This is a genomic window from Stenotrophomonas sp. STEN056, from assembly GCF_056759635.1.
In genome coordinates this window covers 1-49,975 of record NZ_JBRRDL010000029.1, presented here as the reverse complement: position 1 = coordinate 49,975, position 49,975 = coordinate 1, and the positions used below count along the sequence as shown (strand labels likewise).

Sequence of the window (49,975 nt, the reverse complement as noted above, 5' to 3'; positions counted from 1 at the left end):
GCCTGCAGCAGGTGGTCGTGGCCGGCACCATGGCCCGTCGCGTGACCGAAATCCGCGCCGGTGGCCAGGGCGCCAGCGGCGCCGGCGACGCGCTGGCGCGTGACATGGTGGTGTTCTCGCAGGTGCTCGAAGGCCTGCGTCAGGGCAACGAAGAACTGGGCATCGCGCGGGTGCGCAATGCTGCCGCACAGGTGGCGCTGGAACAATCGGCCAACCAGTGGGCAAAGATGAAGAAGGACGCCGACGCCATCCTGGCCAGCTCGCGCAACCTGTTCGCCGCACAGTCCTCGGCCGCTGCACTGACCCGCGGCTCGGACAAGATGCTGGAAAGCAGCCGCAAGCTGTTTGATGCGTTCTCCGCGTTCGGTTCGGCCCGCGATACCCGCATCTTCCCGAACTTCTGGTGGAGCGTGATCTTCGGCGGCCTGTCGGTGCTGTCGATCATTGGCTTTGTGTGGAGCTCGGTGCGCGGCCGTTCGCGCGAGCAGGAACTGCGTTACCAGACCCAGGTGGAATTCAACAGCCGCAACCAGCAGGCGATCATGCGCTTGCTGGACGAAATCAGCTCGCTGGGTGAAGGCGACCTGACGGTGAAGGCCTCGGTGACCGAGGATATGACCGGCGCCATTGCCGACGCTATCAACTACGCCGTGGACGAGCTGCGCAACCTGGTGACCACCATCAACGACATGTCCGGCAAGGTGGCCGTGTCGGCGCAGGAAACCCAGGCAACGGCGATGCAGCTGGCCGAGGCCGCCGGCCACCAGGCCGACGAAATCACCAGCGCTTCGGAGCGCATCGGCGAAATCGCATCGTCCATTGAGCAGGTCTCGCGCAACTCCACCGAGTCGGCCGAAGTGGCACAGCGCTCGGTGGTCATCGCAACGGAAGGTGCCGGCGTGGTGCGCCAGACCATCCAGGGCATGGACCAGATTCGCGACCAGATCCAGGAAACATCCAAGCGCATCAAGCGCCTGGGCGAGTCTTCGCAGGAAATCGGCTCGATCGTGGAACTGATCAACGACATTTCCGAGCAGACCAACATCCTGGCGTTGAACGCCGCGGTGCAGGCCGCATCGGCCGGTGAAGCCGGTCGCGGTTTTGCTGTGGTGGCCGACGAAGTGCAGCGCCTGGCAGAACGTACCTCCGGTGCAACGCGGCGAATCGAAGGCCTGGTGCAGGCGATTCAGGCCGATACCAACGAAGCCGTTACTTCGATGGAGCAGACCACCGCCGAAGTGGTGTCCGGTGCGCGCCTGGCCGAAGACGCCGGTACCGCACTGACCGAAATCGAACGCGTGTCCAACGCGCTGAACAACTTGATTAAAAACATCTCCATTGCCGCGCACCAGCAGGCCTCGGCTGCAACGGACATCACCCAGACGATGGGCGTGATCCGGCAGATTACCGGCCAGACCTCGCAGGGTGCCGGCCAGACCGCCGATTCGCTGGGCCAGCTGAACCAGCTGGCAGCGGAGCTGCGTCGTTCGGTGGCCGACTTCAAGCTGCCGGCCTGACCGGGCCACGTGCGCTGATGCAGTCGGGGATGCAAAGGAACCAGCAGATGAAGTGTCGTCATAACGCAAAGCAGGGCCGCCCGAACGGCATGCAATTGATGCTGTACAGGGGAGTGCGATGAGTACCTTGCGCGATGCCATGAGCCATGCGGCACTGGGCTGGGTGAAGCCCGAGCTGGACGAGACCCTGCGCCAGGTGCGCAGCGAGGTCGAGAGTTTCGTGGAAGATCCCGGCGACACCAGCCGCATGCGTTTTTGCGCCGGCTATCTGCACCAGGTGCAGGGCACGCTGCGCATGGTCGAGCTGTACGCACCGGCGATGGTGGCCGAGGAGCTGGAGCAGCTGGCCAACGCCGTGCGCGAAGGCACGGTGAGCGACCGCGACGAAGCCTGCGGCACCTTGATGCGCGGCACCGTGTTGCTGCCGGATTACCTGGAGCGCCTGCAGAACGGGCATCGCGACATTCCGATCGTGCTGTTGCCGCTGCTCAATGAAATCCGCGCCGCACGCGGTGCCGAAGGCATCAATGAGAGCGTGCTGCTGGCCTTCAACCCGGATGCCAGCAACGCCACGCCCGATGAGCTTGAACACGCCCGCGGCAGCCTGAGCGGGCGCAACCGTGAACTGCTCGATACGGTGGGCAGTGCGGTCAAGGAAGAACTGATGCGCATCAAGGATGCGCTGGACCTGCATGTACGCACCGGCGGCAACCCTGCCGACCTGCAGGTGCAGGTGGCCGAACTGGGCGCCGTTGCCGACACGCTTGGCGTGATGGGGCTGGGCGTTGCACGGGATATCGTCGGCCAGCAGCGCGATGCGCTGCGCGACGTGGTGGCCGGCAGCCGCACCATCGATGACAACCTGCTGTTGGATATCGCCGGTGCGTTGCTGTACGTGGACGCCTCGCTTGACGACCAGGTTGAACACCTGGGGGCCAGCAGCAGCGGCGAAGATGACGCCGGCGCGGTCGAAACACGGCGCACGGTGGAAGTGCTTGCGCACGAGGCCATCGCCAACTTCACTGCGGCGCGTGAATCGTTTGTCGCCTTCATCGAAACCAACTGGGACCACCAGCGCCTGGTCGAAGTGCCGCGCCTGCTGGAGGAAGTCAGCGGCGCACTGCGCATGCTGGAAATCCCGGAACCGGCCGGCTATCTGCAGGCCGTGCGCCAGTACATCCAGGCCGAGTTGATCGAGCGCCAGCGCGTACCCAGCGGTCGCCAGCTCGATACCCTGGCCGATGCGATGGCCAGCCTGGAGTACTACCTCGAAGCGCTGCGCGACCGTCGCCCGGGCCGCGAGGAAATCCTCGACATCACCCGCACCAGCCTGGAAACCCTGCGCTACTGGCCGCTGCCGTCCGCGGCGGCGTCTGCCGAAATAGTTGCTGGGCAGAAAACTGCCGCTGTCCTCGATGGTGCAGCCGGTATCACTGAATTGCAGCAGTCGGCGCCGCTGGCCGAGGTGTCGGAGGTGGCTGCTGTCACGCCGCCGCCGTTGCCTCCGTTGGCCGAAGCGCCGGCAGCGCCGGGCGCCGAGATTCCACTGGTGTTTGGGGCGGCGATCAACGCCAGGCCCGCAGCTGCCGTGCCCGAAGCGGCGCCGGAAATCACGCTGGAGCCGCTGGCATTTGACCCGGTTGCCGCTGAAGACGCGGTGACAAGCGACACCAGCTACAGCGTGGCACCGATCGCACTGGAAGGCTTTGAGCACGCCGCTGCAGGCGACGACTTCACCCCGTCTGCGCCGCTCAGCTTTGATCCGGTCACCGCCGAGCAGGACATTTCTCCGGCCGCATCGGTCGATGTCTACACCTTCGACAGCAGTGCGCTGGAGCTGGATGTCGTCGACGAGCCGGTTGCCGTATCGCAGTCCGCGGTCTCCTACGATTTCGACCTGCCCACCGCAGACGCCTTTTTCGAGCCGACGCTCGAAGCCCAGCCGCCAGCGCTTGGCGAGGCGACAGTGGCGGCTGCATCGCCGGATTGGCAACTGGACGCCGCGCCGTTGGAAGACGCCGCGCTGGAACCGCAGGTGCCTGCGGTCGCAGTCTCCAGCAACGCTGCCGATGATCATGAGCAGGCGACGAGCGATCTCGACGCCGAGACGGCCGCGTTCATGGCCGAGCTTGATGCCGCATCCGAGTCGTTCAATGCCGTCGCCGTTGCAGAGGCCAAGGAGCCGGTGGCCGAGGTCGCATTGGCACACGCCGCGAGCGCGGTGCCATTTGCCGGTGCCGCCACGCACCAGCTGGAAGGTGGCTTCATCGACAACGGCGATGCCATCGACCAGGACATCCGCGACGTCTTCATTGAAGAGTTCGACGAAGAGTTGGTGAACCTGGGCGGCTTGCTGCCGGCATGGCGCGCTGCGCCGGGTAATGCCGAACGCCTGCGTCCGGTACGCCGTGTGTTCCACACGCTCAAGGGCAGTGGCCGCCTGGTGGGTGCGCGCACCCTGGGCGAGTTCAGCTGGAAGATCGAAAGCATGCTCAACCGCGTGCTTGATGGCAGCCGGCCGGCCAGCCCGGCGGTGGTGGCCATGGTCAACCAGGCCTACGACGTGCTGCCCGAGCTCAATGCCGCCCTGCGCGGCAACGGTGCAATCCAGTCTGATCTGATCGCGATGCAGGACGTGGCTGAGCGTGTTGCTGCCGGCGAGGAAGCGTTCCACATCGTGGGCGCGTCGCAGGTTCCGGCAGCCGCTGCCGAACCCGCAAGTGACAACGCCGAAAGCTCTGTGCTGAGCGATGAGCGTGGCACGCCCGCGTCGGTGGACAGCGTGCTGCGCGAGATTCTGGAGGCCGAAATCGGCGTTCACCTGGAAACGGTGAACCAGTGGCTGGCGCAATCACAAGTACAGCCGCAACCGGCATCCGAAGAATTGCTGCGCGCGGTGCACACCATGAGTGGCGCCTTTGCGATGACGGATGTGCCGGTGATCACCGGCATCACCACGCCGGCCGAATCCTTCGTGAAGCGTTCGCTGGCTGCGGGCATCACCCCGACGGCCAACGGCGTGGGTGCATTGGCGCAGATGGCGGTGGCGGTAAGTGGCACGATCACCGCGCTGCGTGAGCCGTCGCCCCGCATCCCCGCATTCCCGGGGGTGGCCGAGCGTCTGCAGGCGCTGGCCGACGCGCTGCCCGATGCAAAGTGGCCGCCGATGGCGATGGACGAAGACCTGGCATTTGCCGCAGTCGCGCCCGAATTCGATGCCGAACCTGTGGCCGCAGCCGTGGAAGAAGGGCCCAAGGCCGAGCTGGAGGGCGTGGAGGATCTGTCGGCCTACTTCGACCCTGCGCTGATCCAGGACACGCTGGGCGATCTGCCTTCGTTCCTGTCCGAGCCGGTGGACGCTGTGGCGCCGCATGCGCCCGCGTTCCTTGAGGTGACCGATGTTGCCGCGCCGCTGGAAGACACGGCCGAGGTGTTGTCGGTGGAAGGGCTCGACGCCGGCGACTCTGCGCTTCAGCTGGATGCCGCCGAAGCGCTGGAAGCATCGCCTGTGCCGGTACCGCTGGCCGACGAAATCGCGGTCGAGGAATTCAACTTCGTCGCTGCGGCGCCGGAAAGCGTTGACGAGGTCTCCGCCGCTGCCATTGCCGCCGATGACGTCACACGCGATGACGCAGCCATCGGGCTGGAACCGGAAGCTGGCGAGTTTGTCCTTGCGCTCGATGAAGCCGCGGACAGCAGCGCCGATCAGGGCGCGGATGTGGATGCGGTCGTCGAGGACGACCAAGCCGCCGCTGCAACGTTTGCCGTGGTGGAAGAAGACAACGCCGAAATGCTGCCTGAGGCAGCTGCGACGGAGGCCGAATCGGCTGAAGCTGCAGAGGTTGCTGAAGCAACGCATGAGCAGGCAGTCGAGGATGCCGACGCTGGCGTCCAGGCGCCTGAGCTCGCGGCTGCCGAATCTGCGGCCGATGACAGGGCCGAGGAAGCTGGTGATCTGGATGTTGTCACGGACGCTGAAGCGCCGATGGCAGCAAGCGATGCCAACGCTGTGGAAACAGCCGTCGAGCCGCCGCAGTCGCTCGTGGAAGAAGCGGCCATCGCGGACGAGCCCGCAGGCGTACAGGCCCCGGTCGAAGCCTCCGAGCTGGTGGAATTCTCTGCTGATGCGTCCATTGCGGTGAACACCGAGGCCGCGCAGGACGAAATCAAAGCGCCTGCCGACGTCGAGGCCGAACCGGAAACAATCCACGTGTCGGTCGAGCCGGCGAAGATCGAACTGGCGCCGTTGACCGCGCCGCTGCCGGACGAGGCCGCACAGCCGGTGACCGCACCGCTGGTCACCCAGTTCGACGATGGCCCGCTGGACTTCAGCGAGCTGGATCGCGAGCTGGTCGACATCTTTGTCGAGGAAGGCAAGGACCTGCTGGACCATTGCGATGGTCTGGTCAGCGAACTGCGAAACGCGCCGGAGGACCGCGAGGCACTGGCGGGTCTGCAGCGCGATCTGCACACCCTGAAGGGTGGTGCACGCATGGCCGGCATCAACGCCATCGGCGACCTTGGCCACAACATCGAATCGCTGCTGGAAGCGGTGGCGGCCAACCGCACCGAGATGACCCGCGGCGATGTGCAATTGCTGGAGCGCGGGTTTGATCGCCTGCACCAGTTGTTGCTGCGTACCGGCGAACACCGTGCGGTGCAGATGCCGGTTGATCTGCTGGAGGCCTTTGAACTGCGCACCGAGGGCCGCGCAGAAGCTGCCGATGCGCTGGTCACCGCTTCGGTTCCCGCGCCGGCGCAGGACAACACCGTGCAGCCGCCGGCCGCCGTGGTGCCGCAGCCCCTGGTTGCCAACGAACCGTTGTCCGCGCCGCTGCTGGAAGAACAGGCCGGCGACGAGGACGGTTCACCGCGTGGGCAGGAACAGGTGCGCGTGCGCGCCGACCTGCTCGACAGCCTGGTCAACCACGCCGGTGAAGTGGCGATCTACCGTTCGCGCCTGGAACAGCAGCTCGGTGCCTTCCGTGGCGCCATGGCCGAACTGGACCGCACCAACGCGCGTCTGCGCGACCAGCTGCGCCGCCTGGATCTGGAAACCGAAGCGCAGATCGTCGCCCGTTACCGCCGCGAGCATGAGCAGGCCGACCAGACCTTCGATCCGCTGGAACTGGACCGCTTCTCCACGCTGCAACAGCTGAGCCGCGCGTTGAACGAATCGGCGGCCGACTTGGGCGGTCTGCAGGGCGTGCTGGATGACCTCTCGCGCAACTACGACGTGTTGCTGCAACAGCAGTCGCGCGTCAGTTCGGAACTGCAGGATGGCCTGATGCGTGCGCGCATGGTGCCGTTCGATGGGCTGGTGCCGCGCCTGCGTCGCGTGGTGCGCCAGGCCGCGCAGGAAACCGAAAAGCAGGTGCACCTGAAGCTGGAAGGCACGCACGGCGAACTGGATCGCAATGTGCTCGACCGCATGGTCGCGCCGCTGGAACACATGCTGCGCAACTCCGTGGCCCATGGTCTGGAATTGCCGGCCGCCCGTGCCGAGGCCGGCAAGGCGGAAGAAGGCGAGATCACCCTGCGCCTGCGTCGCGAAGGTTCGGAAATCGTGCTGGAAGTTGGTGACGATGGCGCCGGCCTGGACCGCGAGGCGATCCGTCGCCGCGCCGAGCAGCGTGGCCTGTTGTCGGCTGACGACCTGCTCGAAGACGCGCAGCTGGATCAGATGATCTTTGCTTCGGGTTTCAGCACCAGCGAGCAGGTCAGCCAGTTGGCTGGCCGTGGCGTGGGCATGGACGTGGTGCGCAACGAAGTCCGGCAGCTGGGCGGCTCGGTGGACATCCGTTCGGTACGCGGCCAGGGCGCAACGTTCACCCTGCGCCTGCCGCAGACGCTGGCCGTCACCCAGGCCGTGTTCGTGCGTATCGGCGAGACCACCTATGCCGTGCCGGTGGCATCGGTCAGCGGTATCGGCCGCATCTCGCGCGATCGTTTCGAGGCCGGTCAGGGCAGCTACCACTACAACGGTGAAGACTTCGCCCTGTACAACCTGGGCGCACTGGTTGGCCAGGCCGCCGCCAAGGCGGAAGGTCAGGCCGAAATCCCGCTGCTGCTGGTGCGCTCGGGCGACCTGCGTGCCGCGGTGGCCATCGACCAGGTGCTGGGCAACCGCGAAATCGTGGTCAAGCCGGTGGGCCTGCAAATCGCCTCGGTGCCGGGTATCTACGGCGCAACCATCACTGGCGAAGGCAACGTGGTGGTGATCCTGGACGTGGCACCGCTGGTGCGTCGTCACCTGGCCCAGCCGCAGCAGCCGGTCGAAACCACGGCAGTCACGCAGCAACGCCATGTGCCGCTGGTGATGGTGGTCGACGATTCGTTGACCATGCGCAAGGTCACCGGCCGCGTGCTGGAGCGCCACAACTTTGAAGTCGCGGTAGCCCGCGACGGCATCGAGGCGCTGGAACAGCTGGAAGAGCGCGTGCCCGACCTGATGCTGCTGGATATCGAAATGCCGCGCATGGACGGCTACGAGTTGGCCACGGCAATGCGTGCCGATGCCCGCTACAAGGATGTGCCGATCGTGATGATCACCTCGCGCAGCGGCGACAAGCACCGCCAACGCGCTTTCGAGATTGGCGTGCAGCGCTACCTCGGCAAGCCGTATCAGGAGCTGGACCTGATGCGTAATGTTTACGACCTGCTGGGGATTGCACGTGCACGCGACTGATGATTCGGCCAAGCCGGTAGCTTTGTTGGCCCGCGCCGGCGCGGCGCGTGATCGCCTGCGCGAAGCCGTGGCTGCCGCTGGCGGCCGCATCGTGCTGGAAGAAGATCCCAACGCGCTGGATGCGGCAGTGTTCGACGCGGCTGCACCGCAGGTGGTGCTGGTGGCGCTGGAACCGGCAGTGGAAGACGCCCTGGAGCGCCTGGAAACCGTGCTGGAAGCACCGCACCTGAGCCTGATGTTTGAAGAGGCTGAACTGGCTGCGCGCCGTGAAGGCTGGGAAGCGCAGCGCTGGATCCGCCATCTGGCAGCCAAGCTGCAGGGCCATCACAACGTGTTGCCGCCCGGTTCGGAGAGTGAGCAACTGGACGCAGCCAGCGTTGCAACGCCAGAGCCTGCGCCGGAGTTGGAGCCGCAGCCGCAGCCGGTATGGGAGGCGCCCGCGCCAGCGCGTGATACGCCATTGAATTTTGAGCTGGAAGAAGCGGCATCCGTGCTGAGTGGTTGGCAGCCGGACACGCAGCGTCAGGTGCCGGCGACCGCCGATGCACCCGTGGAAGTGATGGATTTTGAACAGCTGATCTCCGCGGCGGTTCCCGATGCCACGCCCGTCCTGGAAACCGCGCCCAGCGCAGCGGTGCCGCCGCCGTTGCCGGAACTTTCGCCCGATGCCGTTTCCATCGAGGACGCCGACACGGCGCCCAAGGCAGCCGGCGATTTCCACAGCTGGTCGCTGGTGGAAGACGACGGTTACACCGAAGCGCCGGTGGCGGTGGACGTGGAGAAGGAACAGGCACCGGCGTTGGCCAGCCTGCTCACCCGGGATTTCTCGCTGGTGGAAATCGATGGCGATGCCGCGGACGTGACGGGCGCGGTGTTGCTGCTGGCCGGTATCGGCGGCCCCGACGCGGTGCGTCGCGTGCTGGCCGGCCTGCCGGAAGATTTCCAGCGCCCGGTGCTGGTGCAACTGCGTCTGGATGGCGGCCGCTACGCCAACCTGGTCAAGCAGATGGCACGGGCCACGGTGTTGCCGGTGGCGCTGGCCGATGCCGGGCAGCCGCTGCAGGCGGGCAACGTCTACATCCTGCCCGATGCAATGGGCCTGGAGCTGTCAGAGGCTGGCCTGAGCTTCAGTGCCGGGCAGAGCGAGCTGCTGTCGATCATGCCGCCGGCCCGCAGCGCGGTGATGATGCTCAGTGGTGCCGACGTGGCCCTGGTGCCGCAGGTGCTTGAATTTGCCGGCAAGGGCGGCTGGGTGGCCGGGCAGATCGGCGAGGGTTGCTATGACCCTGCCGCCGCCAGCCAACTGGCCGTGGCCGGCCTCGCCGCAGGCGACCCGGAATATCTGGTGGCGGAACTGGCCGTGCAGTGCGCCGGCTGATACCGCCCCGATCAAGGAACAGACGATGAGCTATGCAACCAACGACGAAGTACGTGGCGTCCTGATCCAGTCCGGCAACGAGCGCGTGCTGCTGCCCAACGCCACCGTGGCCGAAATGATGTCGCGCGTGCCCGTGGAGCCCATTGCCAACGCCCCGCACTGGCTGATCGGACAGATTGCCTGGCATGGCTGGAGCGTGCCGCTGTTGTCCTACGCCGGCCTGAGTGGGCATGGCCACGAAACGGTGACCACCAACAACAAGGTGGTCGTGCTCAAGGCGCTGGGTGGCAACCCGGACCTGCCGTACTTCGCACTGCTGACGCAGACCTTCCCGCAACTGATCGCGGTGCCGCGCGACGGCCTGCTGGCCGACGCCTCGGAAGAAAGCCTGCCTGCCGGCGTGCACATGCGCGTGCTGCTGGGTGAGCAGAGCGCGCTGCTGCCGGACCTGGATGCGATTGAAAGCGCGGTTGTCAGTGCATTGGCCACCGCGGCCTGACCCTGCCAGCGGCCGCTCCGGGTTTCCGCCGGCCTTCGGCGGGAACAGCCGAAGCACGCGCGTCGGCGGGCGCTGCCAGCAACTTGGTCCGTTTTCCTCCCTGCAATTGAATGCCGGCAGCCCGGCAGGCACCATCGGCGGCCTGTCTGCGGGAAAGCAACGGAGTGCGGAATGCAACGCTGCGCCAAGGCGTCCAAACGTTTGCCAGGGTCAGCCAGCTTGGTTGGCCTGTGCTGGGTGGTGATGCTGCCGTTGCTGGCGGCTTGCTCGGCTCAACAGGAGCCGGCCGGTGCCGCTTCGGAGCACATCTCGCTTGAGCAGGCGCTGGAGGGGTTCAGCAATTGCCGCCTGCACGGCTTTTACCGCGATGGCGACCCGCCGGAGCCGGTCAGCCCGTATTTTCGCCAGCGCGGCCTGCTGACCCCGTGCGAAATCGATGATGTGGCCGAAATCGCCTACTTCTGCGTCAACGACAACTTTCATGGGTTGCCGGTTGATCGCATAGAAATGCCATCGTCAACGGCGGCCTTTTCACAGGGCCTGCATTTTGCGGTGCCGGTGGAACAGGCACGCGCCGTGCTGCGGGCGACGCTTGGCAGCGAGTTTGCCCGGAGCGCCGCTTCGGACGAAGGCAATGCACCGGAGCTTGTGGAAATTCCGGGCGATCCGCAGCGCTCGGCGCTGCTGTGCATCCAGCCGTTCGGCTGATCGGCAAACAGAACCACGGTTGAAGCCATTCCCTTGAAGCACCTTGCGCGCGGGAAGGCAGGGGCTTTGCGAAGCGTGGGTTCGCGGCCTTATGAACACGCAAGGACTGGGACGGGAAGATCGATGTGGGCTCAATGACAAGCGGCAGGATCTTTCCGGCTGCCGCCTACAGATCTCCCAGCCGCGCCTGCAATGCCGCCACGGCAGCCAGCCCCGCGGTTTCCGTGCGCAGGATGCGTGGCCCCAGTTGCAGGCCCTGGAAGCCCGCCTCGGCCAGCTGCTGGCGGTCACGCGGTGACCAGCCGCCTTCAGGCCCGATGGCGATCACCACGCCGTTGGCCGGTGCCGCTGACAGTGAGGCCAACCGATGTTCGCCCATCGGGTCCAGGGTCAGGCGCAGGGTCTGTTCCGGCAAGGCCGCTGCTGCTGTTGCCAGTGATTGTGGTGCGCTGATAGCGGGAATACGGGCGCGGCCGGATTGACCGCAGGCCGAACCGACCACGTTGCGCCAGTGGGCGATGCGCTTTTCGGCACGGGCTGCGTCCAGTTTCACTTCGGTGCGCTCGGCGTTGACCGGGATGATGGCGCTGACCCCCAGCTCGGTGGCCTTCTGCAGGATCAGGTCCATCTTTTCGCCGCGTGCGATGCCCTGCAGCAGGGTGATCGGCAGCGGTGATTCGTTGTCCACGGCGTGCGCGGTGTCGATCCGCACCAGCACTTCGCGTTTGCTGACAACGGTGATGCTGGCGCTGTAGTCGTGGCCGTCACCGTTGAACAACACGCAGCCGTCGCCCTCGCGCAGGCGCATTACCCGTACCAGATGATTGGCCGCTTCTTCCGGCAACGGCAGGGTCTGGCCCACGTTGAGCGGCAGTTCGATGGGGCAACGGGTCAGGCGCATGCGAAGGTCTCGGTAGGGCGGGGCGGCGGGGGGCGGGCCGGGTCTGCTAGCATTTCGGGCTCATGAGAACGTATCAGCCAATGCGCATTCTATCGGTCGTCTGCATTCTTGCCGGGGGCGACGCATGACCCGCCCGCTGCCGTTGATTCACAAAATCGTGGAAGAACAGATGGGTCCGTTCCGTCAGGAACAGCTGGACCTGGAGTTTTCCAACGGCGAGCGCCGGCACTTCCAGCGCCTGGTCAGTGGCGGGCATGGCGCGGTGGTGGTGGTGCCGATGCTCGATGACGAAACCGTGCTGCTGGTGCGCGAGTACGCCGCCGGCCTGCACCGCTACGAACTGGGCCTGGTGAAAGGGCGCATCGATGCCGGGGAGAACCCGGTGCAGGCCGCCGACCGCGAGCTCAAGGAAGAGGCCGGCTACGGCGCCCGGCAACTGGATGTGCTGCGCATGCTGACCTTGGCGCCGACCTACATGAGCCACCAGTCGTGGCTGGTGTTGGCGCGTGACCTGTACCCCGAGCGCCTGCCCGGCGACGAGCCGGAGGAGCTGGAAGTGATCCCATGGAAGCTGGCGGACCTGGACAAACTGATGCTGCGCGAAGATTTCTCCGAAGGCCGTTCACTGGCGGCACTTTTCATAGCCCGTGAGTGGCTGGGGGGCCAGCGATGAGCCACCTGGATGCAGCAGTGCGCGAGCGGGTGATCGCCATCGCCGAACAGGCCGGTGCGGCGATCATGCAGGTCTACGGCAGCGGCTTCGATATCGAACACAAGGCTGACGACAGCCCGGTGACCACCGCCGACCTGGCCGCGCACCGGGTGATCGTGCAGGGTCTGTCGCAGCTGACCCCGGATATCCCGGTGCTGTCGGAAGAATCGGCACAGGTGGCGTGGGAAACCCGTCGCCAGTGGCAGCGGTATTGGTTGGTGGATCCGCTCGACGGCACCCGCGAATTCATCAAGCGCAATGGCGAGTTCAGCGTGAACATCGCATTGATCGACAACGGCGTCTCCGTGTTTGGTGTGGTGCAGGCGCCGGTGACCGGGCTGGTCTGGCATGCCGAGCGCGGTGCTGCGGCGTACCGTCGAGATGGCCAGCAGCAGGATGCGATCCGCACCCGCGTGCCGCCGGCAGTGCCGCTGCGGGTGGCCGCCAGCCGCTCGCACCGCAGCGAACGCACTGCCACCTTGTTGGCACGGATGGGCGAGATCGAACTGGTCGCACAGGGCTCCTCACTGAAGTTCTGCCGCATTGCCGAAGGCACCTTGGACGTGTATCCGCGCCTGGGGCCGACCAGTGAATGGGATACCGCCGCAGGGCAGTGCGTGCTCGAAGCCGCCGGCGGGGTCGTGCTGGCTGCCGATACCGGGCAGCCGTTCCGGTACAACCAGCGGCCGCGTCTGCTCAATGGTGATTTCGTCGCCCTCGGCGACGCAACGCTGCCGTGGCAGGACTGGGTGAGCGGGCTGTAAGCCGGGTTGTCATGGATTGCGTGTATTCAAGACGTCGGCAGCAGCCGATGCATTGTTGATGAGGGTGAAGTGGCCATGTCCGAGTTGAACGATATCCAGTCGCTGTTGAAGATCATGGCGCGCCTGCGTGACCCAAACGGTGGCTGCCCGTGGGACCTGGAGCAGGACTTCGCCAGCATTGCCCCGTACACGGTGGAGGAGGCCTACGAAGTGGCCGACGCCATCGATCGCAACGACATGGCCGACCTGAAGGATGAACTGGGCGATCTGCTGCTGCAGGTGGTGTTCCATGCGCAGATGGCCAGCGAGCAGGGCGCCTTTGATTTCGGCGACGTGGTGGCTTCGATCAACGACAAGATGATCCGCCGCCACCCGCATATCTTTGGCGATGCCGAAGCTGGTGACGCCGATGAAGTCCTGCTCAACTGGGACGCCATCAAGCGCGGCGAACGCGCTGCCAAGGGCGAACAGGACAGCTCCGCGCTGGCCGGCATCTCGCGTGGCCTGCCCGAATGGCTGCGCGCCACCAAGCTGCAATCGCGTGCGGCCCGCACCGGCTTTGACTGGCCCGATGCAGCGCCGGTGCTGGACAAGCTGCGCGAGGAAATTGACGAAGTGCAGGCCGAATTCGAGGCCGCGCCGCTGGCCGACAACCAGGCGCGGCTGCAGGAGGAACTGGGTGACGTGCTGTTCGTCGTCGCCAACCTTGCGCGTCATGCCAAGGTTGATGTCGGCACCGCACTGCGCCAGGCCAACCACAAGTTCGAGCGTCGCTTCCGGGCAATGGAAGCCTTGGCGACGGCGCAGGGCAGTGACATGGCGGGGCTGACGCTGGAGCAGCAGGAAGCACTGTGGCAGTCGGTCAAGCGCGACGAGAAAACGGTCGCGTCATGAAGACCGCATTGCTGTTCCTGGTGACCGCACTGGCGGAGATCATCGGCTGCTATCTGCCGTGGCTGTGGCTGCGCAAGCAGGGCAGCCCCTGGTTGCTGGTGCCGGCCGCAGCCAGCCTGGCGCTGTTCGCATGGTTGCTGACCCTGCATCCCACCGCGACCGGCCGCGTCTATGCGGCTTACGGCGGCGTGTATGTCTGTGTGGCGCTGCTGTGGCTGTGGCTGGTGGATTCGGTCAAACCTTCGCGCTGGGACCTGCTCGGCGGTGGCCTGTGCCTGCTCGGCATGGCCGTGATCATGTTCGCGCCGCGCAGCAACTGAAGGTCGTATCCTGCGCCCTGCTTACCCGGGAGCAGAGGCCATGGCACGGTTCAGCAGTTTCCGTCAGTTCTATCCCTGTTACCTGCAGGAACATCGCAACCGGGTGAGCCGGCGGCTGCATTTCATCGGCAGCTGGGGCGTGCTTGCGTGTGTGGCGATGGCGCTCTGGCAACGCAGCGGTGCATGGCTGCTGGCGGCACTGTTCTGCGGTTATGGGTTTGCCTGGGTCGGGCATTTTTTCTTCGAGAAGAACCGGCCGGCGACCTTCAGGCACCCGTTCTATTCATTTGCTGGCGACTGGGTGATGTTCGTCGACATCCTGCGTGGCCGCGTCACGATCTGATCCGCCATCCCGGCAGCGTAGGAGCGGCCTCGGACGCGAAGCCGGCTGCAGTCCATCGGCAATCACAAAGACAGCTGACATGCCGTGGAGGGGCGTGGATGGCATCGGGCGTGCAAAGGGCGGCGCCGCGCAGTGGGATGCCCAGTGGCAGCCGCGTGCGGGTGATTGCGGTGGACGGTACGGCCTTGAAAGTCCAGCAGGCCTGACCTGACTGCGGCCCCGTGTGGCGGTGCCGCAGGTTTTAGCCGTAACCATCTGGGATAATGGCGCACCCTTTTTTAGTGGAACGGCCATGACCCTGAAAACCCTGCTCAACGAAACCCACCGCTCGCTCGGCGCCAAGATGGTCGACTTCGGCGGTTGGGACATGCCGATCCATTACGGCTCGCAGATCGATGAGCATCATGTGGTGCGCAATGCCGCCGGCATGTTCGACGTCAGCCACATGACCGTGGTGGACCTGAAGGGCGCGCGCACCCGCGAGTTCCTGCGCCAACTGCTGGCCAACTCCATCGACAAGGTCAAGGTCACCGGCAAGGCACTTTACTCGTGCATGCTCAACGCACAGGGTGGGGTGATCGACGACTTGATCGTCTACTTCCTGGGCGATGATTTCTTCCGCATGGTGGTCAACGCCTCCACCCGCGAAAAAGACCTGGCCTGGATCCGCCAGCATGCTGCCGCGTTCGATGTGGAAGTGATTGAGCGCGAAGACCTGGCCATCATTGCCGTGCAGGGGCCGCAGGCGCGCGCGCTGGTCGCCGGGCTGGTTGCCGAATCCGACCGTGCCGCACTGGACAAGCTGGGCCGCTTTGCGGCGCTGGATGTCAGCTCCGCCGATGGCGTGCCGCTGTTCGTCGCGCGTACCGGCTACACCGGCGAGGATGGTTACGAAGTGCTGCTGCCGCAAGCCAATGTCATCACCTTCTGGAATGCCTTGCTTGCTGCGGGCGTCAAGCCGGCGGGCCTGGGCGCGCGTGACACGCTGCGTCTGGAAGCGGGCATGAATCTTTACGGCCAGGACATGGACGAGGCCGTCAGCCCATACGAAGCCGCGCTGTCCTGGACGGTGTCACTGGACGAGGGACGTGCCTTCATCGGCCGTGCCGTGCTGGAAGCACAGAAGGCTGCCGGCAACGCACGCCAGATGATCGGCGTGGTGATGGACGACAAGGGCGTGCTGCGCCATGGGCAGAAGGTGCTCACCGCCAATGGCGAAGGCGAGATCCTGTCCGGCACGTTCTCGCCGACGCTGGGCAAGGCCATCGCCTTCGCCCGCGTGCCGGCCGGTGAACCGGGCAACGTGCGCGTGGACATCCGTGGCAAGGAAGTGCCGGTGCGCGTGGTGAAGTTCCCGTTCGTACGCGATGGCCAGGCGCAGGCCGGCATCAACCTCTGACTGTTTGCAAGGCCGGGCGCAGGCGCTACCCTTCGCCCGGTTCGTTAAACTAGCGTTCCATCCCGACCACCGCTTTTTCCGGAGCAGTTCCATGAGCGAGATCCCAGGCGACCTCAAATTCCTCAAGTCCCACGAGTGGGCCCGTGCCGAAGGCAATGGCCGCGTCACCGTTGGTATTTCCGACCATGCCCAGGGCTTGCTGGGCGACCTGGTCTACGTCGAGTTGCCGGCAGTCGGTGACACCGTGCAGGCCGGCAACGGCGCTGCCGTGGTCGAGTCGGTGAAGGCCGCATCGGACGTCTACAGCCCGGTGTCCGGCACCGTGGTCGAAGTCAACGAAGCGGTGACCGACAAGCCGGAAACCATCAACGAAGATGCCTACGGCGACGGCTGGCTGTTCGTGGTCGAGCTTTCCGAGCCGGAGCAGTTGAATGATCTGCTGGGCCCGGACGATTACGCCCAGGTGCTGGAAGACGACGAGCACTGAGTTCTCCGTGCTGGAGAAAACGGCCACCTCCGGTGGCCGTTTTTTTTTGCCCGCCGGCAGCGGCGCGAAGCATGGGTGCGATGCATGTGCCGGTGGCGATTGCCGGGTGACTGCGTTGCACCTTCAGCGCGCGAACGATGTCATCGCCGTGTGATGAAAACGATGGGTACAGCGCACGCCAAGCGCACTGCCAACCACGCGCGGGGCGGTGCACGCATGGCAGGCGGCCATGCCGGAGCGCGGAAACGGTGCAAAAAATTCTGCGCAAAATGATCGTCGTGCACCGCAATGCATGACCGGCGGATGAAATATTTTCTTGGCCTGGCATGCCGTGTTCCGGTGCCGCGGCCGGGATGGAAACACGACGCGCGCAGCTACGTTTCAATACACCACGACTTCGGCGCAATGAAAGAAAAGTGCGTTTTCCTCGACGTTTTTTTGCATTCGTGTTTTTGTCGAGTGCTTTGGCATGGCAGGAATGGGTACGGTCACCCGCCCATAACCTGTTGGGAACGAGCAGGCAGCCTGGCGCCTTCCTGAAAAAAAAATCACGCAGACTGTTGACAGTAAAAAAAACCGTGATTAGGTTTCGCCCAGCAGACCTTTCCTGCGGAAGCGAGTGAGCCGAATCAACATTCAGACGCGAAGCACAACTTGGACGTCCGCCAGGATCTCTTTAATGGTGGATCAGGACTCGCTTCCTTCCGCGAAACACCCCCCCGAATCAGACATGGCACCCGTAGCGGGAACCGTTGCGGGTGTTTCTGTATCCGTCACGACGCGCAGGACGCGTCGTCGGTCCTCCGCGGCTCGCCGCGGATTTGCTTCAACTGGGCATTTCAATTCCATAGATCACTGACGAGGAACCATCCCATGGCCACGAAAAAAGCTGCTAAAAAGCCGGCCGCCAAAAAGGCGGTCAAGAAAGTTGCCAAGAAAGCTGCTGTGAAGAAGGTCGCCAAGAAGGCAACCGCCAAGAAGGCAGTGAAGAAGGTCGCCAAGAAGGCAACTGCCAAGAAGGCAGTGAAGAAGGTTGCCAAGAAGGCAACTGCCAAGAAGGCAGTGAAGAAGACCGCAAAGAAGGCTGCTGCCAAGAAGACCGTCAAGAAGGCTGCGGCCAAGAAGACCGTCAAGAAGGCCGCCAAGAAGACTGCCAAGAAGGCAGTGAAGAAGACCGTCAAGAAGGCTGCGGCCAAGAAGACCGTCAAAAAGGCTGCCAAGAAGGTAGCCAAGAAGGCTACTGCCAAGAAGACCGTCAAGAAGGCTGCCAAGAAAGTAGCCAAGAAGGCTGCTGCCAAGAAGACCGTCAAGAAGGCTGCGGCCAAGAAGACTGTCAAGAAGGCCGTGAAGAAGGTTGCCGCGAAGAAGAAGCCGGCTGCTCGCAAGAAGAAGGCCGCTCCGGTCGCGCTGCCGGCTACCCCGGCGCCGCTGATCTGATCCAGCGCCAATAGCTGCACCTGAAACTCCTTCCCCGACTGCCCAGCGGGGAGGGAGTTTTTTTATGCGCCGATGGTGCTGTCGACTGCTCGGGTTGCCGGGGCAGTCTGGTGCGTTGCGCCGCCATGCAGGGTGAGGGCCGGCACGTAGTGGCGAGCCATGTTTGGCCGCTGCCTTGCCGAGAGCGGATCACCGCAAGTGCGCAGTTGCTCTCCTCCCCACTTGGAGGCGGAGCAGGCCGGCAGGAAGAAAAGTGGTGAGTGCAAAGCTTGGTTTGCCCAGGCAGTCGCACGCTTGCTCTTCTCCCTTCCGAACCGCTCTCCTGCAAGGGGAGCGGCTTGATGCGGGAACTCAAGGTTATCTATCTTCGGCGCTGCGTGGCCGTGCTGTGCCGTTGTTCTTCCATGCCGGCGGTACGTTTGCCTGCCGGATATGCAAAGGGCGGCCAGTGGCCGCCCTTTGCTTGCATCATCAACCGGCGCCTGCTCAGCGTGGCGAGGCCACTGCGCGATCCGACGATGCGCCCTTTTTGCCGCCGCGTGCCGGTGCGGCGTCCTCGGCCATCAGGTTGTCGCTGCCGAAGTCGGTGTCCACGTCGAGCCAGCGCTGGCTGGGCAGGCCGATGGCGCGGTCAAGGATGGTCGGCATCAGTCCGGAAGGCAGGCTGCTTTCGCCGTTCCACATCACCGCAATGCCGAGGTCGCGTTCGGGCAGCAATGCCACCAGGCCGCGATAGCCCTGCACGGCACCGGCATGGAACACCACGGAATGGCCGGAGTAATCGAACACGCGCCAGCCCAGTGCATAGCCAGCCGAATCCAGGCGCTGGTGACGCCAGCCCGAGCGCATCTCGCCCGGCGTGCTGACCAGCGGCGCATGCAGCGTAGCCAGCAACGGTGCCGGCAACACATCGGGGCGATGGCCGGTCTGGGCGAGCAGCCACTGCGCCATGTCGCTGGCGCTGGCATTGACACCCGCCGCCGGTGCAACGCGGTAGTAAGTGGGCTTGGGCGTCAGCGACACCCAGCCGTTGCGGCTGCGCACATGCGGCCGTGCCCAACGCGAGCTGGCCTGGATGCCGGCCAGGCCAAGGCTGGCATCGTCCATGCCCAGCGGCTTGAGCAGGCGCTTTTCCACCGCCTGCTCGTAGAAGTTGCCGGAGGCGGCAAACACCACGTCGCCGATCAGGCTGAAGGCCACGTTCTGGTAGGCGTAGCAATCGCCCGGCTCGCACTTGAGCGGGGCGCTGGCCAGCTTCCGGGTGAGCGTGTAGTAGTCGGCGTTGGCTTCCACGTCGCGATCGTAGGCGTTGTACGGCAAGCCCACGCGGTGGCTGAGTACATCGGCGACGGTCAGCCGGTTGGTGGCCTCAGGGCTGGCCAATTGGAAGCCCGGTACGTAATCGGTGACCTTGCTGTCCCAGCGCAGCGTGCCGTCGTTGACCAGCAGGCCGGCCATGGTGCCGGCGAAGGCCTTGGACAGCGACGCCAGGCGAAACACGGTATGGGCATCAACCGGCTGCGGGTTGCTGATGTCGGTAACGCCGTAGCCGCGTGCGGACAGGATGCGCCCGTTCTGGACGATGGCCATGGCCATGCCCGGGACGCGGTTGCCGTAGGTCAGCTGTTCGGCCAGCGACTCGATGGCAGCCACGTTGAATTCGGCAGGCAGCGGCTGTACCTGGTCCGGACGCAGCGCTACCCGGTAGGGCATCGGCTGGGTGGGCGACTGGGTCGGGGCGTTTTCCAGGTTGACTGGAAATGCGGCGGCGGCCGGTGCGGCAGTGGGCAGGCCCGCCTGGGCCGGCGTCTGCGCGGTCGATGACAATGCAAAGGGCATCAACACCCCCAGCAACCCCGATGCCACCGGACGGATGCGCCGGCGTCTGCTGTTGTCTTTCATCGTGATCCGTGCCTGTAAGCTACTGCTGGAATGGATTCTAGCGCTGCTTTTTACGATTGCACAAACGGGGAGAGGATGAATGGGCATCACGTTGATATTTCTTGTTTTTCTTGTGGTGGTTATCGCAGTTATGGGCGTGGGGATCGGCATCTATAACGGGCTGGTGCGTTCCCGCAATTCATACAAGAACGCATTTGCCCAGATCGACGTGCAATTGCAGCGCCGTTTTGACCTGATCCCCAACCTGGTGGAGACCGCCAAGGCCTACATGGGCCACGAGCGGCAGACGCTGGAGGCGGTGATTGCCGCCCGCAGTGCGGCGCAGTCAGGTCTGGCCGCGGCCAAGGCCGACCCGGGTGATGCAGCGGCGATGGCGCAGCTGGCTGCCTCGCAAGGGCAGTTGAACAGCGTGCTGGGGCGGTTGATGGCGGTGGCCGAGGCCTACCCGGAGCTGAAGGCCAACCAGAACATGATGCAGTTGAGCGAAGAACTGGCCAGCACCGAGAACCGCGTCGCGTTCGCCCGGCAGGCCTACAACGATGCGGTGATGGGCTACAACAATCGGCGCGAGACGTTCCCGGCCAATGTGTTGGCCGGCATGTTCAATTTCACCACTGCCGCCTTGCTGGATATTCCGCTGGAGAAGCGTGAGCAGGTGCGTGAGGCACCCAGGGTTCAGTTCTGAAGCGCGCTGGATCGGCGTTGCGCGCACTGCACCGGCTGGCGGCAGCAGGGGGAAGGGGATGAATTTCTTTGAACACCAGGCACAGGCGCGGCGGAATTCGGCGCGCCTGTTGCTGCTGTTCGCGGTGGCGGTGATCGCCATCGTCGCGGTGGTGGACGTAATGGTGCTGCTGTTCATCAGCCGCAGCCCGCAGGCGATGCTGTGGTCGAGCGTACTGACCCTGGCGGTGATCAGCCTGGCCTCGCTGTACCGCATCTCCAGCCTGCGCGGCGGTGGTGAAGTGGTGGCGGTGCAGATGGGCGGCACCGAAGTGCCCGCCAGCAGCAGCGACCCTGCATTGCGGCGGCTGCGCAATGTGGTGGAGGAAATTGCGATTGCCTCCGGCGTGCCGATGCCGCGTCTGTATGTGCTGGAACAGGAACCGGGCATCAATGCATTCGCGGCGGGCTACTCGCCGGCCGACGCTGCCATCGCGGTCACGCGCGGCACGCTGGAGCGGCTCAATCGTGACGAGTTGCAGGGCGTGATCGCCCACGAGTTCAGCCACATCCTCAACGGTGACATGCGCCTGAACATCCGCCTGATGGGCGTGCTGTTCGGCATTTTGATGATCAGCGTGATCGGCCGGCGTGTGCTGCTGCACATGGGCACCGGCGCGCGTGGGCGCGGTGGGCGAAGCCTGGGTCCGGTAGTGGCGTTGCTGGTGGCCGGCGTCGTGGCAATTGCCATCGGCAGCATCGGCGTGTTCTTCGGCCGCTTGATCAAGGCGGCGGTGTCACGCCAGCGCGAACTGCTGGCCGATGCATCGGCGGTGCAGTTCACCCGGCAGACGCAGGGCCTGGCCGGCGCCTTGAAGAAGATTGGTGGTTTGCCGGACGGCTCGTATCTGGGCAATCGCGCCGATGCCGAGGAAGTCAGCCACATGTTGTTCGGCGAAGGCCTGGGTTTTTCGCGCTGGTTCGCCACGCATCCGCCCCTGCTTGAACGCATCCAGCGGCTGCAGCCCTCCTTCCGCGCCTCACACTTGCAGGCGCTGCGTGGCAATTGGTTGGCGACGCCGCCCGATGGTCTGGCCGAAGACCGCGCCCTGGGCCTGGCCGCGCATTACGCGCCGAGTGTGGATGCGCGGGTGCCAACGGCGCTGCCCGGCACGCCGTACACCGTGCGGGTGGATCCTGCGCAGGTCGCCGCACAGGTGGCGGCACCGGCCGACGATGATTATCAGCAGGCGGTGCGGTTGGCCGGCAGCCTGCCGCAGGCCTTGCGCGAACACGCACGCGACCGTGAAGCCGCGCCTGCGCTGTTGCTGGCGCTGTTGCTCGATGCCGATGCAACGGTGGCGGCAGGCCAGCGCGAGGCCGTCCAGGCGCAACTGGGCGCGTTGCAGGCGCAACGCATGCAGGAGCTGGCCGCCGGTCCGCTGCGTGGCCTGCACGCGGCGCTGCGGCTGCCGCTGGCCTCCTTGGCCTTCCCGACATTGCGCAGCTTGCCGCGACCACAGCTGCAGGCCTTCGTGCAGTGCATCGATACGCTCAGCCATGCCGATGGCCGCATTTCGTTGTTCGAGTACTGCCTGTCGCGCTTGTTGCGGGTGCAGGTGCAGGCGGCGTTGGCGCCGTCAAAACATCTGCACTTCGGTCGCCGCAAAGTGGTTGGCGTGCGCCAGGAGTTCGCCACCTTGCTGGCGGTGGTGGCGCGTGCGGGCAACCCGGGTGATGAAGCCGGTGCGCGCCGTGCCTATCTGGCCGGGCTGCAGCGCATCCTGCCGCAGGATCACCTGCCGTATGCGCCGCCGGCCAACGGTGTGCTGGCATTGGATGCGGTGTGGGAGCCGCTGGATGCACTGGATCCGCTGGCCAAGCAACTGCTGGTTGAATCGGTGACTGCCACCATCAGCCACAACCAGCGCGTCAACGTGGCCGAAGCCGAGCTGCTGCGCACCCTCTGCGCGACGCTGCATTGCCCGCTGCCGGCGTCGCTTCAGGTGCATTGAACGTGCTGGAGCAGGAGTGCCGAGCCATGCTCGGCAAGGGCTTTACTAGGAGTACAGCAGCGGAGCATGGCTCCGCTCTACATGAGAAGTCTGCACGGTGCCAACGAGGCCCACGTAGTGCCGAGCCATGCTCGGCAAGGGCTTTGCCCGCAATACAGCAGCGGAGCATGGCGCTGCGCTACAACATCCCGCTGTTGAGAATCAGGCTGGCCGCGCGCTCGGCAATCATGATGGTCGGTGCGTTGGTGTTGCCGCTGGGCAGGGCCGGCATTACCGAAGCGTCGATCACGCGCAGGCCCTCGATGCCACGCACCCGCAGTTGCGGGTCAACCACGGCGCTGTCATCGCTGCCCATGCGGCAGGTGCCGATCGGGTGGTAGATGGTTTCGGCCTTGGCGCGGATGAAGGCTTCCAGGCCGGCGTCGTCCAGGTTGTCGTGCTCGGGGAGCAGGGGCGCTTTGCGCCAGGGGGCGAACGCCGGTTGCTGCAGGATGTCGCGGCTCAGGCGTGCGGCCTCGATCATCATCTTCAGGTCAAAGCCCTCGGCATCGCTCAGATAATTGGCGTGGATGCGTGCCGGTGCCTGTGGCTCATTGCTGGACAGGGCGATGTGGCCACGGCTGCGCGGGTGCAGGTAGCAGGCGTGCAGGGTGTAGCCGTCGCCGGGAAGACGGTGGCGGCCATGGTTGTCGAGCATGGCCGGAACAAAGTGGAACTGGATGTCGGCGCGTTCGTCCGGGGCGAAACGCGAGCGCACGAAACCGCCGGCCTCGGCCACATTGCTGGTGCCGGCGCCGCGGCGGCCGCGCAGGAAGTAGTCCAAGCCGATCTTCAGCTCGCTGAGACGGTCGTAGCTGACGCCGGGCACGGTGCGGTAGAGCGTGCAGATGTCCAGGTGATCCTGCAGGTTGCTGCCCACGCCGGGTTGGTCGAGCTGCACGTCAATGCCGTGACCGCGCAGGTGATCGGCCGGGCCAATGCCGGACAGCATCAGCAGTTGCGGCGAATTGATCGCCCCGGCACTGAGCAGCACTTCGCGCGTGGCCTGCAGGTGTTGGCGTTGGCCGCCCGCACGCAGCACCACGCCGCTCGCGCGGCCGTTGTCGATCTGAACCCGCTCGACCACGGCGCCGGTAAACACCTGCAGATTCGCGCGCTGGCGCACCGGCGCCAGATAGGCAGCAGCCGACGAGCAGCGCGCGCCGTCCTTTTGAGTGACCTGATAAAGGCCAACGCCTTCATGCCGGGGGCCGTTGAAGTCGTCGTTGCGCGCATGCCCGGCCTGCTGTCCGGCGGCGATGAAGGCGTGGCTGAGCGGGTTGGTGTGGCGCAGGTCGCTGACCTGCAACGGGCCGGCGTCGCCATGCAGTGCATCGGCACCGCGCGCATTGCCTTCGCTGTGGCGAAACCACGGCAGCACGCTGTCCCAATCCCAGCCGGTGGCGCCGGCCTGCGCCCAGCGGTCGTAGTCGCCGGGCACGCCGCGCACGTAGCACATGGCGTTGATCGAACTGGAGCCGCCCAGCACCTTGCCGCGTGGCCACCACAACCGGCGCTGGTTCAAGGCCGGCTCCGGCTCGGTGTCGTAGCTCCAGTTGAGCCGGCGGTTGTTGACCAGCCGGGCAATGCCGGCGGGCATGTGGATGAAGGGGTGCCAGTCACGCGGCCCGGCTTCTATCAGCAACACCCGCAGCTGCGGGTCGGCGCTGAGCCGGTTGGCCAGGACGCAGCCGGCGGATCCGGCGCCGACGATGATGTAGTCGAAATCCTTCACGGCATCTCCCTTTTGATGCGTTGGAGGATAGAACGGCGTGTTGTTGACCGACATCCCTTTCCACACTGGCGATGTTGCGGTGCATTAGATAACTTACGCGCTTTGCAGCCCCCGGAGTGCCCGATGTCGCCGTCCTGTCGCTACCCCCCTGTCCGGGGTGCTGCATGAGCGTTGCCGGTGCGAAGCACCCGGCGGCACGGCTGCTGGACGCGTTGCGTGAATCCCCGGCGCTGTTGTGGTCGTTCCTGTATTTCTTCTGCCTGCTCAGCGGCTATTACGTGCTGCGCCCGGTACGCGAGGCGATGGCCGCCTCGGCGGACCTGCAGACGATCTTCCCGGCGTCGTTGATCGGCTGGTTCGACAGCCACGGCATTGCGCTGAAGGATTTCACCCTGCAGTTCCTGTTCACCTGCGTGTTCCTGATCATGCTGGTGATGCAGCCGCTGTATGGCTGGCTGGTCAGCCGCTTCCCGCGGCGGGTGTTCCTGCCGGTGATGTATGTCTTCTTCATCGTCACGCTGCTGATTTTCTACGCGATGTTTGAAAGCGGCGTGCCCGGCCGGGGCATGGCGTTCTTCTTTTGGATCACCGTGTTCAACCTGTTCGCGGTGGCGGTGTTCTGGAGCTTCATGGCCGACGTGTTCTCCAACGCGCAGGCGCGTGCCTACTACGGCTACATCGGTGCGGCGGGCACGGTGGGCGCCTTCCTCGGCCCGATCATCACCAGCTCGCTGGTGCAGCGGGTCGGCATCGCCAACCTGATGCTGGTTTCGGCCGGTTTCCTGCTGGTCTGCGTGCTGTGCATCTGGCAACTGCGCCGATGGGCCGTGCTGCGCGAGCGGGAGCAGCAACTGGCCGACGGCGAGAAGCCGATGGGCGGCAGCGTGCTTGATGGCCTGAAGCTGATCGCGCGCGAGCCGCTGCTGCGCTGGCTGGCTTTGATGGTGGTGTTCGGCGTGGGCGTTGGTACGACGCTGTACAACGAGCAGGCCTCCATCGCGCGGCGCATGATCACCGACCCGGCCGCCAGCACGGCCTTCTATTCGCGCATCGACCTGGCGGTGAACGCCCTGACGCTGATCGTGCAGCTGGGCCTGACCCGCTGGCTGTTGTCGCGTTTCGGCATCGCCCCGGCGCTGTTGATCCCGGGTTTTGCCATCATCATCGGCTTCTCGGCGCTGGCGGCCTCGCCGTTGCCGCTGATGGTGGCGATGGTGCAGGTGTTGACCCGTGCCAGCGAGTTCTCGCTGGGCAAGCCCGCGCGCGAGACCATCTACACGCGGGTGGACCGGCAGTGGCGGTACAAGGCGGGTGCGGCCATCGACACCGTGATCTATCGCGGCGCCGACCTGACCTCGGCCTGGATCCACAAGGGCCTGTCGCTGTTTGGCTCGCACGTGGTGTTTGCCGGTGGCACGCTGATGGCGATATTCATGACACTGTCGGCGCTGGGCGTGCTGCGCGAAGAGAAGAAACTGCCGCGCGACCGCTGAACGGGCAGGGTTCCACTACGTTGATGCTGCATGAAAGGAGGCCATACCGATGTACCTGCTTGCCCTGTCGCTGACCCTGCTGGTCGCCGTTCTGCACGTCTACTTCCTGGTGCTGGAGATGTTCCTGTGGACGCGTCCGCTGGGGCTGAAGACCTTCCGCAACACGCCCGAGAAAGCGCAGGCCACGCGCGTGCTGGCGGCCAACCAGGGGCTGTACAACGGCTTTCTCGCTGCCGGCATCTTCATTGGTCTGGCGTTGCAGGCGCCGCTGCTGGTGACCTTCTCGCTGGGCTGCGTGGTGGTGGCCGGCGCTTATGGGGCCTGGAGCGTCAGCCCGCGCATTTTCTACATCCAGGCCGTCCCGGCGATTCTGGCGCTGGTGTTGCGGGCGCTGTGATCGCCGCAGCGCCGGGCTACGCTCAGCGCGCTCAGTGGCTGATGTAGAGCGAAACGCCTTGCCACAGTGGCACGGCGTACAGCACCGCGCCGAGTACGAACATGGCGGTCAGCAGGTGCACGCGCCAGTCGTTGATGCGCAGGTAGATGAACTGTTCGACCGTGCGCCCCAGCCAGAACAGCGCCATGAAGCCGAGCAGTGCGTGGCCCAGTGGCGCATCCAGCAGCTCCCGGGTGAAGGCCAGTGACAGCACACCCATGCCAAGGAACACATAGACCAGGCGCAGGTTGAGTATCTGCATGATCGCGCGGTTGGCGGCGCTGACCTTGGCCAGTTCGCGTTTCCAGGCGAACACCCGCCAGAACGCCAGGTGGAACATTGCAAAGCCCAGGCTGTGCAGGCCGCCCAGGCGCACCATCCATTCGGCGGTATCCATCGGTTAGCCTCCGTTGCGCGCCGGGCGCGGTGACACCCACATCGCGATGGTGGCGTGGAATACCTCCACCCCGGCGGTATTGGTCACGCTGATCTTCACCGGCAGGTCGTAGCCACTGGCCGCGCTGACGATGGGTTGTGCGGGTGTGGCCACCGCTTTGAGCACGCCCAGCGCCTTGGCCTGGTACTTCACTTCCATGCCCTTGGGGATCCAGCGCATGTCGGCCGGCAGACTGGCATCGACCATCACCCCGCCAACCAGCTCGGCCAGGTTGCACATGGCGATCGCATGCACGGTGCCGATGTGGTTGCTGATGCGCCGCCGCTGGCGGATCACGCCTTCGCAGCGGCCCGGCTCCAGCAGCGTGATCTTCGGCGAGATGCTGCTGAAGTAGGGCGCCTTGAAGCACACGGCACGGGAAAACAGCCAGTTGCCGGCAGGCCAGCGGCGGAAGCGGTGGTACAGCGAAAGCAGTGGCGCGGTCATGGTGGGCGGTCCCGATATGAAAACGGCGGGCACCAGGCCCGCCGTTAGTGTGACGTTGTCGATGGCTTATGCGGCCTGCTGCGGCTGCGGGCGCTGCTTGCCCGGCAGGTCGTAGTAGCCGGCCGAACGCAGCTCGTGCGCGTCGAAGTCGTCCACGGTGATCGTGTCCATGGTGATCTCGCGCAGCTCTTCCAGCAGCTTGCGTTCGTCCTGGGAGATCACGCCCTCGGCCACGGCCTCGTCCAGCTGGGCGGCGAAGGTCAATGCCTCGATGCCCTTGGTCTTCAGTGCCTTGAGGAACTTGCGCTCCACCGGCTCGGCCATGATCGCCTTGGCCAGGTAGCTGTTGATGCGGCCACCCGGGTTGTTCTCGCACGGGGTCAGGAACACGCCCTGGGCCAGACGGTCACGGGCTTCGTTCGGGGCCATCAGCGAGGCGGCAACGCGACGGCTCAGGCGGTCGCCCGGGGCCTCGGCGCGGCGGCCGAACGGGAAGATCAGCGCCCACATCAGCCAGCCGATCGGGCGGATCGGGAAGTTGCGCAGGGCAGCGGACAGCGATTCCTCGATCTTGTGCACGCTGTCGTGGAAGGCCCAGGCCAGCAGCGGCTGGTCGGCGCTCGGTGCGCCCTCGTCGTGGTAACGCTTGAGCATGGCGCTGGTCATGTAGATGTGGCTGAGCACATCACCCAGGCGGCCGGACAGCGATTCCTTGAACTTGAGCTTGCCGCCCAGGGTCATCATCGAGATGTCGGCCATCAGCGCCAGGTTGGCCGAGTAGCGGTCCAGCTTGCGGAAGTAGCGGCGGGTATAGGCATCACCCGGTGCCGAACCAAAGCGCGCGCCGGTCAGGCCGAACCACAGCGAACGCACGGCATTGGAGATGCCGAAGCGGACGTGGCCGAACAGCGCCTGGTCGAACTCACGCAGGCCCGCCTTGCGGTCTTCATCCTGCGCGGCCTTCATTTCCTTCAGCACCCACGGGTGGCAGAGGATGGCGCCCTGGCCGAAGATCAGCAGCGAGCGGGTCATGATGTTGGCGCCTTCCACCGTGATGGCGATCGGCGCAGCCTGCCAGCTGCGGCCGGCGAAGTTGCGCGGCCCCAGGATGATGCCCTTGCCGCCGATCACGTCCATCACGTCGGAGATGACTTCGCGGCTCATGTTGGTGCAGTGGTATTTGGCAATCGCCGACGGCACCGACGGCACGTCGCCACGGTCCACGGCGGCGGCGGTGGCCTGCGACAGCGCGCTGATCTTGTAGGCCTTGCCGCCGATGCGGGCCAGCGCTTCTTCCACGCCCTCGAAGCGGCCGACCGACAGGCCGAACTGCTTGCGGATGCGCGCATAGGCGCCGGTCACCACCGCGCCGGCCTTGGCACCGCCGGACGCGGTGGAGGGCAGGGTGATGGAACGGCCGACGGCCAGACACTCGTTGAGCATGTTCCAGCCAAGGCCGCGCTTCTCGGCACCGCCGATCAGCTGGCTCATCGGGATGAAGACATCCTTGCCGCGGATCGGGCCGTTCTGGAAGGTCGAGTTCAGCGGGAAGTGGCGGCGACCGATTTCCACGCCATCGGTGTCACGCGGCAGCAGTGCCAGGGTGATGCCGATGTCCTTGGTGTCGCCGAGCAGGCCGTCCGGGTCGTACATGCGGAAGGCCATGCCGATCAGCGTCGCGACCGGGGCCAGGGTGATGTAACGCTTGTCGAAGGTCAGCTTCAGGCCCAGCACTTCCTCGCCCTTCCACATGCCCTTGCAGACGATGCCGAAGTCGGGGATCGAGGTGGCATCGGAGCCGGCGAACGGGCCGGTCAGGCCGAAGCACGGCACTTCCTGGCCGACAGCCAGGCGCGGCAGGTAGTAGTCCTTCTGTTCCTGGGTGCCGTAATGGTTGAGCAGCTCACCCGGGCCCAGCGAGTTGGGCACGCCGACGGTGGAGCTGACCACGCTGGAAACCGAGGCCAGCTTCTGGATCACCTTGTGGTGCGCCAGCGCGCTGAAACCCAGGCCGCCGTATTCCTTCGGAATGATCATGCCGAAGAACTTGTTCTTCTTGATGTAGTCCCACAGCTCCGGCGGCAGGTCGGCGTGGACGTGGGTGATCTCGAAGTCGTTGACCATCTTGCACAGCTCTTCCACCGGGCCATCCAGGAAGGCCTGTTCTTCGGCGGTGAGCTGCGGCTTGGGATAGTTGAGCAGGATGTTCCAGTCCGGGTCGCCGGTGAACAGCTCGCCTTCAAAACCGACCGAGCCGGTTTCCAGGGCAATGCGCTCGGTCTTGGACAGCGGCGGCAGCACCTTGCGGAACACGCCCATGAACGGCGCGGTGATCAGCGGCTTGCGCAGGAACGGCAGCAACACCGGCACGCTGACCAGGGCAACGATGGCGGCGGCGACGATGACTGCGGTCTGGTGGACGCCGGCAAACCAGCAGACGGCCAGGGCCACCACGCTGATCAGCGTCCATACCACCAGCCGCATGCGGTGATAGGCAACGAAGGCACCTGCCAACAGCAGGGCCAGGAAGGGAACGACAATGCTCATGGACTTGCTCCGGTAACGTGCTCGGTTCGGACGGACGCAGCGGCCGAGGGCACGGCGTCCAGGTAGTTCAACACGGCGCTGGTAAACGCGTTGTTGTCATCGCCGGCCACCATGTGCGTGGCCTCGGGCAGATGCACATGCTGTGCGTGCGGTACCAGCGTCATGAATTCTTCGACGGTTTGCGGCGAGACCAGATCACTGCGGCCGCCACTGATCAGCAGCACCGGGCACCCCACCTTGCGTGCAGCATCGGCGATGGCGTCCTGGTGTTGTTCGCTGTCGCGGGCCAGTTCTTCCACCAGGCGCGGGTCCCAATGCCAGCTCCAGCGTCCGCTGGTGGTCGGCCGCAGCAACGCGCGCAGCGAATCCTCGCTCTTGCGTGGGCGGTGCGGCATATAGGCGGAAATGCTGTCAGCAGCTGCTTCCAGCGAGGCAAAACCTTCCGGGTGCGCGCTCATGAAGGCGAGGATGCGTTCCACGCCACGGGTTTCCCAGCGCGGGGTGATATCCACCAGCACCATCGCCGAGAACAGGCCGGGCCAACGCGCTTCGGCCATCAGCCCGAACAGGCCGCCCATCGACGCAGCCACCAGCACCGGCGGGCTGCGCAGTTCACCGGCAACCACGATCAGGTCATCGGTGAACTGATCGCCGTGGTAGGGCAGATCGGCTGCATTCCAGTCCGAACCGCCATGGCCACGGGCGTCATAGCTGAGCGTGGGATGGCCGGCAGCCGCCATGGTTTCGGCAGTGCTGGTCCACGCGCCCCGGGTCTGGCCAAAGCCATGGGCGAACACAATGGGGGTGCGTTTGCCGCTGGAACGGGTGGCGGCAAGCACAGCGCCGTTGGCACCTTCAAGGCGGATGTCTTCGCTATGCATGCTTAAAAGAGTAGTGGATGCCATACGCGATGGTATGGATGCGGTTGCGGGCTGTCAATACTGCCCGGTATGGATGGGAAATGGGCGGCCCGCCGGGGCTTGCGGCGGATCGTCGGGGACAGCCAGGCTGTACCTTTCGTCAGCCGCATACTGCAACCAGTCCCCGCCGTATGGTTAAATCTGCGCATGAACGACACAGCAGCAGCACCTGCGGAGAACCGCAGCGGACGACACAGCCGCCTGAGCGCGGACGACTGGGCACAGGCAGCCCTGGATCTGGTGGCCGAACAAGGCGTGGGCGCCGTGGCGGTTGAGCCGCTGGCACGCCGTCTTGGTGTCACCAAGGGCAGCTTCTACTGGCATTTCCCTTCGCGCGACGCGCTGCTGCAAGCAGCACTGGAGCGCTGGGAGGTCGTCGAGCAGCAGCAGGTGTTTGGCAGTCTTGAAGAAGTGCCGGATCCACGCACGCGCCTGCGCGCGCTGTTCCAGCTGGTGGCGCACGAAGTCACCCCGCACGTCATTTACAGTGAGCTGCTCAAGGCGCTGGACAACCCGATGGTGCGGCCGGTCATCGACCGTGTTTCGCAGCGCCGCATGGAATACCTGATCGCCTCCTTTCGCCAGGCCGGCCTCAGCTCCACCGATGCCCGCCACCGCGCGCGCCTTGCCTACGCGGCCTACGTCGGTTTCCTGCAGCTGTCACTGCAACTGCAGCAACCCAAGCAGGCCCGCGAGGATTTCGAGGCCTACGTGGAACATGTGATCGAGACGTTGATCCCGAACGGTTGAGGGTAATCCGCATGCGTCGAGGACAAGGGCCGCCGCAAGGCGGCCTTTTTGTTTGCTCGTGTTTTTCAGATGCCCTGAAGTTCCTCGCAAAAGACAACGGCCCCTTTCGGGGCCGTTGTTGCAAGCGTTGAACCGTCAGCTCATCAGAACTTCTGGTTGTACTTCATGTACAGGAAGCGGCCGGTGTCGAAGCCGCCGTAGTACGAGAAGTTCGATGCGCCTTGGCTGTACATGATCGGGCCAACCTTGTTGAACACATTGTTGGCACCGATGGCAATGCGGGCATTCCAAGGTGCCTTCCACGCCAGCTGGACGTCGTTGAACACGACGCTGCTCATGCGTTCCTGCGGGATGACGCGGCCGGCAGTCGGGCTGTAGTAGTTCGGATCGCTGCAGTGCTCGGCGTAGGTGCAGTCCTCCTTGGTGCCGGAGTAGTAACGCATGCCCCAGTTGGCCGACCAGTCACCCTTGCTCCAGCCCAAATCCAGGTTCGAGCGGACACGGAAGTAGGTTTCAAAACCGTTGTACTGCGACGGCTTGGTGCCCTTTTCGTTCGTGCTCTTGGCTTCGTACTTGCTGACGTAGGTGCTGGCCCACTTTGCGCTGAAACGGCCGTAGTTGGTATCCAGAGCGTAGTTGACGTCGAGGTCAAAGCCTTCGGTCAAGTAGTAACCGGCGTTGCGATTACCGTACTCCAGCGTGCTAACGATCTGGGTGTTTGGATCGCGCTCGAACAAGCCGCAACGAGACTCGATCAGATTGACATAGCAGTCGCGCAGGATTGCGTTCGGGGAGTCAGAGATGATCGTGCTGTCAATGCGGATCTTCCACCAATCCAGTGCCACGCTCAGGCCCTGCACGTAGCTCGGGCTGTACACCAGACCGATGGTCTTGGACTCGGAGGTTTCCGGCTGCAGGGTCGGGTTGGAACCGGCAACGAACGGCACCGGGCTCTGCTGGCCAACGAGACCAGTGATCGGTTCAAAGCCCTGCTTCAACTGGCGGTAGTTGGCGGCGACGTCCTGCAAGCAGCGCGCTGAACCACGGGCGACGCCGTACACGCTGTCGCATGGATCCTGGAAGCCGGTGGTGAACGTCTGCGATTTGCCGCCGTACAGGTCATCAATCGTCGGGGCGCGGAAGCCTTCAGCGTAGGTCGCACGCACCAGCAGGTCGTCCATTGGACGCCACTTCAGGCCGAACTTGTTGTTGGTGGTGTCACCAAAGGTGTTGAAGTCCGAGTAGCGCGTAGCGGCGTTGAAGCTCAACTCCTTCGCACCCGGCAGGTCGGCCAGAATCGGCACGTTCAGTTCCAGGTAGACCTCGTCAACTGCATAGGAGCCGTAGGTCGGGCCCGAGGCGAGGTTGGTGGAGTCACCAGACTGTGCAATGGCGTCCGGAGTAAAGCCACCTTCTTCCTTGCGGTATTCATAACCGGCTGCAAAACCCACATCACCCGCAGGCAGAGTGAAGAGCGAGCCTGACAGGTTCGCGAAGTAATTGTGGGTCTTGGTGGTGCCGACGGCGTGCTCTTCCTTGAACAGGTAGTTGCGCACGTTCGGGTCATCCAGCGAGTTTGCGACAGCGCCAGTGCCGAAGCCTGCAAACGGATTCCACGGTACGCAGCCCGCGATCACGTCATCGGGCGCGCCATTCACACCCTTGGTGCCGCAGACAATGTTGCCATTGGCATCCTTGAAGGATGGCCCGACAGCCGCAGCGGCATTCGGCACGTAGAAGTTGCCGTTGTTGATGATGGTGGTGTCGGCTTCGTTGTACATGTAGCCGGCATCCCAGTCGAAGAAGCGCTCACCGATCTCAAACGAGCCTTCAAGGGCAGCGGCGAAGCGCCAAGTTGTCTGGTCAGTTGCGGTTGTGCGAGGGACTTCCCAGCCACGGCGGCGCCAATCGACGGCGCTCACTCCGCCGGTCGGATTGAAATAGCTATTTGCGGCCATCGGCATGCCATAGGCAGTGGACTGCAGCGGATAGCCTGCGATCTGGCGATCCGACGACCGCTTGGTGTAACCCATGTCGCTGGTGAAGCGAAGGTTGTCCGTAATCTCGTAATTGGCGTTCACGAACAGGGAGCGGCGCTCCAGCGGCGTGAGCAGCTGCATCTGATCGATGGAGTTGCTGGTGTCATCGCCATTCTGTGGGTGGAAAGCGCCAGGACCGAGTGCATCTTCACCACGGTTTGGTGCCTGCCAAGCTCCGCTAGTACCGGTTGGGCGCCAATTGCCCCACTGGCCAACGGAGGTGTTGTTGCCGCCCGGATCACGCGGATCGGCCTCGGCAGTGTACCAACGGTCGCGCGCCCACACGGCGTCTTCCTTGTGGTACTCAGCACCCATGGTGACCGAGCCGCGCTCGCCCGAGAAGCCAACCATGAAGTCGTAGGTCTGCTTCTGGCCATCGCCTTCGCCGTACTGGCCCATGTAGACGTTGGCTTCGGCGCCGTCGAAGTTCTTGCGGGTGATGATGTTGATCACGCCGGCCATCGCATCAGAGCCGTAGATCGAAGAGGCGCCATCCTTCAGGACTTCAATGCGCTCAACGATGACGCTGGGAATGCTGGAGATATCCTGGAAGCCTGCCGGGCTGATGCCGAGGCGGCGGCCATTGACCAGCACCAAGGTGCGTTGGGCGCCAAGGTTACGCAGGTCAATGTATTGGCCACCGGCTTCCTGGTTCGAGGTCAGCGGCGAGGCGCGGCTGAAGGTCGGGCTACCCGTCGAGGAAATGTTCTGCAGGATGTCTGCAACGGTGCTGAAGCCTTGGCCTTCAATCTGATCACGGGAGATTGTCAGGACCGGCTGTGCAGTTTCGACGTCAACTTGACGGATGCGTGAGCCGGTGACCTCGATTCGATCCAGCGTGGTCGCGCCGCTCTTGGTGGCGTCCTGAGCGTAAGCGGTACCTGCGGTACCGGCGCTTGCGACAAGCGCAAGTACAACAGCATCGCGCAGTTTGTTGGTCTTGCAATTCATTGGGTTCTCTCTCTCTGCCAAGTGGACTTGGGTACTACGTGAGTGCCTGGGGAGGGTCCGAAAGGTGAACCCAAAGCCCTAGGCTGGTACCGATAGTACTTGCGACTGCAAATAAATTAAAGATTGGTTAATGATTGGTGGGAATTTGATAAAAGTCGGCAAAGTGTTGATTTGACAGGCGGAAACGAAAAACGCCCCGGACGGGGCGCTTTTGAGAGTGAAGTTTGTAATCTTAGTTACAGATCTTGCTCGTACCGGACGTACGGGATTGCGCCGTCGTCGTTGCTCTCGTTACGAGGGGAGAACGGGTTCTTGCCGCGGGTGATGACGTTCTCGGCGCCGACGGTCAGCTGGCCGCTCCAGGGGGTGCGCCAGGTGATGCCCAGGCCGAGGCCTTCCCACTTGCCGCTGCTGCCGGGGGCGTCGACGACGCGGCCGATGACGTTGGCGCTGAAGGGGCCATAGCCGCCGCCCACGCTCAGGCTCTTGCTGTCCCATTGATCAACGATTGCCGGTGAGGCGTCGCTGAGGGGGACCAGACGCGCCTTGGCGTAGGTGCCGCCGATGGACACGAAGCCTTCGCGGCCGATGTTCTTCTGGCCGAAGACCGTCAGGTCGTTTTGTTCCATGCGCGCCGTGCCGGCCTTGTTGCCGCCGGCCAGCCAGGCAGGAAGGGTGTCGCGGCCGGTGCCCGCGGTGATGCCGACGCGCCCGCCAGGGCGGTTGAACGCGGTGGTGGCCGAAATGTGGCGGCCAACGTTGTCGTCGTCATCGCCGAGGCTGGCCAGCATGCAATGGCTGGCGAGCCCGCCGATGCTGGTGCCGCGACTGCTGTTGCAGAGCAGGCCCAGCGAATCGCCGGAGGACAGGCCGAAGGCGGCATCCAGTGAACTGCGACCGAAGTTCCAGCGTGCGCCAGCGCGCTGCTCGCCAGTCGGTTCCAGGTAAAGGAGGGCCTCGACCTTGCCGCTGCCGCGGTTCCAGACCGGCAGCACGGCGCTGTCTGACGACGCCTTGCTTTGTGCATGCACGCCCGTGACCGCGCTCAAGGCGATCATCAGGGCAAGCGGCAGGCGCAGAAAGGCGTTCATGGACTCAATCAGACTCGTTACGCGCCGGGAAGTTCCCGGCACATGAAGGTTTGATCGTATGTCGTTTATGGATTCTTAACAAGTCTTCGCCCTCCCCAGAACGCAACTCGCAAGCCCGGTTATTGCAGCCGCTCGGGGGCGGGCTGGTTTGCCGGTGTGGCCGCAAACAATACGCCGAATTCGGTCAAAGGGAAGTGATATTCCTGGCCGCAGAACTCGCAGCGGACGTCGACCTGGCCGGTGGCTTCGGCGGCAGCGCGGGCCTCCTCCTCGCCCAGTGACTGCAACATTGAGCTGACCCGTTCATGCGAGCAGGAGCAGCCAAAGCGCAGCGGCTTGTCGCCCATCAGTTCCGGTTGCTCTTCATGGAACAGGCGGTGCAGCAGTTCGCTGCCAGGCACGGCCAGCAGTTCTTCGCGCCCCAGGGTGTCGAACAGGGCGCCAATGCGGACCCAGCCGTCCTGGTCGCCGCTGTCGCCGGGCAGCTTTTGCAGCAGCAGGCCGGCTGCGTGTTCGCCATCGCAGGCCAGCAGAAGCCGGGTCGGCAGCTGTTCGGAGTGGCGGAAATAGTCCTCGAAGGCCTCGTCCAGGCTGTCGCCGCTGAGGTTCACCAGGCTCTGGTAGCGCTGCGGTTCGCGCGGGTCCAGGCCGGGGTTTTCGATGGTGATGGCCAGCAGTGCGCCTTCGCCCAGGGCCTGCAGGCTGGCCGGGGCGTCTTCTCCTTCGGCCAGCTGCACGATGCCGCGCAGGGTGCCGGCCGAGGTGCATTCGGCGAACAGCGCCCGCAGGGCGGAGGCGCTGCGCAACTGGATCGACAGCCGCCCATCAACCTTGGTATGGCCGGTGAACAGGGCCGAAGCCACGGAGGCTTCGCCGAGCAGGCGTGTCGCCGAAGCCGGGTAGTCGCCGTGGGACAGGATCTCGCGCCAGCTTTCGCTCAGACGGACATGAACGCCGCGCACGCCGGCGTCGGGCAGGAGGAAGCGGACAAGAAGGTCGGAGGTATCGGTCATGAGCGGCGTCTGCGCGAAGTGGGGCCGGTGCCGGATAATGCGCCGGACAGTGGAAGGTGCAAGGTGAACATCAATGGGGGCGGAACAGGCCAAGCGCAAGGCGGAGCCGGCGGGCGGTTCAGGCCGCAAGCGGCGCAGATGGCGGTGGTTGCTTTGGGTGCCGGTGCTGCTGGTGGCCGCCAGTGTGCTGCAGGTGGTGCTGCTGCGCTTCGTGGACCCGATGGTGTCCACGGTGATGGTGTTCCGGCAGTTGGAAGCCTGGGGCGAGGGGGACTGGAAATTCCGCATTCATTACCAGTGGCGCGACCTGGATGAAATGGCGGCGAGCGTGCCGATTTCACTGGTGGCTGCCGAGGATCAGCGGTTTCCCGAGCACAATGGGTTTGACCTGAAGGCCATCGAGAAGGCGCGCAAGCACAATGCCGATGGCGGGCGCCTGCGCGGGGCCAGCACCATCAGCCAGCAGACCGCCAAAAACGTGTTTCTGTGGCAGGGGCGCAGTTGGCTGCGTAAGGGGCTGGAGGCCTGGTACACGGTGTTGATTGAGCTGTTCTGGCCCAAACAGCGGATTCTGGAGGTGTACGCCAACGTGGCTGAGTTCGGGGACGGTGTGTACGGCGTGCAGGCGGCATCGCAGCAGTACTGGCGCAAGGACGCGGCCAGGCTCACGCCGGCCGAGAGCGCGCGGCTGGCGGCGGTGCTGCCATCGCCGCGGCGCTACAGCGCGGTCAAACCCGGCCCCTATGTGCAGCGCCGGGCGGCGTGGATCCAGCGGCAGGCGCGTCAACTGGGCGGTGCTGGGTATATCGACGGTGCCGATTGAGGCCGGTGGTCTGCGTAGAATTGGCGCATGAAACCGCGCGATCACCTGACGCTTGTCATCACTGCCTTCAACGAAGAAGACGCTCTGCCGCTGTTGCATCCGCGCCTGTGCGCGCAACTCGATGCGCTGACCGATATCGAGGGGCGCATTCTGTATGTGGATGATGGCAGCAGCGATGCCACCTGGGCGTTGATGCAGCAGTTGGCCGCCGGGGATGCGCGGGTGGCTGCGTTGCGCCTGTCGCGCAACTTCGGCAAGGAAGCCGCGCTGACGGCGGGCCTGGATTTTGTCGAGGAAGGCGCGGCCATCATGCTCGATGCCGATGGCCAGGACCCGCCGGAACTGGTGCCGCAGTTCGTCGCCTTGTGGCGGCAGGGGTACGACGATGTGTATGGCGTGCGACTGGAACGTGATGGTGATGGCTGGCTCAAGCGCGCCACCGCGTCGGTGTTCTATCGGCTGATCGGGCGTTTGTCGAAAACGCCGATTCCGGCTGATGCCGGGGATTTCCGGCTGCTGTCGCCACGCGCACTGGCGGGGTTGCGGCAGCTGCGTGAGCGGCAGCGCTTCATGAAAGGGTTGTTCGGTTGGGTGGGGCACCGCCGTGTCGCGCTGCCTTATCGACGCGAACGGCGGGTGGCCGGGCGCAGCAAGTTCGGCTTCTGGAAATTGTGGAATTTCGCGCTGGAAGGCATCACCAGTTTTTCCACTGCGCCGCTGCGCGCGGCAACCTACCTGGGGTTGTTCACCGCCGCGGGTGCGTTCGCATTTGGCGCATGGGTGGTGTGCAAGGCAGCATTTTATGGCGACCGGGTGGCTGGCTGGCCGACGATGATGGCGGCGATTCTGTTCCTGGGCGGCGTGCAATTGATTGCGCTGGGGCTGATTGGTGAATACCTGGGCCGCCTGTACATGGAGGCCAAGCAGCGGCCGCTGTACCTGGTCGACACCTGGTTGCCAGCGAACGTGGCAGTATCTGCCCCATCCGCCAGCGCAGGAGAACGCAATGCTCACCGTTCGACAGTTGCTTGGGGCCAAGTCCCCTGAGATTCACGCGGTACCACCGGATGCGGCGGTGGTGCAGGCCATCCGGTTGATGGCCGAGAAAGGCATCGGCGCAGTGCTGGTGATGGACGGCCGGCGTCTGGTGGGCATCCTTTCCGAGCGTGACTACGCACGCAAGATCGTGCTCAAGGACCGCTCTTCGGCGACTACGCCGGTGCGCGAGATCATGACTTCCGAACTGGTGACCGTGGCCCCCACCGTCACGGTGGAGCAATGCCTGGAGCTGGTGACCAACCGCCGCATCCGCCACCTGCCGGTGCTGGAAGGGGATGACGTGGTCGGTGTGATTTCCATCGGCGACCTGGTCAAGGCGGTGATCGAGCAGCAGCGCATGGAACTGGGCCAACTGCAGCAGTACATCACGGGTACCTGAGGCATCGCCTGCGGTGCGCTGCCTGGCGTAGCAGCCGCTGCAATCGACATCCTCTTTGCGCGGGCTTGTCACGATCGTGGCCGGCAGTGCAGCAGTGCAGCAGTTGGTGCGGCGCGGTCACCAGGAGTGCGCCGCCACGCGGCGGGTTCACAGAATCTGCGCCGTCACCGACACGAAGTGGCAGACGCTGCCGGCGATCACGAACAGATGCCAGATGGCATGCGAATACGGCAATTGTTCGCGGTGATAGAACACCGTGCCCAGCGTGTAGAAGATGCCGCCGGCAAACAGCCAGCCGATGGTCCAGCCATCAAGCGAATTCCACATCGGCTTGATCGCCACCACCACCAGCCAGCCCATCGCGATGTAGATGGCGGTGGACAGCTTCTTGAAGCGGCCGGTGTAGAACAGCTTGAACACCACGCCGAACAGGGCCAGTGCCCAGATCGCGCTGAACAGCCCCCAGCCCCAGGGCCCGCGCAGGCCAATCAGGGTGAACGGCGTGTAGGTGCCGGCGATCAGGATGTAGATCGCGCAGTGGTCGAAGATCTTCAACCGGCCTTTGGCCACCGGGTGCTGGATGGCGTGGTACAGGGTGGAGGCGGTGTAGAGCAGCAGCAGGGCCACGCCGAAAACGATGGCGCTGGCCAGCTGCCAGCCATCGCCGTAGATCGCAGCGAGAGTGATGAGCACGGCGCCGGCGGCCAGTGCGGTAACGGCGCCCAGGCCATGGGTCAGGGCGCTGGCGATTTCTTCCCGGACGGAAGCGGTAGCGGTCATGTGGGGGATGCCGCGGGCCGGGGGGAGGCCCGTTGGGGCCTATTAAAGCAGGGAACGGGGAATGAGGGAGCGGCGCATGTCTGAGCCACTCCCTGTTCCCTATCCTTGGTTCCGGGGGTCAGGCCACCGAAACCGTGTGCGCGGCCTCGCGCGTGGCCGAGAAGCGCACGTCCGGCGCACGTTCCTGCGCCAACTGCAGGTTGACCCGGGTCGGTGCCAGATACACCAGGTGGCCGGCGGCGTCGATGCTGAGGTTGCTGGCGTTCTTCTCGCGGAACTCTTCCAGCTTCTTGGCGTTGTCGCAGGAGACCCAGCGCGCGGTGGTGACCGTCACCGGCTCGAACACCGCTTCCACGCCGTATTCGTCCTTCAGCCGGTAAGCGGCCACGTCGAACTGCAGCACGCCGACCGCGCCCAGGATCAGGTCGTTGCTCATCAGCGGGCGGAAGAACTGGGTGGCGCCTTCCTCGGACAGCTGGGCCAGGCCCTTCTGCAGCTGCTTGAGCTTGAGCGGATCCTTCAGCCGCGCGCGGCGGAACAGCTCCGGCGCAAAATTGGGGATGCCGGTGAAGGTAACGGCCTCGCCTTCGGTGAAGGTGTCGCCGATGGAGATGGTGCCGTGGTTGTGGATGCCGATGACATCGCCCGGCCATGCTTCTGCAGCCAGTTCGCGGTCGCTGGCCATGAAGGTCAGTGCGTTGGCCAGCTTCATTTCCTTGCTGGAGCGCACGTGGAAGGTCTTCATGCCTGCAGTGAACTTGCCCGAGCACACGCGCATGAAGGCCACGCGGTCACGGTGCTGCGGGTCCATGTTGGCCTGGATCTTGAAAACGAAGCCGGTGAGCTTGTTTTCCTGCGGTGCGATGTCGCGGCCGGTGGTGGCGCGCGGCTGCGGTGCCGGCGCGTGCTCGACGAAGAAATCCAGCAGGGGCTGCACGCCGAAGTTGTTCACGCCCGAGCCGAAGAACACCGGCGTTTGCACGCCGCGCAGGGAGGCGTCCTTGTCGAACGGGTGGCTGGCGCCCTGCACCAGTTCCAGTTCGTCGCGCAGGTCGGCCAGCATTTTTTCACCGATCTTCTCGGCCAGGCCGGGCGAGTCGATGGACGGGAAAATGGTGGAATCCTGGCGGGTGAAGTTGCGGCCCGGCTCGTACAGGTGCACTTCGCCGGTGAGCAGGTGCACCACGCCCTTCAGGCGCTGGCCCATGCCGATCGGCCAGGTGACCGGCGCGCACTGGATGCCAAGCACGGTTTCCACTTCATCCAGCAGATCGATCGGGTCCTTGCCCTCGCGGTCAAGCTTGTTGATGAAGGTCATGATGGGGGTGTCGCGCAGGCGGCAGACCTCCATGAGCTTGATGGTGCGTTCCTCGACGCCCTTGGCTACGTCGATGACCATCAGCGCCGAGTCCACCGCGGTCAGCACGCGGTAGGTGTCTTCACCGAAGTCGGCGTGGCCGGGGGTGTCGAGCAGGTTGATGATCTTGTCTTCGTACGGGAACTGCATCACCGACGACGTGACCGAGATGCCGCGTTCCTTTTCCAGCGCCATCCAGTCGGAGGTGGCGTGCTTGCTGGTCTTGCGCGACTTCACCGAGCCGGCCATCTGGATCGCACCGCCGAACAGCAACAGCTTTTCGGTCAGCGTGGTCTTGCCGGCGTCAGGGTGGGAGATGATGGCGAAGGTGCGGCGGCGCGCGGCTTCGGAGGCGACTTCGGACATGGCAGGCGCGCCCGCCCGGGCGCATCAGGAAACGAATGAACCGGCGATTATACCTGCCGACCCGCCGGTACCGCATACGCCGCCCCGGCGGCCGCGTTCAGTTCTGCAGCCAGGGATGGGGGTGCCTGTCCAGCCGACGGCGGGCCATTGCCGACGCCAGCGCCCCGGCCAGCAGGACGCAGGACCACAGCGGCAAGAGCGAGGAGGGTGCTTTCAAGGGCATGGTGCTGGCGACCATTGCGATGGGCAGCAGCACCATCAACGCCACCAACGCGGCGCGGCCGAGGCGACTTTGCAGTGCGAACAGGAGGGCCGCATGCAGCCACATCAAGCTGGCTGTGCAGCACCACAGCAGTAGAAGCAGGTAGTGATGGTCTGCCCCAAGCAGGATGGCGGTGGTTGCCATGATCGCCAGCGCCGGCAAGGCGCGCAGCAGCATCTGCCGCGTCAGCAGGCCGGCCAGGGCGGGTGCGGGGCGGCGCGGAAGGCCGGGCAACAGGGCGGGCTCATGCAGCCCAAGCTGCGGGAGTCGCAGCAAGGTGTGCAGGCGCATTACCGGGGGGAGGGCGGCGGCGACCACCAGCAGCGGCGTAAAGAACAGCGCCGTGACGGCGATCTCGGAGCGGTTCAACAGCAACCACAGCACTGCCACGGCGATGATGGGGAGTTGCGCGGCCAGCACACTTTTTACGGTGCTTTGCCCGAACCCCGGACCTAGCGCGATGGCCAGGGCTTTGCCGGGATGCTGGGCGAGGTCGTGGCTGACCGGGGTGTCGATAGAAAAAAATGCGCCGTCAGGAATCTGTGGTGGCTTGCCCCAAAGTCCTTGATCATTTCGCAGGGTGACGAGTGCCAATGGGGTAGACCAAGGACGCGTTCCGGGATTTCGCAGCATTAGACGCCAGCACCCGGCATTGGCCAACAGCAGGCCCACAACCAGCAGCGACAAGAAGAGTGCGGGTGTGCTGCTGAGGCGTTCCCATTCGCGCAGCAGGGGCACTTCAAACTGAGCCAGCACGGTGCCCAGTGCAAAGAACGCCCACATCAGCCACGGTGGCATGCTTGTCCAGAACACGCCCACCAGCAGGCCAACGGCCGGGACCAGCAGGTTGAGCGCAAACCCCGGGCTGCCCGCTGCGGTGAGCAGTACCGCCGGCAGCACCACACTCAGCAGGAGTACCGCCAGGCCGAGCCGCAGGGCTTGGCGGCCGGCGTTGGGAAGCTGTAGTCGCCGGGCTTGTAGCGTGAGCCCGGTCAGGCGGCTGGTGGTCAGCATTGCCCAGCACATGACCAGCACCGCAGTGAGCACGGGCGCCAGATTGATGGCGTTGTCGCGGCTGTCGTCCCAGCGCGGAACGGTGATGGCCAGCAGCCATGTAGCTGCCAGCAGTAGGTTGGTCCAGCTGCCGGCGGCCAACACGCTGCGCAGGGTGATCAGCGCGGAGGCTGGCAGCGAAAGGCGATGGATGGCGGTGTTCACTCGGCCACCTCGACGAACAGGTCTTCCAGGTTCAGTCGGTCAGCGCGAATGCCTTCCAGTTGCAGCAGTTCGTTCGGAACGCTTTCCTGCTCGATCAGCAGCCGCAGACTACCGTCAGTAAGTGGGCGCCGTACCAGTTCACCAGGCATGCGGCCTGGCAGTTGAGCAACGTGGACGGCAGGGATAATCAAGCGGATGACCTGGCTTTTGAGTTCATCCAAGGGCTGGTTGAGCAGAATCCTGCCTTCGTGCAGGAAGGCAACCTGCGAGGCAATGCGCTCCAGGTCGCTGATGATGTGGCTGGAGAACAGCACCGTGGCGTCGTTGTCGATGGCCTGCTCGATGATGTCGCGCATCAGTTCGCGGCGGGCGATCGGGTCCAGCGCCGAGGCGGGTTCGTCCAGTACCAGCAAGCGCGGGCGCGGTGCGAGGGCTCGGATCAAGGCCAATCGTTGAACCTGCCCGGGGGATAGTTTGGAGATGACGCGGTTCGGATCCAGTTCCCAGCGTTTAAGCAGGGAGTGGGCATAGGCGCGATCCCAGCTTGGATACAGCTGGCTCAGGTAGGCGAACAGTTGCCCGACTTTCATCCAGGAGAACGATTGTGGCTGCTGTGGGACGTAGGCCAATCGGCTCTTGCGTGCATCGTCGAGGGCAAGGGCTGGCGCTCCCATCACCCACGCCTGACCGGACTGCGGTTGCATCAGGCCCAGCAGGCAGCTGATCAAACTACTCTTGCCGGCGCCATTGCGGCCGATCAGCCCCAAGACCTGGCCGCGGGGCAACTGCAGGCAGACATCGCGCAGCACTTCATGGTGGCCATAGCGCAGTTGCAGATTGTTCGCCCGCAACGGCAGCGCCAGATCTAATTCGGCGCCGAAGGTGGGGGCGGGTACGGCCAATGCGTTCATGTCGATTCCTTTTCGAGCAGTTGTTGCAGCCGCGCCAGCACGCGGTCGGCAGGGAGTTCCAGTTCATGGCAGTGACGGGCGAGTTCCTGCAGCAGCGGCTCGGCCAGCTGCAGGCGTTGTTTGAGGCTGTCGCTTCCGGCGTTGCCGGCTGCCACGACCATGCCTTTGCCGCGCAGGCGCTCCAGCACGCCCTCGGCTTCCAGTTGGCTGTAGGCGCGGGAGACCGTCATCGGGTTGATTGCATGTGCAGAGGCCACTTCCCGCACCGATGGCAAGGCATCGCCGGCCTGCAGTTGCCCGGCGCTGATCAGCCGACGCAGTTGTTCTGCGATCTGCCGATAAATGGGCTCGGCCGCCTGCGGTGAGATATGAAGTGCTCTTGCGTCCATGTGTATTAATACATCAATACACTTGGGGTGTGTCAACCCTCTCTGCGGGGAATCACTGCTTTGGTCGTCACTGCTGAGCCGGGTTCGAGGCTGAAAGTCAGGGCGCTTCCCGGGCGAACTGCAGCTCGCCGCGTTCACTGCGCATGCGCAAGCGCAGTGAGGTCAGGGCCAGGCCGGTGTTGGCCTGCACCGCGAAATGCAGATGCGGGCCGGTGCTTTGGCCGGTGTTGCCCGAGGCGGCGAGGGCTTGGCCGGTTTCCACGGCCTGGCCCGGTCGTACCTGCAGGCTGCCGGCCTGCAGGTGCGCGTACAGCGCCATGCTGCCGTCGCCGTGCAGCACCCGCACCAGGCAGCCGAGGTCGGGCGCGTTCTCCACGATCTGCATGACCTTGCCCGCGCGCGCGGCCACTACCGGCGTGCCTTCGGGCAGGGGGAAATCGACCGCATGCAGGTTCTGCGCATCGGTATGGCTGTAGCGGCCGGCGAAGGCCTGGCTGACGCGGACCTGCTGGCTGCGGAAGGGCAGTTGGTACAGGTAGTCATCAGGCCGGGCCGTGGGATCACCGGGGAAGGCATCCAGCAACAACTGCGAGCGGCCGCCATCAGCGGGCAACCAGAGCAGCGTGCGCCGTTCATTCGGCATCAGCAGCAGCGGGCGCTGCGGCGTTTCCTGCAGTGCGGCGCCTTGCCCGTGCAGGCGCACCTGCACCGGGCCGGCCAGCAGGTTGGTGACGATGGCGGCGTGGCCTCCGGCGCGTGGTTCCAGGTTCAGGCTTGCGAAGGCGGCACTGGCGGGCGCGCGTGCGCTTGCTGCGCTGTTCAGCCCCCAGCTTTGTCGCCAGCGGGCGCTGGGCGTGGCATCGGCGATGGGCGGGGCGGCGAACATCGCGGCAAGCAGCAATAAGAGAAGGGGGCGCACGGCGGCTACGGTGACATGACTGGGGAGCGATTGTGCCTGCTTGGTTGCCTTTGAAAATATTCCATCGCTTTATCCGAATAAAGCGATTGACATGGCCTGGGCGCGCTGGCATCGTAGCGCCACCATCGAGACCGGCAGAGGGACAGGCCCTTTGAAGCCGGGGCAACCAGCAGACGCGCAAGCGCCTGTGTTTGGTGCCAAATCCTGCGGGGACCACGTGTCTGCCGAAAAGATGGTTCGTTACGTGCATCGCACGGCGAACACGGGCTCCGCGAAGCTCGATGGCTGCTCCTTATCGGGATACCGCCATGAGTTTCGCCACTGCAATTGCCGCCCAGGAACTTCCTGCTGCTTCCTTCGTCAGCGCCGAGCGCGCAGTCACTGCCGTGCGCGGTGAAGTGGAAGTGCGGCTGGCGATGCGTCATGCAGGACAGCGCCTGCTGCGCCTGCGCTATGAACTGGTAGGCGCGGCTGGCTTGCCGGTGGTGCTGGTGGCCGGCGGTATCTCCGCACACCGTCATATCGCGTCCAACAGTGGCTTTGCCGAGAAGGGCTGGGCCGAAGGCCTGGCGGGCACCGGCCGTGCGCTGGATCCGCAGCACCGCCGCCTGTTGGGGTTTGATTTCATCGGCGCCGATGGCGACCTTGACGAGCCCATCGATACCGCGGACCAGGCCGATGCCATTGCCGCCTTGCTGGACGCGCTGCATATCGAGCAGCTGCAGGGCTTTGTCGGCTATTCCTACGGTGCATTGGTGGGCCAGCAACTGGCACTGCGCCATCCGCAGCGCCTGGCCAAGTTGATTGCGGTCAGCGGCGCGCATCGCCCGCATCCGTATGCCTCGGCATGGCGCGCATTGCAGCGCCGTGCGGTGGCGCTGGGCCAACTGCAATGTGCCGAAGCACACGGGCTGGCACTGGCACGGCAGTTCGCCATGCTCAGCTACCGCACGCCGGAAGAGTTCGGCGAACGCTTTGACGTTGCGCCGGAAGTGGTCAATGGCCGCGTGCGCGTGGCTGCTGAAGATTATCTCGACGCGGCCGGCGCGCAGTACGTCGCCCGCACCCGCGTCAACGCGTACCTGCGCCTGTCCGAATCCATCGACCTGCATCGCGTCGATCCGGCTGCCATCAACGTGCCGACGCTGGTGGTGGCGGTGGAGGGCGATCGCCTGGTACCGCTGTCCGACCTTGTCTCGTTGGTGGAAGGCTTAGGGCCGCGCGGCAGTCTGCGCGTGCTGCGCTCGCCTTACGGCCACGACGCCTTTTTGAAAGAAACCGACCGCATCGACGCAATTCTTGCCAACGCCCTTCGCCTGCCTGGAGAAACCGCATGAGCCTGTCCCACACTTCCGATATCTCCTGCAGCCGCGCCACGGCGGCCGTGCGTGCCGGCATTGATCGCGATACCGCCTACGGCGCGGTGACGCCGCCGATCGTGCTGTCGTCGAATTTCAGCTTCGACGGCTTCGGCAACAAGCGCCAATACGACTACACCCGCAGCGGCAATCCCACCCGCGATCTGCTGGGCGAAGCGTTGGCCGAACTGGAAGGTGGCGCCGGTGGCGTGATCACCGCGACCGGCATGGGCGCGATCAACCTGGTGCTCAACGCGCTGCTGGAGCCGGGCGACAGTCTGGTGGTGCCGCACGACGCATACGGCGGCAGCTGGCGCCTGTTCAATGCACTGGCCACCAAGGGCCACTTCGAGCTGATCACCGCCGATTTGACCGATCCGCGCTCGCTGGCCGATGCGTTGGCGCGGCAGCCGAAGCTGGTGTTGATCGAAACCCCGTCCAATCCGTTGCTGCGTATCACCGACCTGCGTTTCGTGATTGATGCCGCGCACAAGGCCGGCGCAAAAGTGGTGGTGGACAACACCTTCCTGTCGCCGGCATTGCAGACACCGATTGCCTTCGGTGCCGACGTGGTGCTGCATTCGACCACCAAGTACGTCAACGGCCACAGCGATGTGGTCGGCGGTGCGGTGATCGCACGCGATGCCGAGGTGCACCAGCAACTGGTGTGGTGGGCCAATGCGCTGGGCCTGACCGGATCGCCGTTCGATGCGTTCCTGACCCTGCGCGGCCTGCGCACGCTGGATGCGCGTCTGCGCGTGCACCAGGAAAACACGCAGGTGCTGGTTGACCTGCTGGCCGCCAGCGAGGTGGTGAGCAATGTCTATTACCCGGGCCTGGAATCGCATCCGGGCCATGCGGTGGCCGCGCGCCAGCAGAAGGGTTTCGGCGCAATGCTGTCCTTCGAGCTGGTGCCGAGCGAAGGCGACGATCCGCATGCGGTGGTGCGCGCCTTCCTGGAGGGCCTGAACTACTTCACCCTGGCCGAATCGCTGGGCGGCGTGGAAAGCCTGATCGCGCACCCGGCCACCATGACCCATGCAGCGATGACCCCCGAAGCGCGTGCCAAGGCCGGCATCAATGATGGCCTGCTACGTATTTCGGTGGGGATTGAATCCAGCGAGGATCTGCTGGCCGATCTGCAGGCCGGGCTTGCCCGCGCTGCGCAGGCGGTGGCTGACATTCAGGCCGGCAACGCCAAATGTAAAAAGACGGTGGATGCATGAGCGCTCAGCTGCGTCCGCTGGACATTCCGCAGGCACGATTGGTATTGCTGGGGACCGGCACCGTCGGTTCAGCCTTTGTCGCGCGCTACCAGGCGCTGCAGCAGCGGCAGCTGACGTTGCCGTCGCTGCATGTGGTGGCCAACTCGCGTATCGCATTGGCGTGCGCTGATGCGCCGGATGCCGCGCTGTCGGCCGCGCGCAATGCACAGCCGCGTGCCGGTGAGCCGGTGCATCGGCAGGAAGTTGGCCGTTTGAGCGTCGGCGACATCGTGGTGGATGCCACCGCCAGCGAGGACGTCGCGGCTGATCATGCGCATTGGCTGGGGCAGGGCATTCATGTCGTCACCGCCAACAAGCTGGGCAACGGCACTGCGTTGTCGCGTGCGCGCGGCATTGGCGATGCGGCCGCTGTCGGCAATGCGCGTTACGGCGATGCGGCCACGGTTGGCGCGGGTTTGCCGCTGTTGCGCAGCATCCGCGCGCTGGTCGCCGGCGGCGACCATGTGCACGCCATCGAAGGCGTTTTGTCCGGTTCGCTGGCGTGGCTGTTTGATCGTTTCGACGGCAGTACGCCGTTCTCCACCTGCGTGCGTGAAGCGGCCGCGGCCGGTTACACCGAGCCGGACCCGCGCATTGATCTGTCCGGTGAGGATGTTCGCCGCAAGTTGCTGATCCTGGCCCGCGCGGCAGGCGTGGCACTGGAAGCGGACCAGGTGCAGGTGGAATCGCTGGTGCCACCGGCATTGGCGGCATTGCCGGCCGATGAAGTGGGCGCTGCACTGGAACTGTTGGACGCGCCGTTGCAGGCGCGCCTGTTGCAGGCGCGCGAGCAGGGCTTGAAGTTGTGCTTTGTCGGTCGTCTCGATGCGCAGGGCGCTAGCGTCGGCCTGCGCGCATTGCCGGCCGATCACCCGCTTGCGGGTGGGCGCGGAACCGACAACCGTGTGGCCATTCACAGCGACCGCTACTGCACGCAGCCGTTGTTGATCCAGGGCCCGGGCGCGGGAGCGGAAGTGACCGCCGCCGCGCTGCTGGATGACGTGTTGAGCATCGTCACTCGCTGAGTGGCCGTGGCTTACGCGCTGCTGCAGGAGCGCGTATGCCGCGAAGCGGATGGGCCGTCGGATGGCAGAACCAATCGATCTCGCTGTGCCAGTCCCGGCTTCGCGGCTGAAGCCGCTCCTGCGCGCGCGGCTCAGCGCCGCCCGAACTTCTCGGCAAGGTAGCTTTGTACGTCGGCGCGGCTCATGCGGGTTCCGTCGTGGCTGACTACGCTGAAGTCCACGCCGTTTTCCCAGAGCTGGGGCGCGGCGAGGATGGCGATGTCCTTGGATGCAGTCCTGGTCTGCAGGTCAAGCAGATACTGGTTGAAACCGGCATCGCGCAGCCAGGCGTCGTAGCTGGAATCGTGGTTGGTGGCGAACTGCATCTGGTAGTGGCATTCCTCGCGTATGGGCGAGGGGCGCAGGTCGCAGCGGGCATCCCAGTCGTGCAGGCCGATCCAGGCATCCGGTTCCATCTGTCGCTGCGCGCCGGCGGCCCACAGTGCAACGCACATGCTTGCGCATTGTGATTTCACGCGGACGATGAGGTTGCGCCTGCGGATCATCCGCGCCGCTTCCAGCCCTGGCCCGGCGTAGCCGCCGCCGCTGGTGATGTCGATGCGTTGCAGTGACGGGTTGGCATCCAGCGCGGCCTTCAGATCGTTGGCGAAGTTCTTGCCGACGCTGCCTTCAATGCGCAGCACGCTGCCGCTCTCGCTGGCTACCATGCGTGCTTCTTCCAGACTGGTCAGCGTGGTCGGCTTCTCGCCCTCTACCACCATCGCTTCGCGTCTGGCGGCGTTCGGCGCAGTGGCCGCCGCTTCTGATCCGGAGGTGACGGCAGTGGCTTCGGAATCTGCCGGCGCCGGCTTTCTATTGCCGATGAAATAGGCGCCGATCACCAGCACGATTGCGGCAAGCACGATCTTGTCCAGACTGAGGCCGCCAGAGCGCGGCGCCGGTCGTGGTGCAGGCCGAGGCGCCGGTCGTACAGGTGGTGTGGGTAGAGCGGGCGGTTGCCCGCCGGGTTCCTGCTCGGTGTGCATCTGTCCCCCTGACGTTCCTTCGTGTGGCGCGATTCTGGAGGGCCAGTCAGGGGGATTGCAATACGAGGCACAGGGCCGTTAGTGCCGAGCCATGCGCGGCAAGGGGCGTTACAGGGAAAGCGCCAGCGGAGCACGGCTCCGCTCTACGGGAAGGGCGCGGTAACGGCGTAGGCTGGGATGGAATCCCAGCCTACGGTGCAGGCATCAGCACTCGATGACGTTGACGGCCAGGCCGCCACGGCTGGTTTCCTTGTACTTGTCCTGCATGTCGCGGCCGGTGTCGCGCATGGTCTTGATGACCTTGTCCAGCGAGAC

At 64.9% G+C, this 49,975-nt stretch carries 42 protein-coding genes and 1 riboswitch; of the genes, 24 read left to right on the top strand and 18 right to left on the bottom strand.

All coding sequences use genetic code 11. From position 1 onward, the window contains the following. The 5 genes from ACVOLO_RS14375 to ACVOLO_RS14355 form a co-directional block, all read left to right on the top strand. Positions 1-1,517: methyl-accepting chemotaxis protein (locus tag ACVOLO_RS14375; RefSeq protein WP_481570996.1), on the top strand; the 1,517-nt coding region annotated here is incomplete at its 5' end. 118 nt (positions 1,518-1,635) lie between these two features. Beyond that, positions 1,636-8,205, top strand: a complete 6,570-nt coding sequence (locus ACVOLO_RS14370; RefSeq protein ID WP_481570995.1) for a hybrid sensor histidine kinase/response regulator — start codon at positions 1,636-1,638, stop codon at positions 8,203-8,205. Then, on the top strand, positions 8,192-9,583 hold the full coding sequence (locus tag ACVOLO_RS14365; protein ID WP_481570994.1) for a chemotaxis protein CheB: 1,392 nt from the start codon (positions 8,192-8,194) through the stop codon (positions 9,581-9,583). The genes ACVOLO_RS14370 and ACVOLO_RS14365 overlap by 14 nt, the downstream gene beginning before the upstream one ends. A 25-nt stretch (positions 9,584-9,608) precedes the next feature. After that, entirely contained in the window at positions 9,609-10,082 is a 474-nt protein-coding gene (locus ACVOLO_RS14360) for a chemotaxis protein CheW (RefSeq protein ID WP_481570993.1), read from the top strand. Between the two features lie 171 nt (positions 10,083-10,253). Further along, positions 10,254-10,790 carry a hypothetical protein gene (locus ACVOLO_RS14355; protein ID WP_481570992.1) on the top strand — a complete coding sequence of 179 codons (537 nt, stop codon included), beginning with the start codon at positions 10,254-10,256 and terminating at the stop codon, positions 10,788-10,790. 166 nt (positions 10,791-10,956) lie between these two features. On the opposite strand, the gene ACVOLO_RS14350 is transcribed toward ACVOLO_RS14355, so the two are convergent. Beyond that, complete coding sequence (locus tag ACVOLO_RS14350) at positions 10,957-11,691, bottom strand: 16S rRNA (uracil(1498)-N(3))-methyltransferase (protein ID WP_481570991.1); 735 nt, start codon at positions 11,689-11,691, stop codon at positions 10,957-10,959. A 124-nt stretch (positions 11,692-11,815) separates the two neighbouring features. Here ACVOLO_RS14350 and nudE point away from each other — a divergent pair, with 124 nt between their 5' ends. The 8 genes from nudE (at position 11,816) to ACVOLO_RS14310 (ending at position 18,047) form a co-directional block, all read left to right on the top strand. Then, positions 11,816-12,364: an ADP compounds hydrolase NudE gene (gene nudE, locus ACVOLO_RS14345; RefSeq protein WP_481570990.1), complete on the top strand. Its 549-nt coding sequence runs from the start codon at positions 11,816-11,818 to the stop codon at positions 12,362-12,364. Next, positions 12,361-13,167: a 3'(2'),5'-bisphosphate nucleotidase CysQ gene (gene cysQ / locus ACVOLO_RS14340; protein WP_481570989.1), complete on the top strand. Its 807-nt coding sequence runs from the start codon at positions 12,361-12,363 to the stop codon at positions 13,165-13,167. The genes nudE and cysQ overlap by 4 nt, the downstream gene beginning before the upstream one ends. Before the next feature lie 75 nt (positions 13,168-13,242). Next, positions 13,243-14,061: a nucleoside triphosphate pyrophosphohydrolase gene (mazG, locus tag ACVOLO_RS14335; protein WP_481570988.1), complete on the top strand. Its 819-nt coding sequence runs from the start codon at positions 13,243-13,245 to the stop codon at positions 14,059-14,061. Continuing rightward, positions 14,058-14,381 carry a YnfA family protein gene (locus ACVOLO_RS14330; RefSeq protein ID WP_481570987.1) on the top strand — a complete coding sequence of 108 codons (324 nt, stop codon included), beginning with the start codon at positions 14,058-14,060 and terminating at the stop codon, positions 14,379-14,381. The genes mazG and ACVOLO_RS14330 overlap by 4 nt, the downstream gene beginning before the upstream one ends. 40 nt (positions 14,382-14,421) lie before the next feature. Continuing rightward, positions 14,422-14,724: an Mpo1-like protein gene (locus tag ACVOLO_RS14325; RefSeq protein WP_481570986.1), complete on the top strand. Its 303-nt coding sequence runs from the start codon at positions 14,422-14,424 to the stop codon at positions 14,722-14,724. 292 nt (positions 14,725-15,016) lie between these two features. Beyond that, on the top strand, positions 15,017-16,123 hold the full coding sequence (gene gcvT / locus ACVOLO_RS14320; RefSeq protein WP_481570985.1) for a glycine cleavage system aminomethyltransferase GcvT: 1,107 nt from the start codon (positions 15,017-15,019) through the stop codon (positions 16,121-16,123). 91 nt (positions 16,124-16,214) lie between these two features. Then, complete coding sequence (gcvH, locus tag ACVOLO_RS14315) at positions 16,215-16,610, top strand: glycine cleavage system protein GcvH (protein WP_481570984.1); 396 nt, start codon at positions 16,215-16,217, stop codon at positions 16,608-16,610. Between the two features lie 654 nt (positions 16,611-17,264). Beyond that, positions 17,265-18,047 (top strand): hypothetical protein, encoded by a 783-nt coding sequence (locus ACVOLO_RS14310; RefSeq protein ID WP_481570983.1) that lies wholly within the window; start codon positions 17,265-17,267, stop codon positions 18,045-18,047. A gap of 486 nt (positions 18,048-18,533) precedes the next feature. On the opposite strand, the gene ACVOLO_RS14305 is transcribed toward ACVOLO_RS14310, so the two are convergent. Next, on the bottom strand, positions 18,534-19,949 hold the full coding sequence (locus ACVOLO_RS14305; RefSeq protein ID WP_481570982.1) for a serine hydrolase domain-containing protein: 1,416 nt from the start codon (positions 19,947-19,949) through the stop codon (positions 18,534-18,536). Between the two features lie 79 nt (positions 19,950-20,028). On the opposite strand from ACVOLO_RS14305, the gene ACVOLO_RS14300 reads away from it, so the two are divergent. Together ACVOLO_RS14300 and ACVOLO_RS14295 are read left to right on the top strand one after the other, a co-directional pair. After that, the gene (locus ACVOLO_RS14300; protein WP_481570981.1) at positions 20,029-20,634 is read left to right on the top strand and encodes a LemA family protein; all 606 of its coding nucleotides are present in this window, start codon (positions 20,029-20,031) and stop codon (positions 20,632-20,634) included. Positions 20,635-20,692: 58 nt separating this feature from the next. Next, entirely contained in the window at positions 20,693-22,627 is a 1,935-nt protein-coding gene (locus tag ACVOLO_RS14295; RefSeq protein ID WP_481570980.1) for a M48 family metallopeptidase, read from the top strand. A gap of 178 nt (positions 22,628-22,805) precedes the next feature. Here ACVOLO_RS14295 and ACVOLO_RS14290 read toward each other — a convergent pair whose 3' ends face one another. After that, complete coding sequence (locus ACVOLO_RS14290; RefSeq protein WP_481570979.1) at positions 22,806-24,401, bottom strand: GMC family oxidoreductase; 1,596 nt, start codon at positions 24,399-24,401, stop codon at positions 22,806-22,808. A 164-nt stretch (positions 24,402-24,565) separates the two neighbouring features. On the opposite strand from ACVOLO_RS14290, the gene ACVOLO_RS14285 reads away from it, so the two are divergent. Both ACVOLO_RS14285 and ACVOLO_RS14280 read left to right on the top strand, forming a co-directional pair. Beyond that, the gene (locus tag ACVOLO_RS14285) at positions 24,566-25,894 is read left to right on the top strand and encodes an NTP/NDP exchange transporter (RefSeq protein WP_481570978.1); all 1,329 of its coding nucleotides are present in this window, start codon (positions 24,566-24,568) and stop codon (positions 25,892-25,894) included. A 49-nt stretch (positions 25,895-25,943) separates the two neighbouring features. Then, on the top strand, positions 25,944-26,291 hold the full coding sequence (locus ACVOLO_RS14280; RefSeq protein ID WP_481570977.1) for a DUF1304 domain-containing protein: 348 nt from the start codon (positions 25,944-25,946) through the stop codon (positions 26,289-26,291). A gap of 31 nt (positions 26,292-26,322) precedes the next feature. Here ACVOLO_RS14280 and ACVOLO_RS14275 read toward each other — a convergent pair whose 3' ends face one another. The 4 genes from ACVOLO_RS14275 to ACVOLO_RS14260 form a co-directional block, all read right to left on the bottom strand. Next, the gene (locus ACVOLO_RS14275) at positions 26,323-26,727 is read right to left on the bottom strand and encodes a hypothetical protein (protein ID WP_481570976.1); all 405 of its coding nucleotides are present in this window, start codon (positions 26,725-26,727) and stop codon (positions 26,323-26,325) included. A gap of 3 nt (positions 26,728-26,730) precedes the next feature. Next, entirely contained in the window at positions 26,731-27,213 is a 483-nt protein-coding gene (locus ACVOLO_RS14270; RefSeq protein WP_481570975.1) for a hotdog fold domain-containing protein, read from the bottom strand. Positions 27,214-27,279: 66 nt separating this feature from the next. Further along, positions 27,280-29,760 carry an acyl-CoA dehydrogenase gene (locus tag ACVOLO_RS14265; protein WP_481570974.1) on the bottom strand — a complete coding sequence of 827 codons (2,481 nt, stop codon included), beginning with the start codon at positions 29,758-29,760 and terminating at the stop codon, positions 27,280-27,282. Then, on the bottom strand, positions 29,757-30,665 hold the full coding sequence (locus ACVOLO_RS14260) for an alpha/beta fold hydrolase (RefSeq protein ID WP_481570973.1): 909 nt from the start codon (positions 30,663-30,665) through the stop codon (positions 29,757-29,759). Before ACVOLO_RS14260 ends, ACVOLO_RS14265 begins: the two co-directional genes overlap by 4 nt. A 162-nt stretch (positions 30,666-30,827) precedes the next feature. Here ACVOLO_RS14260 and ACVOLO_RS14255 point away from each other — a divergent pair, with 162 nt between their 5' ends. After that, positions 30,828-31,430 (top strand): TetR/AcrR family transcriptional regulator, encoded by a 603-nt coding sequence (locus tag ACVOLO_RS14255; protein ID WP_481570972.1) that lies wholly within the window; start codon positions 30,828-30,830, stop codon positions 31,428-31,430. A 143-nt stretch (positions 31,431-31,573) separates the two neighbouring features. Here ACVOLO_RS14255 and ACVOLO_RS14250 read toward each other — a convergent pair whose 3' ends face one another. The 3 genes from ACVOLO_RS14250 to hslO form a co-directional block, all read right to left on the bottom strand. Continuing rightward, positions 31,574-34,420, bottom strand: a complete 2,847-nt coding sequence (locus ACVOLO_RS14250) for a TonB-dependent receptor plug domain-containing protein (protein ID WP_481570971.1) — start codon at positions 34,418-34,420, stop codon at positions 31,574-31,576. 236 nt (positions 34,421-34,656) lie between these two features. Then, positions 34,657-35,478: an XOO1806 family protein gene (locus ACVOLO_RS14245; protein ID WP_481570998.1), complete on the bottom strand. Its 822-nt coding sequence runs from the start codon at positions 35,476-35,478 to the stop codon at positions 34,657-34,659. A 152-nt stretch (positions 35,479-35,630) separates the two neighbouring features. Continuing rightward, complete coding sequence (gene hslO / locus ACVOLO_RS14240; protein ID WP_481570970.1) at positions 35,631-36,524, bottom strand: Hsp33 family molecular chaperone HslO; 894 nt, start codon at positions 36,522-36,524, stop codon at positions 35,631-35,633. Positions 36,525-36,597: 73 nt separating this feature from the next. On the opposite strand from hslO, the gene mtgA reads away from it, so the two are divergent. The 3 genes from mtgA to ACVOLO_RS14225 are packed head-to-tail and all read left to right on the top strand — an operon-like array spanning position 36,598 to position 38,785. Beyond that, positions 36,598-37,347 carry a monofunctional biosynthetic peptidoglycan transglycosylase gene (gene mtgA / locus ACVOLO_RS14235; RefSeq protein ID WP_481570969.1) on the top strand — a complete coding sequence of 250 codons (750 nt, stop codon included), beginning with the start codon at positions 36,598-36,600 and terminating at the stop codon, positions 37,345-37,347. Positions 37,348-37,374: 27 nt separating this feature from the next. Then, positions 37,375-38,394 (top strand): glycosyltransferase family 2 protein, encoded by a 1,020-nt coding sequence (locus tag ACVOLO_RS14230; protein ID WP_481570968.1) that lies wholly within the window; start codon positions 37,375-37,377, stop codon positions 38,392-38,394. Then, entirely contained in the window at positions 38,354-38,785 is a 432-nt protein-coding gene (locus tag ACVOLO_RS14225) for a CBS domain-containing protein (RefSeq protein WP_481570967.1), read from the top strand. The genes ACVOLO_RS14230 and ACVOLO_RS14225 overlap by 41 nt, the downstream gene beginning before the upstream one ends. A gap of 147 nt (positions 38,786-38,932) precedes the next feature. Here the strand turns inward: ACVOLO_RS14225 and trhA are convergent, their stop codons facing one another. The 6 genes from trhA to ACVOLO_RS14195 all read right to left on the bottom strand — a co-directional run bounded on the left by trhA (position 38,933) and on the right by ACVOLO_RS14195 (position 44,954). After that, positions 38,933-39,565: a PAQR family membrane homeostasis protein TrhA gene (gene trhA, locus ACVOLO_RS14220; RefSeq protein ID WP_481570966.1), complete on the bottom strand. Its 633-nt coding sequence runs from the start codon at positions 39,563-39,565 to the stop codon at positions 38,933-38,935. A gap of 118 nt (positions 39,566-39,683) precedes the next feature. Continuing rightward, positions 39,684-41,288 carry a peptide chain release factor 3 gene (locus ACVOLO_RS14215; RefSeq protein ID WP_481570965.1) on the bottom strand — a complete coding sequence of 535 codons (1,605 nt, stop codon included), beginning with the start codon at positions 41,286-41,288 and terminating at the stop codon, positions 39,684-39,686. A 97-nt stretch (positions 41,289-41,385) separates the two neighbouring features. Beyond that, complete coding sequence (locus ACVOLO_RS14210; protein WP_481570964.1) at positions 41,386-42,768, bottom strand: hypothetical protein; 1,383 nt, start codon at positions 42,766-42,768, stop codon at positions 41,386-41,388. Next, positions 42,765-43,679: an ABC transporter ATP-binding protein gene (locus tag ACVOLO_RS14205; protein WP_481570963.1), complete on the bottom strand. Its 915-nt coding sequence runs from the start codon at positions 43,677-43,679 to the stop codon at positions 42,765-42,767. Before ACVOLO_RS14205 ends, ACVOLO_RS14210 begins: the two co-directional genes overlap by 4 nt. Further along, a complete protein-coding gene (locus ACVOLO_RS14200; protein ID WP_481570962.1) occupies positions 43,676-44,068 on the bottom strand; it encodes a GntR family transcriptional regulator in 393 nt (130 codons plus the stop codon). The genes ACVOLO_RS14205 and ACVOLO_RS14200 overlap by 4 nt, the downstream gene beginning before the upstream one ends. A 97-nt stretch (positions 44,069-44,165) precedes the next feature. Beyond that, positions 44,166-44,954 (bottom strand): M23 family metallopeptidase, encoded by a 789-nt coding sequence (locus ACVOLO_RS14195; RefSeq protein ID WP_481570961.1) that lies wholly within the window; start codon positions 44,952-44,954, stop codon positions 44,166-44,168. A gap of 152 nt (positions 44,955-45,106) precedes the next feature. Continuing rightward, positions 45,107-45,226, top strand: a riboswitch (SAM riboswitch). A gap of 69 nt (positions 45,227-45,295) precedes the next feature. Here ACVOLO_RS14195 and metX point away from each other — a divergent pair. The 3 genes from metX to ACVOLO_RS14180 are packed head-to-tail and all read left to right on the top strand — an operon-like array spanning position 45,296 to position 48,635. Beyond that, positions 45,296-46,324 carry a homoserine O-succinyltransferase MetX gene (gene metX, locus ACVOLO_RS14190; protein WP_481570960.1) on the top strand — a complete coding sequence of 343 codons (1,029 nt, stop codon included), beginning with the start codon at positions 45,296-45,298 and terminating at the stop codon, positions 46,322-46,324. Next, the gene (locus ACVOLO_RS14185; protein WP_481570959.1) at positions 46,321-47,571 is read left to right on the top strand and encodes an O-succinylhomoserine (thiol)-lyase; all 1,251 of its coding nucleotides are present in this window, start codon (positions 46,321-46,323) and stop codon (positions 47,569-47,571) included. The genes metX and ACVOLO_RS14185 overlap by 4 nt, the downstream gene beginning before the upstream one ends. Continuing rightward, positions 47,568-48,635 (top strand): homoserine dehydrogenase family protein, encoded by a 1,068-nt coding sequence (locus ACVOLO_RS14180; RefSeq protein ID WP_481570958.1) that lies wholly within the window; start codon positions 47,568-47,570, stop codon positions 48,633-48,635. Before ACVOLO_RS14185 ends, ACVOLO_RS14180 begins: the two co-directional genes overlap by 4 nt. A gap of 131 nt (positions 48,636-48,766) precedes the next feature. Here the strand turns inward: ACVOLO_RS14180 and ACVOLO_RS14175 are convergent, their stop codons facing one another. Both ACVOLO_RS14175 and ACVOLO_RS14170 read right to left on the bottom strand, forming a co-directional pair. Then, positions 48,767-49,537 carry a hypothetical protein gene (locus tag ACVOLO_RS14175; protein ID WP_481570957.1) on the bottom strand — a complete coding sequence of 257 codons (771 nt, stop codon included), beginning with the start codon at positions 49,535-49,537 and terminating at the stop codon, positions 48,767-48,769. Between the two features lie 327 nt (positions 49,538-49,864). Beyond that, on the bottom strand, positions 49,865-49,975 hold a 111-nt coding region (locus tag ACVOLO_RS14170; RefSeq protein ID WP_481570997.1), incomplete at its 5' end, for an L-serine ammonia-lyase, iron-sulfur-dependent, subunit alpha.

What these genes read in the sequence shown, in the direction of transcription:
- ACVOLO_RS14370 (WP_481570995.1), top strand. Translation starts at nt 1,636, where the DNA reads ATGAGTACCTTGCGCGATGCCATGAGCCATGCGGCACTGGGCTGGGTG.
- ACVOLO_RS14360 (WP_481570993.1), top strand. Translation starts at nt 9,609, where the DNA reads ATGAGCTATGCAACCAACGACGAAGTACGTGGCGTCCTGATCCAGTCC.
- ACVOLO_RS14355 (WP_481570992.1), top strand. Translation starts at nt 10,254, where the DNA reads ATGCAACGCTGCGCCAAGGCGTCCAAACGTTTGCCAGGGTCAGCCAGC.
- ACVOLO_RS14350 (WP_481570991.1), bottom strand. Translation starts at nt 11,691, where the DNA reads ATGCGCCTGACCCGTTGCCCCATCGAACTGCCGCTCAACGTGGGCCAG.
- nudE (WP_481570990.1), top strand. Translation starts at nt 11,816, where the DNA reads ATGACCCGCCCGCTGCCGTTGATTCACAAAATCGTGGAAGAACAGATG.
- cysQ (WP_481570989.1), top strand. Translation starts at nt 12,361, where the DNA reads ATGAGCCACCTGGATGCAGCAGTGCGCGAGCGGGTGATCGCCATCGCC.
- mazG (WP_481570988.1), top strand. Translation starts at nt 13,243, where the DNA reads ATGTCCGAGTTGAACGATATCCAGTCGCTGTTGAAGATCATGGCGCGC.
- ACVOLO_RS14330 (WP_481570987.1), top strand. Translation starts at nt 14,058, where the DNA reads ATGAAGACCGCATTGCTGTTCCTGGTGACCGCACTGGCGGAGATCATC.
- ACVOLO_RS14325 (WP_481570986.1), top strand. Translation starts at nt 14,422, where the DNA reads ATGGCACGGTTCAGCAGTTTCCGTCAGTTCTATCCCTGTTACCTGCAG.
- gcvT (WP_481570985.1), top strand. Translation starts at nt 15,017, where the DNA reads ATGACCCTGAAAACCCTGCTCAACGAAACCCACCGCTCGCTCGGCGCC.
- gcvH (WP_481570984.1), top strand. Translation starts at nt 16,215, where the DNA reads ATGAGCGAGATCCCAGGCGACCTCAAATTCCTCAAGTCCCACGAGTGG.
- ACVOLO_RS14305 (WP_481570982.1), bottom strand. Translation starts at nt 19,949, where the DNA reads ATGAAAGACAACAGCAGACGCCGGCGCATCCGTCCGGTGGCATCGGGG.
- ACVOLO_RS14300 (WP_481570981.1), top strand. Translation starts at nt 20,029, where the DNA reads ATGGGCATCACGTTGATATTTCTTGTTTTTCTTGTGGTGGTTATCGCA.
- ACVOLO_RS14295 (WP_481570980.1), top strand. Translation starts at nt 20,693, where the DNA reads ATGAATTTCTTTGAACACCAGGCACAGGCGCGGCGGAATTCGGCGCGC.
- ACVOLO_RS14285 (WP_481570978.1), top strand. Translation starts at nt 24,566, where the DNA reads ATGAGCGTTGCCGGTGCGAAGCACCCGGCGGCACGGCTGCTGGACGCG.
- ACVOLO_RS14280 (WP_481570977.1), top strand. Translation starts at nt 25,944, where the DNA reads ATGTACCTGCTTGCCCTGTCGCTGACCCTGCTGGTCGCCGTTCTGCAC.
- ACVOLO_RS14275 (WP_481570976.1), bottom strand. Translation starts at nt 26,727, where the DNA reads ATGGATACCGCCGAATGGATGGTGCGCCTGGGCGGCCTGCACAGCCTG.
- ACVOLO_RS14270 (WP_481570975.1), bottom strand. Translation starts at nt 27,213, where the DNA reads ATGACCGCGCCACTGCTTTCGCTGTACCACCGCTTCCGCCGCTGGCCT.
- ACVOLO_RS14265 (WP_481570974.1), bottom strand. Translation starts at nt 29,760, where the DNA reads ATGAGCATTGTCGTTCCCTTCCTGGCCCTGCTGTTGGCAGGTGCCTTC.
- ACVOLO_RS14260 (WP_481570973.1), bottom strand. Translation starts at nt 30,665, where the DNA reads ATGGCATCCACTACTCTTTTAAGCATGCATAGCGAAGACATCCGCCTT.
- ACVOLO_RS14255 (WP_481570972.1), top strand. Translation starts at nt 30,828, where the DNA reads ATGAACGACACAGCAGCAGCACCTGCGGAGAACCGCAGCGGACGACAC.
- ACVOLO_RS14250 (WP_481570971.1), bottom strand. Translation starts at nt 34,420, where the DNA reads ATGAATTGCAAGACCAACAAACTGCGCGATGCTGTTGTACTTGCGCTT.
- ACVOLO_RS14245 (WP_481570998.1), bottom strand. Translation starts at nt 35,478, where the DNA reads ATGATCGCCTTGAGCGCGGTCACGGGCGTGCATGCACAAAGCAAGGCG.
- hslO (WP_481570970.1), bottom strand. Translation starts at nt 36,524, where the DNA reads ATGACCGATACCTCCGACCTTCTTGTCCGCTTCCTCCTGCCCGACGCC.
- mtgA (WP_481570969.1), top strand. Translation starts at nt 36,598, where the DNA reads ATGGGGGCGGAACAGGCCAAGCGCAAGGCGGAGCCGGCGGGCGGTTCA.
- ACVOLO_RS14230 (WP_481570968.1), top strand. Translation starts at nt 37,375, where the DNA reads ATGAAACCGCGCGATCACCTGACGCTTGTCATCACTGCCTTCAACGAA.
- ACVOLO_RS14225 (WP_481570967.1), top strand. Translation starts at nt 38,354, where the DNA reads ATGCTCACCGTTCGACAGTTGCTTGGGGCCAAGTCCCCTGAGATTCAC.
- trhA (WP_481570966.1), bottom strand. Translation starts at nt 39,565, where the DNA reads ATGACCGCTACCGCTTCCGTCCGGGAAGAAATCGCCAGCGCCCTGACC.
- ACVOLO_RS14215 (WP_481570965.1), bottom strand. Translation starts at nt 41,288, where the DNA reads ATGTCCGAAGTCGCCTCCGAAGCCGCGCGCCGCCGCACCTTCGCCATC.
- ACVOLO_RS14205 (WP_481570963.1), bottom strand. Translation starts at nt 43,679, where the DNA reads ATGAACGCATTGGCCGTACCCGCCCCCACCTTCGGCGCCGAATTAGAT.
- ACVOLO_RS14200 (WP_481570962.1), bottom strand. Translation starts at nt 44,068, where the DNA reads ATGGACGCAAGAGCACTTCATATCTCACCGCAGGCGGCCGAGCCCATT.
- ACVOLO_RS14195 (WP_481570961.1), bottom strand. Translation starts at nt 44,954, where the DNA reads ATGTTCGCCGCCCCGCCCATCGCCGATGCCACGCCCAGCGCCCGCTGG.
- metX (WP_481570960.1), top strand. Translation starts at nt 45,296, where the DNA reads ATGAGTTTCGCCACTGCAATTGCCGCCCAGGAACTTCCTGCTGCTTCC.
- ACVOLO_RS14185 (WP_481570959.1), top strand. Translation starts at nt 46,321, where the DNA reads ATGAGCCTGTCCCACACTTCCGATATCTCCTGCAGCCGCGCCACGGCG.
- ACVOLO_RS14180 (WP_481570958.1), top strand. Translation starts at nt 47,568, where the DNA reads ATGAGCGCTCAGCTGCGTCCGCTGGACATTCCGCAGGCACGATTGGTA.